This window comes from Pseudaquabacterium rugosum, from assembly GCF_038066575.1.
Classification (GTDB): Bacteria; Pseudomonadota; Gammaproteobacteria; order Burkholderiales; family Burkholderiaceae_C; genus Pseudaquabacterium; species Pseudaquabacterium rugosum.
Genome location: NZ_JBBUTF010000006.1, coordinates 285,929 through 331,076 on the forward strand (window position 1 = coordinate 285,929; position 45,148 = coordinate 331,076).

38 protein-coding genes and 2 pseudogenes (1 of these 40 only partly in view) are annotated in these 45,148 nt (G+C 72.3%); 10 read left to right on the forward strand and 30 right to left on the reverse strand.

Annotated elements, in window-relative coordinates; translation table 11 throughout:
- The 13 genes and pseudogenes from AACH11_RS08640 to AACH11_RS08700 form a co-directional block, all read right to left on the reverse strand.
- Positions 1–588, reverse strand: the 5' portion of a protein-coding gene (locus tag AACH11_RS08640) for an aldehyde dehydrogenase family protein (protein WP_341373809.1). The gene continues 888 nt to the left of window position 1, outside the view; only the first 588 of its 1,476 coding nucleotides appear in the window; it begins with the start codon at positions 586–588; its stop codon lies beyond the left edge, outside the window.
- 25 nt (positions 589–613) lie between these two features.
- Positions 614–1,603, reverse strand: a complete 990-nt coding sequence (locus tag AACH11_RS08645; protein ID WP_341373810.1) for a tripartite tricarboxylate transporter substrate-binding protein — start codon at positions 1,601–1,603, stop codon at positions 614–616.
- 35 nt (positions 1,604–1,638) lie between these two features.
- Complete coding sequence (locus tag AACH11_RS08650; RefSeq protein ID WP_341373811.1) at positions 1,639–3,048, reverse strand: FAD-binding oxidoreductase; 1,410 nt, start codon at positions 3,046–3,048, stop codon at positions 1,639–1,641.
- A gap of 8 nt (positions 3,049–3,056) precedes the next feature.
- Entirely contained in the window at positions 3,057–3,875 is an 819-nt protein-coding gene (locus tag AACH11_RS08655; protein WP_341373812.1) for an aldolase/citrate lyase family protein, read from the reverse strand.
- The gene (hpaH, locus tag AACH11_RS08660; RefSeq protein ID WP_341373813.1) at positions 3,875–4,678 is read right to left on the reverse strand and encodes a 2-oxo-hept-4-ene-1,7-dioate hydratase; all 804 of its coding nucleotides are present in this window, start codon (positions 4,676–4,678) and stop codon (positions 3,875–3,877) included. The genes AACH11_RS08655 and hpaH overlap by 1 nt, the downstream gene beginning before the upstream one ends.
- 385 nt (positions 4,679–5,063) lie before the next feature.
- Positions 5,064–5,936 (reverse strand): annotated as a pseudogene (locus tag AACH11_RS08665) (DUF3387 domain-containing protein); the annotation flags it as partial.
- Positions 5,937–6,082: 146 nt separating this feature from the next.
- Positions 6,083–7,279, reverse strand: a complete 1,197-nt coding sequence (locus AACH11_RS08670) for an NAD(P)/FAD-dependent oxidoreductase (protein ID WP_341373814.1) — start codon at positions 7,277–7,279, stop codon at positions 6,083–6,085.
- The gene (locus AACH11_RS08675) at positions 7,276–8,688 is read right to left on the reverse strand and encodes an FAD-dependent oxidoreductase (RefSeq protein WP_341373815.1); all 1,413 of its coding nucleotides are present in this window, start codon (positions 8,686–8,688) and stop codon (positions 7,276–7,278) included. Before AACH11_RS08675 ends, AACH11_RS08670 begins: the two co-directional genes overlap by 4 nt.
- Positions 8,689–8,795: 107 nt before the next feature.
- Positions 8,796–9,158: pseudogene (locus AACH11_RS08680) on the reverse strand ((2Fe-2S)-binding protein); the annotation flags it as partial.
- 30 nt (positions 9,159–9,188) lie between these two features.
- A complete protein-coding gene (locus AACH11_RS08685; RefSeq protein WP_341373816.1) occupies positions 9,189–9,683 on the reverse strand; it encodes an Lrp/AsnC family transcriptional regulator in 495 nt (164 codons plus the stop codon).
- A gap of 132 nt (positions 9,684–9,815) precedes the next feature.
- Positions 9,816–11,210 (reverse strand): aminotransferase class III-fold pyridoxal phosphate-dependent enzyme, encoded by a 1,395-nt coding sequence (locus tag AACH11_RS08690; protein WP_341373817.1) that lies wholly within the window; start codon positions 11,208–11,210, stop codon positions 9,816–9,818.
- A 166-nt stretch (positions 11,211–11,376) separates the two neighbouring features.
- Positions 11,377–12,306 (reverse strand): 2-hydroxyacid dehydrogenase, encoded by a 930-nt coding sequence (locus tag AACH11_RS08695; protein ID WP_341373818.1) that lies wholly within the window; start codon positions 12,304–12,306, stop codon positions 11,377–11,379.
- 11 nt (positions 12,307–12,317) lie between these two features.
- On the reverse strand, positions 12,318–13,220 hold the full coding sequence (locus tag AACH11_RS08700) for a GNAT family N-acetyltransferase (RefSeq protein ID WP_341373850.1): 903 nt from the start codon (positions 13,218–13,220) through the stop codon (positions 12,318–12,320).
- Between the two features lie 288 nt (positions 13,221–13,508).
- On the opposite strand from AACH11_RS08700, the gene AACH11_RS08705 reads away from it, so the two are divergent.
- The 9 genes from AACH11_RS08705 to AACH11_RS08745 all read left to right on the forward strand — a co-directional run bounded on the left by AACH11_RS08705 (position 13,509) and on the right by AACH11_RS08745 (position 25,480).
- Positions 13,509–14,990, forward strand: a complete 1,482-nt coding sequence (locus AACH11_RS08705) for an aldehyde dehydrogenase family protein (protein WP_341373819.1) — start codon at positions 13,509–13,511, stop codon at positions 14,988–14,990.
- A 209-nt stretch (positions 14,991–15,199) separates the two neighbouring features.
- Positions 15,200–15,865 carry a haloacid dehalogenase type II gene (locus AACH11_RS08710; RefSeq protein WP_341373820.1) on the forward strand — a complete coding sequence of 222 codons (666 nt, stop codon included), beginning with the start codon at positions 15,200–15,202 and terminating at the stop codon, positions 15,863–15,865.
- A 58-nt stretch (positions 15,866–15,923) separates the two neighbouring features.
- Positions 15,924–17,216 (forward strand): NAD(P)/FAD-dependent oxidoreductase, encoded by a 1,293-nt coding sequence (locus tag AACH11_RS08715; RefSeq protein WP_341373821.1) that lies wholly within the window; start codon positions 15,924–15,926, stop codon positions 17,214–17,216.
- A 94-nt stretch (positions 17,217–17,310) separates the two neighbouring features.
- On the forward strand, positions 17,311–18,927 hold the full coding sequence (locus AACH11_RS08720; RefSeq protein WP_341373822.1) for an ABC transporter substrate-binding protein: 1,617 nt from the start codon (positions 17,311–17,313) through the stop codon (positions 18,925–18,927).
- A gap of 63 nt (positions 18,928–18,990) precedes the next feature.
- The gene (locus AACH11_RS08725; RefSeq protein WP_341373851.1) at positions 18,991–19,947 is read left to right on the forward strand and encodes an ABC transporter permease; all 957 of its coding nucleotides are present in this window, start codon (positions 18,991–18,993) and stop codon (positions 19,945–19,947) included.
- Positions 19,948–19,990: 43 nt separating this feature from the next.
- Positions 19,991–20,962 carry an ABC transporter permease gene (locus AACH11_RS08730; protein ID WP_341373823.1) on the forward strand — a complete coding sequence of 324 codons (972 nt, stop codon included), beginning with the start codon at positions 19,991–19,993 and terminating at the stop codon, positions 20,960–20,962.
- A 2-nt stretch (positions 20,963–20,964) separates the two neighbouring features.
- On the forward strand, positions 20,965–22,641 hold the full coding sequence (locus tag AACH11_RS08735; RefSeq protein WP_341373824.1) for an ABC transporter ATP-binding protein: 1,677 nt from the start codon (positions 20,965–20,967) through the stop codon (positions 22,639–22,641).
- Positions 22,642–22,685: 44 nt separating this feature from the next.
- A complete protein-coding gene (locus AACH11_RS08740) occupies positions 22,686–24,185 on the forward strand; it encodes an NAD-dependent succinate-semialdehyde dehydrogenase (protein WP_341373825.1) in 1,500 nt (499 codons plus the stop codon).
- Between the two features lie 143 nt (positions 24,186–24,328).
- Positions 24,329–25,480, forward strand: a complete 1,152-nt coding sequence (locus AACH11_RS08745) for a M20 aminoacylase family protein (RefSeq protein WP_423228711.1) — start codon at positions 24,329–24,331, stop codon at positions 25,478–25,480.
- Between the two features lie 10 nt (positions 25,481–25,490).
- Here AACH11_RS08745 and AACH11_RS08750 read toward each other — a convergent pair whose 3' ends face one another.
- The 8 genes from AACH11_RS08750 to AACH11_RS08785 all read right to left on the reverse strand — a co-directional run bounded on the left by AACH11_RS08750 (position 25,491) and on the right by AACH11_RS08785 (position 33,306).
- On the reverse strand, positions 25,491–26,027 hold the full coding sequence (locus AACH11_RS08750; protein WP_341373826.1) for a plastocyanin/azurin family copper-binding protein: 537 nt from the start codon (positions 26,025–26,027) through the stop codon (positions 25,491–25,493).
- A gap of 2 nt (positions 26,028–26,029) precedes the next feature.
- Positions 26,030–26,839, reverse strand: a complete 810-nt coding sequence (locus AACH11_RS08755) for an ABC transporter ATP-binding protein (protein WP_341373827.1) — start codon at positions 26,837–26,839, stop codon at positions 26,030–26,032.
- Entirely contained in the window at positions 26,826–27,902 is a 1,077-nt protein-coding gene (locus tag AACH11_RS08760; RefSeq protein ID WP_341373828.1) for a FecCD family ABC transporter permease, read from the reverse strand. Before AACH11_RS08760 ends, AACH11_RS08755 begins: the two co-directional genes overlap by 14 nt.
- 35 nt (positions 27,903–27,937) lie before the next feature.
- The gene (locus AACH11_RS08765; protein WP_341373829.1) at positions 27,938–29,056 is read right to left on the reverse strand and encodes an ABC transporter substrate-binding protein; all 1,119 of its coding nucleotides are present in this window, start codon (positions 29,054–29,056) and stop codon (positions 27,938–27,940) included.
- A gap of 2 nt (positions 29,057–29,058) precedes the next feature.
- Positions 29,059–30,162 (reverse strand): ABC transporter substrate-binding protein, encoded by a 1,104-nt coding sequence (locus AACH11_RS08770; protein WP_341373830.1) that lies wholly within the window; start codon positions 30,160–30,162, stop codon positions 29,059–29,061.
- A 104-nt stretch (positions 30,163–30,266) separates the two neighbouring features.
- A complete protein-coding gene (locus AACH11_RS08775) occupies positions 30,267–31,493 on the reverse strand; it encodes a dienelactone hydrolase family protein (RefSeq protein ID WP_341373831.1) in 1,227 nt (408 codons plus the stop codon).
- A 255-nt stretch (positions 31,494–31,748) separates the two neighbouring features.
- Positions 31,749–32,372 carry a DUF3226 domain-containing protein gene (locus AACH11_RS08780; protein WP_341373832.1) on the reverse strand — a complete coding sequence of 208 codons (624 nt, stop codon included), beginning with the start codon at positions 32,370–32,372 and terminating at the stop codon, positions 31,749–31,751.
- Position 32,373: 1 nt separating this feature from the next.
- Positions 32,374–33,306, reverse strand: a complete 933-nt coding sequence (locus AACH11_RS08785) for an AAA family ATPase (protein ID WP_341373833.1) — start codon at positions 33,304–33,306, stop codon at positions 32,374–32,376.
- A 391-nt stretch (positions 33,307–33,697) separates the two neighbouring features.
- On the opposite strand from AACH11_RS08785, the gene AACH11_RS08790 reads away from it, so the two are divergent.
- The gene (locus AACH11_RS08790) at positions 33,698–34,714 is read left to right on the forward strand and encodes a Bug family tripartite tricarboxylate transporter substrate binding protein (RefSeq protein WP_341373834.1); all 1,017 of its coding nucleotides are present in this window, start codon (positions 33,698–33,700) and stop codon (positions 34,712–34,714) included.
- A gap of 3 nt (positions 34,715–34,717) precedes the next feature.
- On the opposite strand, the gene AACH11_RS08795 is transcribed toward AACH11_RS08790, so the two are convergent.
- The 9 genes from AACH11_RS08795 to AACH11_RS08835 form a co-directional block, all read right to left on the reverse strand.
- Positions 34,718–35,413, reverse strand: coding sequence for an HAD family hydrolase (locus AACH11_RS08795; protein WP_341373835.1), 696 nt, complete (start codon positions 35,411–35,413; stop codon positions 34,718–34,720).
- A gap of 52 nt (positions 35,414–35,465) precedes the next feature.
- A complete protein-coding gene (locus tag AACH11_RS08800) occupies positions 35,466–37,157 on the reverse strand; it encodes a glycerol-3-phosphate dehydrogenase/oxidase (protein ID WP_341373836.1) in 1,692 nt (563 codons plus the stop codon).
- 113 nt (positions 37,158–37,270) lie between these two features.
- Positions 37,271–38,875, reverse strand: coding sequence for an FGGY family carbohydrate kinase (locus tag AACH11_RS08805; protein WP_341373837.1), 1,605 nt, complete (start codon positions 38,873–38,875; stop codon positions 37,271–37,273).
- 100 nt (positions 38,876–38,975) lie between these two features.
- Complete coding sequence (locus AACH11_RS08810; RefSeq protein WP_341373838.1) at positions 38,976–39,932, reverse strand: D-ribose ABC transporter substrate-binding protein; 957 nt, start codon at positions 39,930–39,932, stop codon at positions 38,976–38,978.
- A gap of 78 nt (positions 39,933–40,010) precedes the next feature.
- Positions 40,011–41,123, reverse strand: coding sequence for an ABC transporter permease (locus tag AACH11_RS08815; RefSeq protein ID WP_341373839.1), 1,113 nt, complete (start codon positions 41,121–41,123; stop codon positions 40,011–40,013).
- Between the two features lie 28 nt (positions 41,124–41,151).
- Positions 41,152–42,669, reverse strand: coding sequence for a sugar ABC transporter ATP-binding protein (locus AACH11_RS08820; protein WP_341373840.1), 1,518 nt, complete (start codon positions 42,667–42,669; stop codon positions 41,152–41,154).
- A complete protein-coding gene (locus AACH11_RS08825; protein ID WP_341373841.1) occupies positions 42,666–43,376 on the reverse strand; it encodes a DUF2291 family protein in 711 nt (236 codons plus the stop codon). Before AACH11_RS08825 ends, AACH11_RS08820 begins: the two co-directional genes overlap by 4 nt.
- Positions 43,377–43,474: 98 nt before the next feature.
- Positions 43,475–44,425: a sugar-binding transcriptional regulator gene (locus AACH11_RS08830; RefSeq protein WP_341373842.1), complete on the reverse strand. Its 951-nt coding sequence runs from the start codon at positions 44,423–44,425 to the stop codon at positions 43,475–43,477.
- Positions 44,426–44,566: 141 nt separating this feature from the next.
- Positions 44,567–45,148: ISAs1 family transposase (locus tag AACH11_RS08835; RefSeq protein ID WP_341373843.1), on the reverse strand; the 582-nt coding region annotated here is incomplete at its 5' end.

Genomic DNA, 45,148 nt, shown 5'->3' on the forward strand with positions numbered 1-45,148 from the left:
CGCGTCGGCCAGCAGCGAGCAGGTCAGCGGCGCCCATTCCGGCGGCTTGAGGATGCAGGTGTTGCCGGCGGCGAGTGCCGGCCCCAGCTTCCAGGTCGACAACATCAGGGGCGCGTTCCAGGGCGTGATGATGACCGTCACGCCGGCCGGATCGTGGCGCACGTGGTGCGTGGCCTGCTCGGTCTCGATCGTGCGGGCCTGTAGCGCCAGCGCATGGCGGGCGAACCAGCGGATGTTGAGCATCGCGCGCGGCACCACGCCATGCTGCATGCGCGACAGCAGCACGCCGGCATCGCTGCTCTCGACCGCGCACAGCGCCTCGGCGCGGCGGCCGATCTCCTCGGCGAAGCGTTCCAGGTAGGGCAGGCGCTCGGCGGCGCTCAGTGCGCTCCAGGCCGGGAAGGCGCGCTGCGCGGCCGTGATCGCGGCCTCGACATGCGCGGGGTCGCCCTCGGCCACGCGGCCCAGCAGGCGCTGGTCGATCGGGCAGTGGACGTCGAAATGAGCGGTACCGGCCACGCGGCGGCCGTCGATGTAGTGGTCGGGCGAGACGGCGTGGGCACCGATCTGCAGGGCAGGGGAGGTCATCAGCGGGCTCCGGACGGACGAAGGCTCAGGTGCTCAGCGGGGTGAAGCCGGTGGACTTCACCACCGGGCCCCAGAAGGCGAGATCGGCCTTCAGGCGGTCGCCGAGCGCGGCCGGCGTCGAGCCCACCGGGCTCATGCCGAACTTGGCGAGCTTGGTCTGCAGGTCCTCGGTGCGCACGGCCGCGGTGATGGTGGCCGCGGCCCGCGTGATCAGCGCGGCCGGCGTGCGGGCCGGGGCGAACAGCGCGAACCATTCACCGACGATCAGCGACTTCGCGCCCTGCTCGGCGAAGGTGCCGACGTTCGGGAAGAAGCGTGAGCGCCGCTCGCCGGAGGTGGCCAGCAGCCGCAGCTTGCCGTCGGCCAGATAGCTGGTGTAGGTGCCTTCGGGCGCGATGATGGCGGCGATCTGGCCGGCGATCACGTCGTTGATGGCCGGGGCGGCGCCCTTGTAGGGCACGGCCTCGATCTTCGTGCCCATCGCCCGGCCCAGCAGGATGGTCAGGAAGTGCGGCATCGTGCCGTCGCCGGTGTTGGCGATGCTGGCCTGATCGGGATGCGCCTTGCACCAGGCGATGAACTGCGGCAGCGTGCGCACCGAGGCCGGCACGGCCGCGCCCACGGCCAGCCCGTGCACGAAATCGCAGACCTGCGAGACCGGTGCCAGATCGGCCTGCGGGTCGTAGTTCAGCTTCTGGTAGACGTGCGGGTACATGGCCAGCGTGGACGAGGGCGTCAGCAGCAGCGTGCTGCCGTCCGGCGTGGCCGACTTCAGCGTCTCGATGGCCAGCCGGCCGCCCGCACCGGTGCGGTTGTCGACCACGACCGAGCGCGCGACGACACCGGCCAGGCGCTCGCCCATCCAGCGGCTGATGGCGTCCGCACTGCCGCCGGGCGGAAAGCCGCACATCAGGCGCAGCGACTCGGGCAGGTTCTGCGCCCGCGGCTGGGTGGCGGTGATCGTCAGCACGCCGGCGGACAGCGTGTGGAGGAAATGGCGGCGGTCGGGTGTCATGGTCGGTCTGTCTCCTGAGGTGTGCGGTAAGGGGCTCACAGCACCTTGCCGGGGTTCATCAGCCCTTGAGGATCGAGGGCCTGCTTGATGGCCTGCATCAGGCGCTGTTCGACGGGCGAGCGGTAGACGGCCGCCTCGTCGCGCCGCAGCACGCCCAGGCCGTGTTCGGCCGAGATCGACCCGCCGCGCGCGGCGACGGCGTCGTGGACGTGGCGGTTGAGCGGCGTCTCCAGCGCCAGGAAGTCCTGGCGGTCCTGCGCACTTCTGGCACCGGCCGGCGGCGACACGTTGAAGTGCAGGTTGCCGTCGCCCAGGTGGCCGAAGACCACCAGACGCAGCGAGGGGTGCAGGGCCATCAGTTCGGTGCTCGTGGTCTCGATGAAATCGGCGATGCGCGAGATCGGCAGCGCGATGTCGTGCTTGATCGTCGGGCCTTCGGCGCCCTGTGATTCGGAGATGTCCTCGCGCAACGCCCACAGCGCGTCGAACTGCGCCAGGCTGCTCGACAGGACCGCATCGGTGGCCTGCTCCTGCTCCAGGGCCTGTTCCAGAACCCGCTCCAGTGCGGGGTTGGCGCCGTCGTCGCACGCGCTGCCGCTGATCTCCAGGAACACGTACCAGGGCGAGCGGTCCTGCAGCGGCAGCCGCGCGGCCTCGACATGGCGCTCGACCAGCGCGATGCAGGCGTCGCTCATCAGCTCGCAGGCCGTCAGCTGTGCGCCGAGCGTGGCCTGGGCGAGTTGCAGCAGCGCCAGCGCCGCCTGCGGCGTGGGCACGGCGACGAAGGCCGCGCGCTGCGTGGCCGGGGCCGGCACCATCTTCAGCACTGCGCCGGTGATGACGCCGAGCGTGCCCTCGCTGCCGATGAACAGATCGCGCAGGTCGTAGCCGGTGTTGTCCTTGCGCAGACCGCGCAGGCCGTCCCAGACCTCGCCGGCCGCGGTCACCACCTCCAGGCCCAGGCACAGCTCGCGCGCATTGCCGTGGCGCAGCACCTGCACGCCGCCCGCATTGGTCGCCAGGTTGCCGCCGATGGTGCAGCTGCCCTCGGCCGCCAGGCTCAGCGGAAACAGCCGGCCGGCGGCCTGTGCCGCGGCCTGCACCTCCAGCAGGGTGACGCCGGCGTCCACCGTCAAGGTGCCGTTGACGGCGTCGACGTCGCGGATGCGCCGCATGCGGCTCAGCGACAGCAGCAATGTGCGACCTGAGGTGTCGGGCGTGGCGCCGCCCGACAGGCCGGTGTTGCCGCCCTGGGGCACGACGGCCACGCCGTGCCGCGCGCACCAACGCACGACGTGGGCGACGTCCTGCGCATCGTCGGGTTGGGCGACGGCCAGTGCGTGGCCCGTCCATTTGCCGCGCCAGTCGGTCAGGAAGGGGGCCATCTCGTCGGCCGTGGTCAGCAGGCGGCCGCGCAGGCCGTCGCGCAGGGTGTCGAGGTCCATGCGGGGGATCAGTAGGTGGCGGGGCAGGAGGGGGCCGGGGTGGTGGCCCCCGGGGCCGCCGGCGACCGGAAGCGGCCGGCCAGCGCGCGCGTGGCCGCGGCCAGCAGCGTCGCCTCGACGCCCACGGCGACGAAGCGTGCGCCGAGCGCGATGTAGTGCCGCGCCAGCGCCTCGTCCACCGTCAGCACGCCGGGCGCCTTGCCGGCCTGCAGGATGCGGGCGATGGCCCGCTCGACCACGGCGCGCACCTCTGGATGGCCGGGCTGGCCCAGCAGGCCCATCGAGGCCGACAGATCGGCCGGGCCGATGAAGACCCCGTCCACGCCGTCGACCGCGGCGATGGCATCGAGCTCGGCCATCGCGCCCACGGTCTCGACCTGCACCAGCAGGCACACGCGGTCGTCGGACGCCTGAAGATAGTCGGCATGCAGGCTCCAGCGCGACGAGCGGGCCAGCCCGCTGCCGACGCCGCGCAGGCCGGCCGGCGGGTAGCGCACCGCCTCGACCAGGCGGCGCGCCTGTTCCGCGGTCTCGACCATCGGCACCAGCAGCGTGGTGGCGCCGATCTCCAGCACCTGCTTGATCAGCGCCGGATCGCCGTGCGGCAGGCGCACCACCGGCTGCGACGGCCAGGCCGCCACCGCCTGCAGGATGGCCAGCATCGAGCGCAGATCGTTCGGGCCGTGCTCGCCGTCGATCAGCAGCCAGTCGAAGCCGGCGGTGGCGCACAACTCCGCCGTCAAGGGGTCACCCAGCCCCAGCCAGAGGCCGATCTGCGCCACCGGCTCACCCAGCCGGCGCTTGAAGGGGTTGTCCGGCGTGCGCATCAGACGAACCTCACCGAGATCGAGCCCAGGGACCCGTAGTCCGCATGGAAGGTGTCGCCGGCCGCACAGGCCACCGGGCGGGTGAAGGAGCCGCCCAGCACGATCTCGCCGGCCTCCAGCGCCTCGCCATAGGGGGCGATCTTGTTGGCCAGCCAGGCCACGCCGTTGCCGGGATGGTTGAGCACCGCCGCGCCCAGGCCCGATTCCTCGATCACGCCGTTCTTGTAGAGCAGCGCACCGGCCCAGCGCCAGTCCACCGCATCGGGCTTCACCGGCCGGCCGCCCAGCACGATACCGGCATTGGCCGCGTTGTCGGCGATGGTGTCGCGCACGGTGCGCGGCGCGCGCGTCTCGCGGTCGAACTGCTCGATGCGGGCGTCGATCAGCTCCAGCGCCGGCGCCACGAAATCGGTGGCACGCAACACGTCGAACAAGGAGACGTTCGGGCCCTCCAGCCGACGGCCGAGGATGAAGGCGAACTCGACCTCGAAGCGCGGCACCAGGAAGCGCGCGGCCTCCACCTCCGAGCCATCCCGCAGCACCATGCTGTCGAGCAGCACGCCGTGATCGGGCTCGGTGATCTGCGCGGCGATCTGCATGGCCCGGGAAGTGAGGCCGATCTTGCGGCCCACCGGCCGACGGCCGGCCGCGCGCTGCAGCGCGACCCACTCGCGCTGGATCGCGTAGCCGTCATCGATCGTCATCGCCGGATGGCGGAGCGAGAAGTGCCGCACCGGCACGCGCGTCGCCTCGGCGATCTGGAGTTCTTCGGCGAGCTGCCGGTGGGTGGTCGGATCGAGCATCGGTCAACACCTGGCCCGGCTCGGACGACAGGCCGGCTGCGGGAGGTGGCGCAGTGTTGACGCGGTGCGGCCGCCGAACAATCAATCGATCGGGGGCTGTTATCAAGCGGGGGTTGAGAATGCGCGTGTCGTTGGTTCGATGCCGCTCACACCACCCAGAAGTGCTTGGCTCCGCAAGTAACCCGTCACGATGCGCGCTGACGGCCGCGCCGGCTCAAGGCCATCCTGCAGGGTGCCATCCCGATGGCCGTTGATCGCCAGCTAATCCGCGACATATGACGGCTGCTGACGCAGCGGCGGCAGTAGCTTCTGAACTTGGGCGGGCTCTGTGACCAGGCCGGCGACGTCAGCTTGTTCGCCCGCCTTGCCCGACGCCATCACCCGATCACCTGGACCATTGGTCGGAGAGCGTCTCCGACTGCTTCAGCACCAGTTCCACCGCATCCGCCTGTTGGTCCGGAGGGTACTTCCACCGCTGCAGCGTACGCCGCACCAGGATGCGGAGCTTGGCGCGCACGCTGTCGCGCACCTGCCAGTCCACCGTCGTACTGGCCCGCAGCTTCTCGGTGATCTCGACGGCGATCCTTTTCAGCGTTTCATCGCCCAGCTCACGCACCGCGCTCTCGTTGTTGGCCAGCGCGTCGTAGAAGGCGATCTCGTCATGGCCCAGGCCCAGCGCAGCCTCGCGTTCCAGCACGGCCTGGAACTCCTTGGCCATGGCGATCAGCTCCTCGATCACCTGGGCAGTCTCGATCGCGCGGTTGTGATACTGCCGCAAGGTCTCCAGCAGGCGATCGCCGTACTTCTTCTCCTGAACGACGTTGTTGCGGGTCCGGGCTTTGATCTCGTCGCGCAGCAGCTTCTCCAGCAGCTCCACGGCCAGGTTGCGGCTCTTCATCTGCCGCACGTCTTCCAGAAACTCGTCAGACAGCAGCCCGATGTTGGGCTTGTCCAGCCCGGCCAGCGCGAAGATGTCCGACACCCCGTCGGCCACGATGGCGTTGTCCAGGATCTGCTTGAGCGCGCTGTTCTTGTCCTCAGCCGTGCGCTTCTTGTCCACCGTGGTGAACTTGGTGATCGCCGCCTTGACTGCTGCAAAGAACGCGATCTCCTTGCGCAGCGCCACCGCGTCATCCAGCGTGCCGCACAGCGAGAACGCCTTGCTGGCCGCTGTCATCACGTCCAGGAAACGTTTCTTGCCATCCTTCAATCCGAGCAGATGGTTGACCGGGGCCTGGGAGGCGATGCAGGCCCTGGTGGCGCGGATCGAGCCGGCCATCGCGGCGGTGCAGGCGCGTCTGGGCGCCGACTTCCCTCCGCAGACGGCTCAGCCCATCTTCGAGGGCCTGGTGCGGCAGGCCCGGTCCTGGCGGGCGGGGCTGTAGCGCCTGTCTCCTCGGCCGCTCAGCCCGCCGTCGCCCGCCCCGCTGCCGCGAAGCGCCCGATCGAGAAGGCCTCGACCGGCGTCGGGCTGCGCCCGGTGGCGATCAGCTCGGCCATCACCTCGCCCACGCCCGGGCTCAGCGCGAAGCCCTCGCCGTTGAAGCCGAAGGCGTAGTGCAGGCCGCGGTGGCGGGCGCTCGGGCCCATCACCGGCACCGCGTCGGCGGTGTAGCCCTCGATGCCGCTCCAGGTGCGCAGCAGCTGCACGTTGGCGAAGGCGGGCACCCAGCGCCGCAGCTCGCGCAACTGGCGCAGGATGTTGTCGGGGCGGCTGGCGGCGCGCACGGTGGCGGTGTCGGCCGGGCCCTTGAGGCCACCGCCGAAGACGATGTTGCCGCGGCGGATCTGGCGGAAGTACAGGCCCTCTTCCTCTATCGGTGAGGAGACGCCGATCGACGGACCCACCGCCCAGGGCAGGGGCTCGGTGACGCCCATCTGCGGGCCGCGCGGCTCCAGCGGCACCGGCTCGCCGAACTGCGCCGACAGCGTGTGCGACCAGGCGCCGCAGCTGATCAGCAGCTGGTCGGCCTGGAAGCGGCGGCCGTCCGCGGTGTGCACCGCATAGCCGGCGCCGTCCGGGCCGACGGTGGCCACCGTCGCGTGCTCGACGATGTGCGCGCCGGCGCGGGCCGCGGCGCGGGCGAAGGCCGGGCCGGCGATGCGCGGGTTGGCATGGCCGTCGATCGGCGAATACGAGCCCGCCACCACCTCGCCGGTGAACAGGCCCCAGTCGCGTCGCAGCTCGGCTGCGCTCAGGATCCTCAGGTCGAGGCCCAGCGGGCGCACCGCCTCGGCATGCTCGACCAGGCGCTGGGCCTGGGCCTCGGTGTAGCAGACGCGCAGGTGGCCATAAGGGCGGAACTCGACGTCCTCGCCCAACAGTTCGGGCGTGCGGGCCCAGGCCTCGCGGGCGCGGTTGGCCAGCGGGATCTGGGCCAGTGCGCGGCCCTGGCGGCGCACGTTGCCGAAGTTGGTGCCGCTGGCCTGGCGGCCGACGAGTTCGCGCTCCAGCAGCGTGACGGACAGGCCGTGGCGCTGGCGCAGGAAGAAGGCGGTGCAGCAGCCCATCAGGCCGCCGCCCAGGATCAGCACGTCGCTGCGGGCGGGCGCCTGGGGCGCCGAGCGGGCGGCGTGCATCGGCGCACGGGCTATCGTCATGGCGTGGCCTCCGGCGTGTCCATCCGCAGCGGCTTGACCGGCGCCTGGGCGCGCAGGCGGCCCACCGCCTGCAGTGGCAGGCCGGCGCAGGCGGCGACGATCTCGGCGCCGGCCTGGCCGCAGTAGCGGCCCTGGCAGCGGCCCATGCCGACGCGGCAGAAGGCCTTGCTGCGGTTGATCTCCTGGCTGTGCTGCGCGCGCACGGTCTGGCGCAGCTCGCCGGCGGTGACGGCCTCGCAGCGGCAGACGACGGTGTCGTCGGGCAGGCGGGCGGCGGCCTCGTGCGGCCAGGGGAAGGCGCGCGCCAGGCCCTGGCGGAAGCGCTCCATGCGGGCCATGCGGGCGCGCAGCGCCGGGCCCTCGGTGTCGAGCCGGCTGCGGGCGACGGCATGGCCCTGGTCGGCCAGCAGGGCCAGCGCCGCCAGGCGGCCGCCGGTCTCGGCCGCGTCGGCGCCCTGCAGGCGTGCGCCGTCACCGGCCAGGTAGACGCCGGGCACGCTGCTGCGGCCGTCGGCGTCGAGGGCGGGCAGCCACTGGCGGCTGTGCGCATCGAGCACGCTGCGGCAGCCGGCCAGGTCGGCCAGCTGCGTTTCGGGCCGCAGATGCCAGCCGAGCGCGCAGGCATCGGCCTCGAAGCGGCGTTCGCGGCCGCGCGCGTCGTGCACGACGACGGCCTGCACGCCGGCCGTGGCATCGCCCTCGATGCGCAGCGGGCTGACGCCCTGCATCAGCGGCACGCCGGCGCGTCGCAGCTGCGCCTGCAGGCCCAGGCCGCGCCACAGCAGGCCGGGGCGGGCCAGCAGGCCGGGCAGGGCGTCCCAGGCATCGGCGGCCTGCAGCGGTGGGGCGGTGTCCAGCACGGCGGCCACGCGCACGCCGGCGGCCGCGCCGGCCTGCAGGTACTGGCTGGCCACCAGATACAGCAGCGGCCCGCTGCCCATGAACACCACCTGGCGGCCGACCGCGCAGGCCTGGGCCTTCAGCGCGATCTGGGCGGCGCCCAGCGTGTAACAGCCAGCCTGCTGCCACCCGGGCACCGGCATCAGGCGGTCGGTGGCGCCGGTGGCCAGCAGCAGCGCGTCGAGGGCCAGCGTCTCGGCGCGGCCCTCGTGCACCAGGTGCAGCGCGCCCGGCGTCAGGTTCCAGACCAGGGCGCCGGCGCGGTGGTCGATGTGGGGCCTGAGGGCGTCGAAGCGCTGGTGCAGCGCGACGGCCTTGGGCGCCTCGGGGCCGTAGAGCTTGACCGCCGGGCGGCGGAAGCCCTCGGGCTGGCGGCGGTAGATCTGGCCGCCGTCGCGCGGTGATTCGTCGACCACCACCGGGCGCAGGCCGGCTTCCACCACGGCCTCGGCGGCGCGCACGCCGGCCGGACCGGTGCCGACGATGACGATGCGGGGCGCCGGGCTCATGCCGGGTCTCCGGTGGCCGGGCGTGACGTGTCGGTGGGTGCGTCCGCACCGGGCGTCGCACACGAATCCGCGCCCGCCTGCGCCCGCCGCGGCAGCGCCTCCCCCACGCGGGCCGCGCTGGCGGCCAGATCGGGCGTCACCGGCCAGTGGTGGGCCGGCGGGGCGGTCAGCACCTGCAGGCCGGCGCTCACCGGCGTGCTGCAGGCGCGCAGGCGCCCGCCCTGCGGCGTCCACACCCAGCAGTCCTGGCAGGCGCCCATCAGGCAGAAGCCGGCGCGCGGGCCGCAGCCGAACTCGCTGTCGCGCACGCGCCGGCCGTGCTGCAGCAGCGCGGTCAGCAGCGTGTCGCCGGCCAGGGCCTGGGCGGGCCTGCCGTCGATCATCAGGGCCACGGGCGGACGGTCGGTCTCGTCCAGCCGCACGAAGCGGGCGCTCGGCGGCGGGCGGTCGTCGGGTGCAGGGTGGGACATCTTCGCTCAGGCCGGCGCCCGGTGCGGGCGTCAGCGGTGTTCGGGGAACAGCCGCTCGATCGGACAGTGCGTCTTGACGAACGGCGACTTGATCACGATGTAGCTGAAGTACTTCTCGATGCCGATGTTGCGTTCGAGCAGGCCTTCGACGATCTGCTGGTAGTGGTTGACGCCGCGGGTGACGAAGCGCAGCAGGTAGTCGTAGCCGCCGCTGACGAGGTGGCATTCCATGATCTCGTCGACCTCGCGGATGGCCGACTCGAAGCGGATGAAGTCCTCGCGGTGGTGGTCGGCCAGCGTCACCTCGGTGAACACCGTCAGCGTGTCGCCCAGCTTCTCCAGCCGCACATGGGCGCCGTAGCCGCTGATGTAGCCGGCCTGCTCCAGCCGCTTGACGCGGATCAGGCAGGGGCTGGGCGACAGGCCCACGGCGTCGGCCAGGTCGACGTTGGTCATCCGGCCGTTCTTCTGCAGCTGGGCCAGGATGCGCAGGTCCAGGCGGTCGATCTTCAGGGCTTCGGGCATGTCACGGAGTGTTGCGGGGACGACGGGAAGCTAACGGTGCAGCTCAGGGCAAGCAGAATGCCACCGCCGCGGTGCAAGGTCCATGCCGGCAAGCCCTGTGCCGTGCATCCCTGCCGTCGGCCGCGGCGTGGATCAGCCCATCGCCGTGCGCACCTCGGGCAGCGTCAGCACGTCGTCGAGCACGCGCCGCACGCGGGCGAACAGCTCGTCGATCTCGGCCTCGGTGATGGTCAGCGCCGGGGCGAAGCCCAGGATGTGGTCATTGAAGCTGCGGAAGATGACGCCATGGCGCAGCGCGATGCCGAAGATGCGCTCGCCCAGGCCGAGGGCCGGATCGAAGGCGCGGCGCGTGGCCTTGTCGGCCACCAGTTCCAGCGCGCCGAGCAGGCCGCGCTGGCGCGCGTCGCCGACCAGCGGATGGGCCGTCAGCGCCTGCATCGCGGCCGCGAAGCGCGGTGCCACCGCCTGGGCATGGGCCAGGATGCCGCCGTCCTCGTACAGGCGCAGCACCTCCAGCGCCACGGCCGCGCCCACCGGGTGGGCCGAGTAGGTCGCCCCGTGGCCGATGGCCATGCCCTGCGGCGCGGCATCGGCGATGGCCGCGTAGACCGCCTCGGACATCAGCGTGGCGCCCATCGGCACATAGCCCGAGGTCAGGCCCTTGGCCACCGTCATCAGGTCGGGCTCCACGCCTTCGGCCTGGCAGGCGAACATCGGCCCGGTGCGGCCGAAGCCGGTGATCACCTCGTCGACGACGAACAGGATGCCGAGCTCGCGCGCGGTGTCGGCCATCGCCTTGAGCCAGCCGGCCGGCGGCACGATGACGCCGCCCGAGCCCTGGATCGGCTCGCAGAAGAAGGCGGCCACGTTCTGCGGCCCCAGCTCGGCCACCTTGGCCCGCAGCTGCGCGACCGAGTCGGCGATCACCGCCGCGTCGTCGCCTCCTGAGGGGTGACGGTAGGGATAGGGCGAGGGGATGTGGTGCTGGTTGGGCAGCGGCAGGTCGAAACCGCGGTGGAAGACGGGCAGCGCCGTCAGCCCCGCGCCGGTCGACGAGGAGCCGTGGTAGCCGCGCTGCAGCGCGATGAACTGCTTGCGCTGCGGTTGGCCGACGCTGTTCCAGTACAGGGTGATGAAGCGCACCGCGGCGTCCACCGCCTCGGAGCCGCCCAGCGTCAGATAGACGCGGCTGAGCGAGGCGGGGCTGATGTCCACCAGTTTCGCCGCCAAGCGGATCGCGCTCTCGCTGGCGAAGTGGAAGTAGCCGGTGGCGTAGGGCAGGCGGCGCAGTTGCTCGGTGGCGGCCTGCACCACGCTCTCCTGGCCGTAGCCGACGTTGACGCACCACAGGCCGGCGAAGCCGTCGAGCAGTTCGCGGCCCTGGTCGTCCTGCAGCCACACGCCCTGGCCGCTGGCCAGGATGGAGGGGCCGCAGGCCTCGTGGCCGCGCCAGTGGGCCACAGGGTGGACGAGGTGGCGGCGGTCCAGGTCGGTCAGGACGTCGTGGGGCGAGGCGGACGTGAGCATGGCGGTCGGATGGCTGGGGGAACGGATCCGGTGGGCGGTGCGGCCAGTGTGCGGGTGGGCCGCTGGAGATGGATGCCGGATTGAGGGGCCCGTGCAGCGCAGGATGCGCGTTGCGTCCGGGCCTGGCGGCAGATCCTGCGGAGGTGCAGCCCGGCCCTGGGGGCGCTCAGTAGCCGCGGCCGCGGTCGACCAGGCCCAGCGGGGGCTGGCCGTCGGCCAGGCGCTGCAGGTTGTCGAGCACGGCGTGGGCGGCCGTCTCCGGCCGCGTCATGCTGGCGATGTGCGGCGTGATGCGCACCCGCGGATGGGCCCACAGCGGGTGGCCGGCGGGCAGCGGCTCGGGGTCACAGACGTCCAGCACGGCCTCGGCCAGGTGGCCGGCGTCCAGCGCGCGGCGCAGCGCATCGGCATCGAGCTGCGGGCCGCGGCCGACGTGGATCAGGCTCGCGCCCGCGGGCAGCCGGGCCAGCAGCCGGGCATCGAGCAGGCCGCGCGTTTCGGCCGTCAGCGGCAGCAGGCAGACCAGGATGTCGCTGCGCGCCAGCAGCGCGTCCAGCCCGTCCGGGCCGTGGTGGCAGACGATGCCCGGCACGGTGTGCGCGCTGCGGCTCCAGCCGGCCACGTCGAAGCCGAACAGCGCCAGCCGCTGCAGCACCGCGCGGCCCAGCTCACCCAGGCCCAGCACGCCGATGCGCCGCTTGGCGGCCGGGCGCACCGGCAGCGGCTGCCACTGCTGCAGCGCCTGCTGGCGGCGGTAGGCCGGCATGTCGCGGTGCAGATCGAGCGCGGCATGGCAGACGTACTCGACCATGCCCTCTGTGATGCCGGGCTCGATCATGCGGATCAGCGGCAGCTCCGGCGGCAGCAGGCGGTGGTCGAACTGGTCGACTCCGGCGCCGGTGGAAAACAGCGCGCGCAAGGCCGGAAAGCGCGTGGCCAGATCGGCCGGCGGCTCCCAGGCGGCCAGCCAGTGCACGTCGGCCGCCTCGCCGATGTCGGGCCAGATGCGGAAGTCGATCTGCGGCGCGCGCTGCGCGAAGACGCGGGCCCAGCCCTGGCCGCGCAGCGCATCGGACTTGTAGACGAAGGTGGCCATCGTGGGGCGCCTCAGGCCAGCGCCTGGCTGACCAGGGCCCAGGTGCGCGGGCGGCTGCCGGCGGGCGCCGACGCCATCGAGGGCCGCGATGGCGCGCCGTCGCGCGGCGCACGCACCATCGTCACCGGCGCATCGACGCGCAGCAGGCCGAGTCCCTCCAGCCACTCGGCCAGACCGCTGTCGAAGTCGATGTCGATGCGGGTGAAGTGGCCGGCGTTCTGGCCGGCCAGGTGGGCGATCAGCGCCTGGGCGCCGTCGACGTCGGGCGCGACCACCGGCCCGATCACCTGGCCACGGCCGAAGCGGCGCAGCATCGCGAAGCCGCAGGCCTGCTCGCCGTCGCTCAGCACGACGCAGGCCACGGCCTGGGCCGCCAGCTCGCGGATCAGCGCCTCGCGCGGCATGCCGCGCGCGGCATGGTCGAGCGCGATCAGCGTGTCCAGGTCGCGCTGGCCGGCCGGGCGCAGGCGGCGGCCGGGGGCCAGCGCCACCAGCGGTGCGGGCAGCGCGGTGCCCTGGTGCTGGCGCACCTCGCCCGTGCGCACGAAGCCCAGGCGCTCGTAGAGGCCGCGGCCCTGCGGCGTGGCGTGCAGCAGCACGGTGTGCGCGTCCAGGCCGTCGAGCAGCGCCAGCATCAGCCGCAGGCCGATGCGCCGGCCCTGGCAGGCCGGCGCCACGATGACGAGGCCGATCACCGCATGCCGCGACCCGTAGCACAGGCGCAGGCCGGTGCCCACCACCTGGCCGTCGCGCTCGGCCACGCGGCCCTCGGCATGGGCGAACGCGTCCTGCCAGTCGCTGAGGCGGTGCGGCCAGCGCAGCTGGTCGGTCAGCGCCTGGGCGGCGGGCAGGTCGTCGGCGGTCATCGGGCGCAGCGTGACGCCGTCGTCGATGCCGGGCGGCAGGGCCGCCATCACATCGCTGTCGGCGGGCGGCGGGTTCGGGGGGGCAGGTGGCAGGGCCATCGCGCGCAGGCTCCACGGGCTGAGTTGGCGCCATGTTGCGGCCAGCGTGGGGGCTTGACCAGCCGTCGCACGGTCCAGCCGCGCAATTCAGCAGCTTCGTGTGCGGCGCCGGGCCGCCACAGCACAGGCTGCTGTGGCGTGCGCCGTTCATGCACACACCTGTGGCACGCCCTTGCCTAGCATCGACGCACCGGGTGCGCTGCGCCGCAGCCCCTCATGTCCGAAGGAATGCCTCCCATGACCGATCCCGACCGGATCCGCCCGCCGCAAGGCCATTTCATCGCCGGCCGCCTGCAGCCGGATGCCGCGGCCCTGGCCGTGCTGCGACCGTCCGACGGCCGGCCCTGGGCCGAGCTGCCGGTGGCCGATGCCGCCACCGTCGACCAGGCGGTGCAGGGCGCCCACACCGCCTTCGAGCGCAGCGACTGGGCCCGCGGCGCGCCGCGGGACCGCGCCCGCGTGCTGCGCCGCTGGGCCGATCTGCTGGAGGCCGATGCGCCCGCCCTCGCCGCCCTCGAAGGCGTGGGCTCGACCCGCCCGCTGCGCGACGCCGCCGCCTGGGACGTGCCCTTCACCGCCGAGGGCATCCGCTACTTCGCCGAATGGGCGGACAAGCTCGGCGGCGACGTGGCCGCCACGCGCCAGGACCATCTGGGTCTGGTCATCAGCGAGCCCTACGGCGTGGTGGGCGCGATCACGCCCTGGAACTTCCCGCTGGTGATGGCCTCGTGGAAGGTCGGTGCGGCGCTGGCCGCCGGCAACGCGGTGGTGCTCAAGCCCTCGGAGCTGACGCCGTTCTCGGCCATCCGCATGGCCGAGCTGGCGGTCGAGGCGGGCCTGCCGCCCGGCCTGTTCAACGTCGTGCAGGGCGATGGCCGCGCCACGGGCGAGGCGCTGTGCCGCCATCCGCTGGTCGGCAAGATGACCTTCACCGGCTCGACGCGCACCGGCGCGGCCATCATGGCCGCCTGCGCCCAGCACGGCCCCAAGCCGGTGACGCTGGAGCTCGGCGGCAAGAGCCCGCAACTGGTGTTCGATGACGTGCCGGACCTGGACACCCTGGCCGGCCTGATCGTGGGTGCGATCACCGGCAACGCGGGCCAGGTCTGCGTGGCCGGCTCGCGCCTGATCGTGCAGCGCGGCGTGGCCCCGGCCCTGGTCGAGCGGGTGGTGCGGCGCATGCGCGCCTTCCGCCCCGGCGCCACCTGGGATGCGGCGGCCTGGGCCGGCCCGGCGCCGCTGGCGCCCATCATTTCGGCCGTTCAGGCCGCGCGCATCGGGGCCATCGTGCAGGCCGCGCGTGACGCCGGTGCCGAGCTGCTGTGCGGCGGCGCCCGCTTCGATGACGGGCCGGGCGGCGCCTACTGGCAGCCCACGGTGCTGCACAGCGTCGACGCGTCCAACCCGGCGGTGCGCGAGGAGATCTTCGGCCCGGTGCTGACGGTGCAGACCTTCGACACCGAGGAGGAGGCGCTGGCGCTGGCCGCGCATCCCGACTACGGCCTGGCCGCCGGCGTGCACACCGCCGATCTGGCGCGGGCGATGCGGCTGATGCGCGCACTCAAGGCCGGCACCGTCTGGGTCAACCGCTATGGCCGCAGCCACGACTTCGCGCTGCCCACCGGCGGCTGGCAGCGCTCGGGCATCGGCAAGGACCTGGGCCGCCAGGCGCTGGAGGCCAACCTGCGCCTCAAGACGGTGCTTTTCGGGTTTTCCTGATTGCACGGCGGTGCGCGCCGCACGCCATTCGTGCGCGCCGCACGCGATGCCGCGCCGGCCGCCCCAAACGACAGTTTCCGCGTCGCGCTGCCACGATGACGACACAACCGTTCAGCCCGGCCATGCTGGAATGACTCCACCCCGCCGGTACCGAACGCCTCTTCCGCACCCCTTTCCGCCACCCCCTCCGAGCCGAGAGACCGACCACCATGGCCTTCCGTCCCAAGTACATCACCTTCGACTGCTACGGCACGCTGACGCGCTTCCGCATGGGCGACATGGCGCGCGAGATGTACGCCGACCGCATCCCGGCCGAACACATGGCGCAGTTCATCGCCGACTTCTCCGCTTACCGTCTGGATGAGGTGCTGGGCGACTGGAAGCCCTACGAGACGGTGCTGAAGAACGCGGTGCGCCGCCTGTGCCGCAAGTGGAAGCTGCAGTACCTCGACGCCGAGGCCCGGCAGTACTACGACGCCGTGCCCAGCTGGGGCCCGCATGCCGACGTGCCGGCCGGTCTGGCCAAGATCGCCCGCGAGATCCCGCTGGTGATCCTGTCGAACGCCTCCGACGACCAGATCCAGAAGAACGTGGCCCAGCTGGGCGCGCCCTTCCACCGCGTCTACACCGCGCAGATGGCCCAGGCCTACAAGCCGCGCCTGCAGGCCTTCGAATACATGCTGGACTCGCTGGGCTGCAACCCGGAGGACGTGCTGCACGTCTCCTCCAGCCTGCGCTATGACCTGATGTCGGCCAACGACATCGGCATCAAGAACAAGGTCTTCGTCAACCGTGGCCATGGCCCGGGCTGCGCCGACTACGGCTACACCGAGATCGCCGACATCGGCGGCCTGCCGGGCGTGGTCGGCCTCTGAGGCCCTGACCGCCTCGCCATCCGTCGTACATCCCGACCGCCGCCTGACCGCCGACCTCATGCGCAACGACAGCTTCTGGACCGCGGACGCGCCGCCCTACGCCCCGCCGCAGCGCCCGCTGCCGGCCGCGGTGGACGTGGCGGTGGTGGGGGCGGGCTTCACCGGCCTGTCGGCCGCCCTTGCGCTGGCCCGGCGCGGCGCCCGCGTGCTGCTGCTGGAGCAGGGCCCGCAGGCCGGCGCCGAGGCCTCCACCCGCAACGGCGGCCACGTCAACAGCGGCCTGGCCGTCGACTATGCCGAGACGGCCGCGGCCTACGGCCCGGCCCTGGCCGCCGCCTGGTACCGCGCCTACGACGACGCCGTCGACACCGTGCAGCAGCTGGTGCACGACGAGGGCATCGCCTGCGACTTCATCCGCACCGGCAAGCTCAAGCTGGCCGCGCGTGAGGCCGGTCTGGACGGGCTGCGCCGCACCGTCGAGCGGCTGCATGCCGACGGCGTCGACACCGACACCGAGATCCTGGAGCGCGACGCCGTGCGCGCCGAGGTGGCCAGCGAGCAGTTCGTCGGCGGCATGCTCTACCGCCGCAGCGGCCAGATGCACATGGGCCGCTTCGCCCACGGCCTGGCCGCGGCCGTCGAGCGCGCCGGCGCGCAGATCGAGGTCGGCACCCCGGTGCAGCGCCTGGAGCGCCTGGGCGCCACGCACCGCCACCGCGTGCACACGCCGCGCGGCGTGGTGCAGGCCGATCAGGTGCTGCTGGCCACCGGGGCCACGCGCCATGGCGGTTATGGCAGCTTCGGCTGGATCCGCCGCCGCATCGTGCCGGTGGGCAGCTTCCTGATCGCCACCGAGCCGCTGGGCGAGGCGCGCGCCCATGCGCTGCTGGCCGGACGCCGTACCTACGTGACGGTGGCCCACATCCACCACTACTTCCGCCTGAGCCCGGACCACCGCCTGCTGTTCGGCGGCCGAGCCCGCTTCGCCGTCTCCAACCCGACGCAGGACCGCAGCAGCGGCGAGATCCTGCGCCAGGGCATGGAGGCGATGTTCCCCTCGCTGCGCGGCGTGCGCATCGACCATTGCTGGGGCGGTCTGGTCGACATGACGCGCGACCGCCTGCCGCGCGCCGGCGAGCGTGACGGCCTGTACTACGCCACCGGCCTGTCCGGCCACGGCACGCAGATGAGCGTGCACCTGGGCCGCGCGATGGCCCGCGTGATGGCCGGCGAGGCCGCCGCCAACCCCTTCGCCGGCCGGCCCTGGCCGGCGATCCCCGGCCATCTCGGCCCGCCCTGGTTCCTGCCGCTGGTCGGCCTGTACTACCAGCTCAAGGACAAGCTGGCCTGAGACGGCCGGTGTCGTCCCCTGTTCGTCCGCTCCTGCTTCCGCCCGTCCTGATCCTCCGCTTCGTCCCCTACACCTCATTTCCGGAGTACGCCCCATGCGCGATCGCCAGCCGCTCGATTCCCTCGTCGGATCCGAAGACAGCCAGCGCCTGATGCAGGCCCTGCAGCGCGGGGCCTCGCGCCGCGACATCCTGCGCCTGCTGACGGCCGGCGGCATGCAGGCCGGCCTGGCCGGCGGGGTGGCCACGCTGGCGCTCGACGCCCATGCGCAGGTGCCGAAGAAGGGCGGCCGGCTGCGGGTGGCCGCGGCCACGGCGGCGGCCACCGACACGCTCGACCCGGCCAAGCAGAGCAACCAGACCGACTACTGCCGCGGCAACATGCTCTACAACGGCCTGGCCGCGCTGGACGGCAGCCTGACGCCACAGCCGGCGCTGGCCGAGAGCTGGGCCACCAAGGACGCGAAGAGCTGGGTCTTCAAGCTGCGCAAGGGCGTGAACTTCCACGACGGCAAGCCGCTGGCGGCCGAGGACGTGGTGTTCTCGCTGATGCGCCACAAGGACCCGGCCACCGCCTCCAAGGCCAAGGCGCTGGCCGACCAGATCGACAGCGTCAAGGCCAGCGCGCCGGGCGAAGTGACGATCGAGTTGAGTGCCCCGAACGCCGACCTGCCCGTCATCCTCGGCACCTACCACTTCCACATCGTCAAGGCCGGCACCACCGACTTCAGCACCGGCATCGGCACCGGTGCCTTCAAGTTGAAGGAGTTCAAGCCCGGCGTGCGCTCGCTGGTGGTGCGCAACGAGGCCTACTGGAAGCCGGGCAAGGGCCACCTCGACGAGATCGAGTTCATCGGCATCGGCGACGAGAGCGCCCGCGTCAACGCCCTGCTGTCGGGCGGCATGGATCTGGTGGCCTCGGTCAACCCGCGCTCGGTGGCCCGCATCCGCGGCACGCCCGGCTATGCGGTCTTCGAGACCCAGGCCGGCCAGTACTCCGATCTGGTCATGCGCAAGGACATGGGCCCGGGCGCCAACCCCGACTTCATCCTCGGCATGAAGCACCTGTTCAACCGCGAGGAGTTGCGCAAGACGGTGGCCCTCGGCCACGCCGTGCTGGCCAACGACCAGCCGATCGATCCGACCAACCGCTTCCACTTCGCCGGCCTGCCGCAGCGGCCCTTCGACCCGGAGAAGGCGAAGTTCCACCTGCAGAAGGCCGGCATCAGCGGCAAGATCCCGGTCGTGGCCTCGCCGGCCGCGCTGTACTCGGTCGAGATCGCGCTGATGCTGCAGCAGACGGCCGCGCAGATCGGCGTCGAGCTGGAGGTCAAGCGCATGCCGGCCGAGGGCTACTGGTCCAACCACTGGCTCAACAGCGCGGTGGGCTTCGGCAACGTCAACCCGCGGCCCAGCGCCGACACCATCCTGACCCAGTTCTTCAAGTCGGACGCGGCCTGGAACGAGAGCCGCTGGAAGAACCCCAAGTTCGACCAGCTGCTGGTGGCCGCCCGCGCCGAGACCGATCTGGCCAAACGCAAGCAGATGTACGCCGACATGCAGGTGCTGATCCACCAGGAGGCCGGCATCGGCATCCCGATGTACCTGGCCAGCATCGACGGCCACAGCAGCAAGGTCAAGGGCCTGTCGCCGATCCCGCTGGGCGGCCTGATGGGCTACAACTTCGCCGAGCACGTCTGGCTCGAAGGCTGAGGGGCATCGGCCGGCCCGCCCTCCGTCCGCCCTGGCACGACCTTCGCAAGCCCGACGCCCATGATCAACACCCTCATCCTGAAGCTGCTGGCCCAGCGCCTGGGGCTGGCCCTGCTGTCGCTGCTGGCGGTCTCGGCCATCGTCTTCGCCATCACCGCCATCCTGCCCGGTGATGCCGCGCAGGAGCAGCTGGGCCAGGACGCCACGCCCGAGGCGCTGGCCGCCCTGCGCACCCAGATGGGGCTGGACGTGCCCGCGCCCACCCGCTACGTGCGCTGGCTGGGCGGGATGCTGCGGGGCGATCTCGGCACCTCGGCCACCACCCAGATGCCTGTGGCCGAGCTGCTGGCCAGCCGGCTGCCCAACTCGCTGCTGCTGGCGGCGCTGACGGCGCTGTTCTCGGTGCCGGTGGCGCTGACGGCCGGCATCTGCGCGGCCGTCTGGCGCGGCTCCTGGTTCGACCGGGCGGCCTCGGGGCTGGCGGTGGCGGTGGTCTCGGTGCCCGAGTTCCTGGTCGCCACGCTGGCGGTGCTGATCTTCGCCGTCGAGCTCAAATGGCTGCCGGCGCTGTCCTATGCCAGCGACATCGAGTCTGTCGGCCAGCTGCTCAAGGCCTTCGCCATGCCGGTGCTCACGCTGTGCTGCGTGATCGTCGCCCAGATGATGCGCATGACGCGTGCGGCCGTCACCGACCAGCTGGAGGCGCCTTACATCGAGATGGTGCGGCTCAAGGGTGCGTCGCCGGCACGCGTGGTGCTGGCCCATGCGCTGCCCAACGCGATCGGCCCGATCGCCAACGCGGTGGCGCTCAGCCTGTCCTATCTGCTGGGCGGCGTGATCATCGTCGAGACCATCTTCAACTACCCCGGCATCGCCAAGCTGATGGTCGATGGCGTGTCCCAGCGCGACATGCCGCTGGTGCAGGCCTGCGCGATGCTGTTCTGCGCCGGCTACCTGCTGCTGGTGACGCTGGCCGATGTCTGCGGCATCGTCGCCAACCCGCGGCTGCGCCAGGCCTGAGGCCCGGGAGATTCTTGCCATGCCCTCCGTCCTGCAGTCCGCCATGAACCTGCCCGTTCCCCTGCCCCTGCCCCTGGAGCCGGAGGCCCCACCCGGCGCCGGTGCGACCGATGCGTGCGGCGGCCCGGCCGCGCAGGCCGCCCGCGCCGCGGCCGAGGCGGCCTGCGCCCGCCAGGGCCTGCTGGCGCGCTGGCGCTGCACGCTGGCGGCGATGGGACCGTCCGGCCTGCTCGGCCTGGGCGTGGTCGCGGCCTGGGCGCTGGCGGCCATCGCCGGGCCCTGGGTGCTGTCGCGCACCGGGGCCCAGGGCGGGGCCGAGGTCTTCGCCGGCGTCAGCGCCGCCCACTGGCTGGGCACCGACTATCTCGGCCGCGACATGCTGGCCCGCGTCATCGAGGGCGCTCGCTACACGGTGGGCGTGGCGCTCGGCGCCACGCTGCTGGCCAGCGGCGGTGGCACCGTGCTGGCGCTGCTGGCCGTCTCCAGCAACCGCTGGATCGATGGTGCGCTCAGCCGTCTGCTGGACACGCTGACCGCCATACCCAGCAAGATGCTGGCCCTGTTGATGGTGGCCGGCTTCGGCGCGTCGATGCCGCTGCTGATCGCCACCGCGGCCGTCATCTACACGCCGGGCGCCTTCCGCATGGCGCGCTCGATGGCGGTCAACATCGCCGCGATGGACTACGTGACCGTGGCCCGCAGCCGCGGCGAGGGCCGCTGGTACGTGATGCGGCGCGAGATCCTGCCCAACATCGCCGGCCCGATGCTGGCCGACCTCGGCCTGCGCTTCGTCTATGTGGTGCTGCTGCTGGCCAGCCTGAGCTTTCTCGGCCTGGGCATCCAGCCGCCGGCGGCCGACTGGGGCTCGCTGGTACGCGAGAACATCGGTGCGCTGGCCCAGGGCGGCCCGGCGGTGATCGCCCCGGCGGCGGCCATCGCCAGCCTGACCATCGGCATGAACCTGTTCATCGACAACCTGCCCGGCCGCCGGGCACGTGAACGCGGAGGACGTTGACCATGGGTGCAGTCGTCACGGTCGAGGGCCTGCGCGTGAGCGCCGGTGACACGGTGCTGGTGCAGGACCTGAGCTTTCACATCCGTCCGGGTGAGGTGCTGGCGCTGATCGGCGAATCGGGCTCCGGCAAGACCACCACCGCGCTGGCGCTGATGGGCCATGCGCGCCACGGCTGCGCGATCAGCGGCGGGCGCGTGCGCATCGGCGACGACGAGGTGCTGGCCATGTCGGCACGCCAGCTGCGTGCGCTGCGCGGGGCCCGCGTGGCCTATGTCGCACAGAGCGCGGCCGCCTCCTTCAACCCCTCGCGCCGCCTGCTCGACCAGGTGGTGGAGCCGGCGCTGCTGCACGGCCGGCTCACGCGGGCCGAGGCCGAGCGCAAGGCCGTCGCGCTGTTCAGCGAGCTGGCGCTGCCCGAGCCGCTGACCATCGGCCAGCGCTACCCGCACCAGGTCTCCGGCGGCCAGCTGCAGCGGCTGATGGCCGCGATGGCGCTGATCACCGACCCCGAGCTGCTGATCTTCGACGAGCCCACCACCGCGCTCGATGTCACCACGCAGATCGAGGTGCTGCGCGCCTTCCGCCGCGTGGTGCGCGAGCGCCAGGTCACCGCCGTCTACGTCAGCCACGATCTGGCCGTGGTGGCCCAGATGGCCGACCACATCCTGGTGCTGCGCCACGGCCGCGCGCAGGAGCTGGCGCCCACCGGCCAGCTGCTGGCGCAGCCCGCCCATCCCTACAGCCGCGCGCTGCTGGAAGCCGCACGTCCGGCCGAGCGCCCGGCCCCGCCGCGCTCGGCCGACGACGACGCGCGGCCGCTGCTGGACGTGCGCGGCCTGGCCGTCGGCTACGGCCCGCGCGATGGTGCCGGCCGGCCGGCCCACACCATCCTGGAGGGGATCGATCTGCAGCTGCACCGCGGCCAGGCCATCGGCGTGATCGGCGAATCGGGTTCGGGCAAGACCACGCTGGCGCGTGCCATCGCCGGCCTGCAGCCGCCGCATGCCGGCACGGTGCTGTTCAACGGCCGCGAGCTGCGGCCCGAGCTGGCCCGGCGCAGCCGCGACGAGCTGCGCCGCATGCAGATCGTGTTCCAGATGGCCGACACGGCGCTGAACCCATCGCACACCGTGCGCGACATCCTGGAGCGGCCGCTGCGCCTGTTCCACGACCTGAGGGGCCCGGCGCTGGCCCAGCGCCTGCGCCGCCTGCTGGACCTGGTGCAGCTGCCCGCCGCCACGGCCGAGCGTCTGCCCGGCGGCCTGTCCGGCGGCCAGAAGCAGCGGGTGAACCTGGCCCGCGCGCTGGCGGCCGAGCCCGACCTGATCCTGTGCGACGAGGTGACCTCGGCCCTCGACACCGTGGTGGCCGCCGCCGTGCTGGACCTGATCGCCCAGCTGCGCCGCGAGCTGGGCGTGGCCGTGCTCTTCATCACCCACGACCTGCACACGGTGCGCGCGCTGTGCGACGAGATCGTCGTCATGCAGCACGGCCGCAATCTGGCGCAGATCCCGCGGGCCGACTACGAGCGCCGGCCGGCCCATCCCTACTACGAACGCCTGGCCCGTTCGGTGCCCGAGCTGCGCCAGGGCTGGCTCGACGGCCTGGCGCCCGAGCCGGCGCTGCCGCCGGCCGCGTCCCCGCTGCCGCGTCCGCCCCATCCGGCCCTCGCGGCCTGATCACCCTGACCGCCTTCCTGAGGCGCCTGGATCGCCCGCACTCCATGTCCACTGACACCCCCGCCGATGCCCTGATCGACCTGCGCCCGCGGCGCGATGACCTGCTGCCCGGCCGCAACTTCATCGGCCACTGGTGCGAGGCCCGCGACGGCCGCCGCTTCGACGTGCACGACCCGGCCACCGGCGCCGTCTTCGCCAGCGTGCCCGACAGCGGCGCGGCCGATGCCCGTGCGGCGGCCGATGCCGCCCATGCGGCCTTCGCCGCCTGGCGCCAGGTGCCGGCCCGCCAGCGCGCGGCGCTGGTGCGGCGCTGGCACGACCTGATGATGGCCCACCAGGACGATCTGGCCCGCCTGATCAGCCGCGAACAGGGCAAGCCCTACGCCGAGGCGCGCGGCGAGGTCGTCTATGCCGCCAGTTATGTGCAGTGGTTCGCCGAGGAGGCGGTGCGCGCCAACGGCGACGTGATCCCGGCGCCGGTCAGTGGCCGGCGCATGCTGGCGCTGAAGGAGCCGGTGGGCGTGGTGGCCGCCATCACGCCGTGGAACTTCCCCGCCGCGATGATCGCGCGCAAGATCGCCCCGGCGCTGGCCGCCGGCTGCACCGTGGTGTGCAAGCCGGCCGAGGACACGCCACTGACCTCGCTGGCCCTGGTGCGCCTGGCCGAGGAGGCCGGCCTGCCGGCCGGCGTGCTCCACATCGTCACCGCCTCGCGCGAGCGCACGCCCGAGGTGGTCGACGTGTGGCTGGACGACCCACGGGTGCGCAAGATCAGCTTCACCGGCTCGACGCCGGTGGGTCGGCATCTGGCGCGGCGCTCGGCCGACACGCTGAAGAAGCTCAGCCTGGAGCTGGGCGGCAACGCGCCCTTCATCGTCTTCGCCGATGCGGACCTGGATGCCGCGGTCGAGGGCCTGATGGCGGCCAAGTTCCGCAACGGCGGCCAGACCTGCGTCTGCCCGAACCGCATCTACGTGCAGCGCGCCGTGCACGACGCCTTCGTCGAGCGCCTGGCCGCCCGCGTGCAGGCGCTGGTGGTGGCGCCGGCCACCGACGCGCGCGCGCAGATCGGCCCGATGATCAACGCGCGGGCCGTCGACAAGATCGACCGCCATGTGCGCCAGGCCGTGGCCGCCGGCGCGCGTGTCGTCGTCGGCGGTGAGCGGCTGGCCGCGCTCGGTGCGAACTACTACGCGCCCACCGTGCTGACCGGCGTCACGCACGACATGGACTGCGCCTGCGAGGAGACCTTCGGCCCGGTGGCCCCGGTCAGCGCCTTCGACGACGAGGCCGAGGTGGTGGCCGCGGCCAACGCCACGCCCTACGGCCTGGCCGCCTACTTCTACAGTCAGGACGTGCGGCGCATCGCCCGCGTGACCGACGCGCTGGAGGCCGGCATCATCGGCGTCAACGAGGGCGCGACCGCCGCCGAGGCCGCGCCCTTCGGCGGCGTCAAGGCCTCGGGCTACGGCCGCGAGGGCTCGGTCCATGGCCTCGACGAGTACCTGCACCTGAAGTACGTCTGCCAGGGGCAGCTGGGATGAGCCCCGTCGACACGGACGGCACCGATCTGGCCCGCGCGCTGCGTGCCACGGCGGGGCAGGCCATCGGAGGAGATCCCATCGAGCGTCTGGCCCCGCGGCTGGCGCAGGCGGTGTTGCCCGCCGTGCGCGCGCTGACGCCCGAAATGGTGGCCCTGCGCCAGCGCCTGCATGCGCACCCCGAGCTGGCCTACGAGGAGTTCGCCACCAGCGACCAGGTGGCCGCCTGCCTGCAGGACTGGGGATACGAGGTGCACCGCGGCCTGGCCGGCACCGGCGTGGTCGGCCTGCTGCGCCGGGGCGATGGCCCGCGCCGCATCGCGCTGCGTGCGGACATGGACGCGTTGCCGATCCAGGAGGCCACCGGCCTGCCCTATGCCAGCCGCATCCCCGGCCGCATGCATGCCTGCGGCCACGACGGCCACACCGCCGCGCTGCTGACGGCCGCCCGTGTGCTGGCCGACGAGGGCGGCTTCGACGGCACGCTGCAGCTGATCTTCCAGCCGGCCGAGGAGAGCCTGGGCGGCGCGCGCCGGATGGTCGAGGAGGGGCTGTTCGAGCGCTTCCCCTGTGATGCGGTGTTCGGCCTGCACAACATGCCGGGCTTTCCGGTCGGCCACATCGGCCTGCGCGCGGGCGCCTTCATGCCCTCGTCCGACACCGTGCACATCATCGTGCACGGCCGCGGCGGCCATGGCGCCGCACCGCACGACAGCGCCGATCCGGTGGTGGCCGCGGCCCACATCGTGCTGGCGCTGCAGACCGTGGTCAGCCGCAACACCGATCCGCGTGACATGGCGGTGGTCAGCATCGGCGCCATCCACGGCGGCGACGCGCCCAACGTCATCCCCGACCGTGTCGAGCTCAAGGCCACCGTGCGCGCGCTGCGCCCCGAGGTGCGCCAGCGCCTGCGCGAGCGCATCACCGAGCTGGCCGAGGCCCAGGCCCGCACGCTGGGCGTGCGCGCCGAGGTCATCTACCACTGGCGTTATCCGGTGCTGGTCAACGATGCGCACTGGACCGGCGAGGTCCGCCGCATCGCCACCGGCTGGCTGGGCGCGGACCACGTGATGCCCGACATGGCCCCGCTGACCGGCAGCGAGGACTTCGCCTTCCTGCTGGAGCAGCGCCCCGGCTGCTACTTCATCGTCGGCAACGGCCTGATCGGTGCCTACAGCCAGGGCGGCTGCATGATCCACAACCCCGGCTACGACTTCAACGACGCGGTGCTGCCGGTGGCGGCGAGCTTCTGGGTGCGGCTGGTGCGCGAGGTGATGGGCGGGCCGGCGCGGCCCTGAGCCGCCGCGCCTACTTCAGTGCCTGCAGCAGCGCGTCGATGCGCTCGCCGTGGGTGTAGATGCGGCCTTTCGTCGCCTTCAGGGTGGCGATCGCGCGTTCGCGGTTCGGCGCCGCCGCGCCCGGGCCGACCTGCACCAGGCCCACCATGCCCATCATCAGGTGCGGCGGGCAGTTGTAGACATAGAGGCCCGGGCGCTCCAGCCGCACCTCGAAGGGCTGGTCCAGCGGGCTCAGCCAGGGGCTGGCGCCCTCGGGCACCGCCAGGCTGCGCACATGGTGGCCGCTGCTGGTCGGCACGAAGCGCAGGGTGTCGCCGACCTCGGCCTGCACCCAGGCCGGCTCGAACACCATCGGTCCGTCGGTGCCAACGTCCAGCATGCGGATCACGTGCTCGGCGCTCCAGGCCGCAGGGCTGAACAGCGTGAGCAGCCCGGCGGCCAGGGCGGCGGCCTGGGTGGTCCATCGGGGGCGGCGGCGGCCGGTGGCCGGACGGCCGTGGCGAGGGTGGGCGGACGGAGCGGGCGAAGGCGAAGGTGCAGGAGTCATGGTCAGGTTCGGACGTCGGCGGGGCCGGGGCGCGCGGCGCGGGGTGCGCGCAGGGTTCTCAGATGGGGCAGGCCGTCGGCGTCCAGGCGCACGTCGACGCGCACGTGGTACAGGTGTTCCACCCGTTCGGCCGTCAGCACCTCGGCCGGCGGGCCTGCGGCCTGCAGCCGGCCCTCGCCCAGCACGATCAGCTCGTCGGCGAACTGTGCGGCCAGGTTCAGGTCGTGCAGCACGGCCACGCTGATCCAGTCCTGGCGCACCGTGCGCTCGCTCAGGTGCTCCATCAGCTGCATCTGGTGCTTGAGGTCGAGGGCGCTGACCGGCTCGTCGAGCAGCAGCAGCCGTGGCTGGCGCAGCAGCACCTGCCCGAACAGCACCATCTGGCGCTGCCCGCCGCTGAGTGCATGCACGGGCCGGTCCGCCAGATGGGCGATGCCCAGATCGTGCAGCACGGCGTACGCGGCCTGCAGGTCCTCGTCGCTCAGGCGCATCGACAGCCGCTGCAGCCGGCCCAGCACCACCACCTCCAGCGCGGTGAGGTCGAGGTCGAGCTGCGTGTCCTGCGGCATGTAGCCGATGTCGGCGCGCCAGGCGGCGAGGCTGCGCGGCGAGCAGCTGCGGCCGTGCAGGCGCAACTCGCCCGTCCGTGGCCGCAGTTCGCCGAACAGGGCCCGCAGCAGGCTGGTCTTGCCGGTGCCGTTGGGGCCGATGATGGCGTGCAGCCGCCCGGGGCGCAGCTGCAGGTTCAGGCCACGCACCAGATCCTGGTCGCCCAGGCGCAGGTGCAGGTCATGGATCTCAAGCACGGCCACGCCCCCGCCGGCTCAGCACCAGCCAGATGAAGAAGGGCACGCCGATCAGCGCGGTGACGATGCCGATCGGAAACAGCGCGCCCGGCACGATCGACTTCGACAGCACCGAGGCGGTCGACAGCAGCAGCGCACCACACAGCGCCGACAGCGGCATCAGGTAGCGCTGGTCCTCGCCGACCAGCATGCGTGCGATGTGCGGCGCCACCAGGCCGATGAAGCCGATGATGCCGACGAAGCTGATCGCCGTGGCCGTCATCAACGCCACCAGCACCAGCGTCTTCAGGCGCAGCCGCGTGACGTTCACGCCCAGGCTGCGGGCGCGCGCCTCGCCCAGGCGCAGGCAGGTCAGGGCCCAGGCGTCGCGCTGCAGCAGCATGGCGCAGACCACGGTGATGCCGGTGGTGATGGCCAGCATCGGCCAGGTGGTGCGCATCAGGCTGCCGAACAGCCAGAAGATGATCTGCTGGTTCAGCTCGGGCGAAGCCATGAACTGCACCAGCGACAGCAGCGACTGGAACAGGAACAGCAGCGCGATGCCTGCCAGGATGAGGGTCTGGCTGCTGACGTTGCGCAGCATGGCCAGGCCGAACAACAGGCTGGCCGCCAGCATGCAGAAGATGAAGGCGCCCAGCGGGATGGCCAGCAGCTGGGGCAGGCCCAGACCATCCGTCACCAGGGCCAGCGCGGCGCCGAAGCCCGCGGCCGCGGCCAGACCCAGCGTGAAGGGGCTGGCCAGCGGGTTGTCCAGCAGGGTCTGCATCTGCACCCCGCCCAGACCGAGTGCGGCCCCCACCACCAGTGCCATCAACGCGATCGGCAGGCGCATGTCCATCACGATGGCGCGCGTCATCGCATCGGCCTGCTGCGGGTGCAGCAGGGTGCTCACGACGTCGCGCAACGCCAGCAGCGACGGGCCGGTGGCCACGTCCAGCAGCAGCGTGCCGGTCAGCAGCGCGGCGAACAGCAGCAGCATGCGGGCGCGGCGCGATTCGCGGGCGCGCTGGCGCTGCACGGCCGCGCCGGGCGGCACGGCGGCGATGGGGGATGTCGTCGTCGGGGTCATCGTGGCGTGTGGGCTGCGATCGGACGGAGGCCGGCTCAGCGCAGGCTCAGCATGAAGGTGCCCTGCGGCTGGATCGGCAGGTAGCGGCGGTAGAAGTCGCGGTAGGTGGCGTCCGGGTCCAGATCGGCGAACAGCGTCGGGTACAGCGCCTTGGCCAGGTACTGCAGCAGGGCCGCATCCAGCACGCTGCGCGTGGCCCCGTGGTAGACGCCGTGCACGCGGCCGTCCTGCACCGCGGGCAGCGCCGACCAGCCGTGGCGCTGGGTGTAGCCCTGCAGACGGCGGCGGGCCTCGGCCTGGCCGATGCCGAAGCCCATCTGCATCGCGTCGGGTCGGCTCACGCTCTCATAGCCGGCCATCAGAACGACCTGTGGCCGCGAGGCCAGCAGCTGCTCGGGGTTGATCGTGCCCCAGTCCTTGACGAAGGGCGCGGCCACGTTGTCCCCGCTGACCAGCTCGGCCATGGCGCCCCACATGTTGCGGCCGTAGGTGTAGCTGTGCTCGGCCGGGCCCTTGTCGCCCAGCTCGATGTAGACCCGCGGCCGCGGCAGGCGGGCCTGGGCGATGCGCTGGCGCAGGCCGTCGACGGTCTTGCGGTAGTCGTCGGCGATGCGCTCGGCGCGGGCCGTCTCGCCGCTGATCTGGCCCAGCACGCGGGTGCTGGCCAGGTGGCGGTCCAGCGTCTGGGCGTTGTAGTCGACCACCACCACCGGGATGCCGGCCGCCTCCAGGCGCGGCACCTCGGAGGCCAGGGCCTTGAACTGCCAGTCGGCCAGGATGACCACGTCCGGCCGCGTGGCCAGCACCTTCTCGACCGAGAAGGTCTGGTCCTGCACGTTGCCGACGTCGGTGACGTCGCGCAACGTCGGGCGGGCGGCCGCGTACTGCTCCCAGACCACGGGGCGCGACTTGACGAACCAGCCCTTGGACATGCCCACCAGGCGGTCGTAGCCCTTGTCGCCGGCGATGGCGAACCAGTCCTCGACGTAGAAGCCGAGCATCACCCGCTTGGCGGGCAACTCCAGCGTGACCTCGCGGCCGGCCACGTCCTTGAGGGTGGTCGGCGCGGCGCCGGCCGTGACCGGGGCCAGGGTGCCGAGGGCGGACAGCAGAAGACCGGCCAGCAGGGCCGTGCGGCGTGCGGTGCGGGCCATGCTCACAGCCCCAGTCCGAAGCTGCCCTTGGCCAGCACCGGCAGGTAGCGCTGGTAGAAGCGGGTGTAGTTGGCCTGCGGATCCACGTCCTTGAACAGCGTCGGGTACATCGCCTTGGCCATGTACTGCACCATCGTGTAGTCCACCACCGTGCGGGATGCGCCCTGGTAGAGACCGTGCACGCGCTGGTTCTTCACGGCCGGCAGCTCGCTCCAGCCGGCCCGTTGGGTGAAGGCCTGCAGGCGCCGGGCCGATTGCGCCGGGTCCACGCCCTGGCCCATCAACATGGCCGTCGGGTTGCGGGTGGATTCGGTGCCGGCGATGAAGATCACCTCGGGCCGGCTGGCCAGCACCTTCTCCGGGTTCATCGGCCCATACCATTCGACGTAAGGGGCCGCGATGTTCTCGCCACCGGCCAGCACGCCCAGCTGGCCCCACATGCCCTTGCCGTAGCTGAAGCTGTATTCGGCCGGCCCCTTGTTGCCGAACTCGACATAGAAGCGCGGCTTGGGCAGGTGCGCTTGGGCGATGCGCGTCTCGACCTGGCGCACCGCGGTCCGGTACTCGGTGGCGATGGTGCGCGCCCGGGCCTCCTCGCCGGCGATGCGGCCCAGCAGCAGGGTGCTGGCCTCGTGATGGGCCGGCAGCTCCATGTTGTAGTCGACCACCACCACCGGCACGCCGGCGGCCTCCAGACGCTCGACATCAGGGCCCAGGCCCTTGTACTGCCATTCGGCCAGGATCAGCACGTCGGGCTTGAGCGCCAGCACCTTCTCGACCGAGAAGGTCTGCGCCTCCACCTCGCCGACGTCGGGCAGATCCTTCAGCGAGGGCCGATGGGCGCTGAACAACGCCCAGTTGGCCGGCCGCCAGCCTTCCCAGGCCTCGCGCGAGAAGCCGACCACGCGGTCGAAGGCCTTCTCGCCGCCGATGGCCATGTAGTCCTCGAAGTAGAAGCCCAGCAGCACCCGCTTGGCGGGCAGATCGACCTTGACCTGGCGGCCGACCACGTCCTTGAGGACCGTGGGCGCCGCGTGGGCGAGGGGCAGCAGCAGGGCGCTCAGGCCCAGGACACAGGCGCGGCGCGCCAGGGAGGACACGGACATCGGCAGACTTTCGGACGGCGGCCGCGGGGCGGCACGGGCAGTCCGACATCATAAATGCGAATCAGTCGCATATAGATTGACCGCCGGGGCTTGACGGGTGATCGTCAGCCCTGGCGCTGCAGCCAGTCGAAGGCCTGGTCCTGCCGCGCCACGTCGAACACATGGCCCTGCGGCCACCAGTGCGTGGCCAGTGCGGAGGCCGCGCCGCTGGCCTGCCAGATGCGGTGCATGCGGCCCCAGGCCTCGTCGACCACGGCCGGCGGGAACAGCGGGTCCTGCGCGCCGGCCTGCAGCAGCATCGGCCGCGGGGCGGCCAGCCCGGCCACGTCGGGATAGTCCAGGCAGCGGCCGATGCCGGGGTGCAGCATGGTGAAGGCCGACTGGCCGCGCAGCTGGTTGTTGCCCGGCACCATCAGGCCCTGCATCGTGGCCATCCAGCAGCAGGCCACGGTGGCCGTCACCTCGTCGCTGAGCGCGGCCAGCTGCCAGGCGCGGAAGGCGCCCATCGAGAAGCCGACGGCCGCCACGCGCCGTCGGTCGACCTGCGGCAGACTGGCCAGGAACTGCACCGCGCGCAGGTCTTCCCAGGCGATCAGGCCGGCCCAGCTCTGGCCCAGGTTCATCAGGTTGCAGGCCAGGGCCTGCTGGGACTCGCGCTGGAAGCCGGGCACGCTGCGGTCGCCCCAGCCCAGCGCATCGACCGACAGCACCACATGGCCGCGGCGGGCCAGCTCGTCGCCGGGAAAGCGCCCGCCGAAGTAGCGGGCGGCCCAGCCGCGGGCGGCCTCCTCGCGGGCCGGATCGCCCCAGGGCTCGACCATCTTCTCCTTGCCGATGTCGAAGCGGCTGCCGTGGTCGTGCAGCACCAGCGCGGCCGGATGCGGCCCGCGCGCCTTGGGCTCCAGCAGCAGCGCGAACACGCGGCTGTCGGCCGTCAGCTGCAGGCTCAGCCGCAGCGCGCGATAACTTCCACGGTCGACGGCATCGAGCACCGTGGCCTGCCAGGGCGGGGCGTCGGTGTCCGGCGGCAGCATCAGGGCGCGGGCGGCGGCGCGGCCGGCGCTGCGCCAGTCTGACGGCGAGACACCCTCGCGCCAACCGTGGCTGAAGCGCATGCGGGCGCGCAGCGGCTCGAAGAAGACGGGCAGGGCGTTGTCGGCGGCGGTCAGGCCGGTGCGCTGGGCGGTGTCGGACAGGGTGGTGGTGGTGGCGTTGACGGCGGTGGGCGGTGCGGGTGTCGAGCCCGGGCTGGCCGGGGTGGCGGCGGGTGATGCCGGTGCCGCGGTGGCCTGTGCCGTGGCTGCACTGGATGCGCCCAGGACCCAGGGCATGGAGGCGGCCCGGCCCAGCCAGTGACGGCGGGTGGCGGACGCCGGGACGGCGGCGGGAACCGGGGCGTCGGGGGCATGGGCGTCCGGTGCGGTGACCGCCGGTGTGCCGGCGGTCGCGCTCGCCGTCGCGGCTTCGGCGACGCGCCGAAACGTTTTGTGATTTTGCATGAAACGATGTTCCGATGAATGCCGCGCATGCTAGGTGCATGGCGTGGCGTGGAACATCGGGGTGAGCCCGGGGCCGGGGCTCGGGGCTCAGGCGGGGCTCTGCAGCGCCTCGTCGAGGATGGCGTCGAAGCGGGCCAGCAGCGTCGCCATCTGCTGCCGCACCACGCGCTCCTGGCTCAGGGCCATGCCCAGGCGTGCCTTGTTGTAGACGCCGGTGCCGGCCAGCCAGACCTGCAGCCAGGCCTTGTCGCGCTGCGCCTGCGTCTTGGGTGCGCGCTGCGGGCTGATGCAGGCCTCCCAGTGGTCCGCACAGGTGTGAGCGGGGTCCTGGCCCGGTGCCAGTTCCCGGGCCAGGGTCTCCAGGCCGCCGGCACGCTGGGGATCGGGCAGCACGTGGATCCGGCTCGTCCAGCCGTGTGCCTGTGCAATCCCGGACAGGTGGTCCGGCAAGGCCATGTCCGCGGCCGTGCACTCCTCGGCGTCCAGCACCACGCAGACGTGGCGGATGCCGGAGCCGCCGGATTCATAACGCAGGTCATCGAGCGCCTGCGCCAGACGATCACGTCCGCCGGCCTCGCGCAATTCGATGTCGGCGTCGCCCAGGCCGCGCTGCCGACGCAGCAGGCTGAGGATCTCGTGTTCGTCCTTGCCCTCGCACAGGATGACGCGGGCCGACTGCAGCGGACGGTCGGCGGTGCGCGGCGCGGCCATCTCAGCGCACCTCGCGGTCCTGGTCGATCAGGCGCTGCAGGCGCGGGACGTCGATCCGCACGGCCTCGACGTTGTCGTCGGCCGTCCGCTCCAGCCGGATGACCTGGAACAGCTCCGGCGTGTCCGCGAAGACCTCGCTGGCGGCACGCAGCGCGTCCCAGCTGTGGGTGGTCATCAGCGTCTGTACCTGACGCTCCTGGGCCACGGCACGCACGCCCTGGAACAGGGTCGGCAGCGCGCTGTAGTGGATGCTGTTCTCGATCTCGTCGATCAAGGCCAGCGAGGCGTCCGAGACCAGCAGTTCGCTGAACAGGTGGACCAGGCGGCTGAAGCCGTGGCCCAGGTGGGACAGGGGCAGGGCTTGGGGGACGCCGTCGAGTTCTGCGTATAGGCGTTGCTCGCCGTCGGGAGCAATCGCGTCAAGGCTTATAAGCCTTGGTTCGATACTTCGTAAAAGACCCAATAGGGCTTGCTTTTTGCGACCAAAGACTACTTGGCCCCACAAGTCCACGAAGCGCGACTGAAACGGCAGGAAAAGCGGAAGACCCAAGCAGATCGGCGGCTTTTCGCCGGATGGATAAAGGATAGCCGAAGCTGTGTGCCCTTTAGCTACTTGCCTTATAGCAGTGAATCTTCCTTCGGCTGTTCCTCGCGCAGCGATGCCATAGTCTCTGCCATTGGCGGAGGCCTGCAGTAAATACCGGGCGCGACCGCACACGGCTCCGATCAATCTCTGAGCGTCACCTTCATCTTGGGAGCGGAAATCAGCAGAAACCTTCTCCCTAAAGGCGAACAACACCGCCTCCAGCAACGACGTCTTCCCCACGTTCTGTCCGCCGATCACCAGATTGACCGGGCAGAAACCGTCGATCCGCGTGTCACGGAATCCCTTGAAGTTCTGGATGTGGACGGACTCCAGCATGGTGGCGCTCATGAGGGTGCAGGACAGGGTGCGGTTCCGCACTCTAGCCCAAGCCGTGCGCCGAGGTGCCCGCGCTCCGGCCGAGCCGCGGAGTCTGAGGCAAGGCGGCGTGGGCCCGTGCCCGCTCTCCCAGGCCGCTTCTCCTGCGCACCGCGAGCCGGGCCACGCCGGCTCGATGCGCCGATGAAGGCGTGGCTCACCGCCTTCGCGCCGGGCCGGGCACCGAAGTCCCCCACCGCCGGTCCACGGGACTACCCTGGCCCCACCGAAAAGTGCCAGCGAATCTCCGATTCGTTCAGTGGCCTGCGCCAGGCCTGCTTCTACGCTGCGCGCCGTGCAGGACGGCCCCGGATCCCGAGCCGGGCGTCGTCCGCCACGCAGACCGACAGCCCTGGAGACGACCATGTTCACCTCGCGCAGCCCTGGCCATGCCGGCCGGGTCTCCCGTTCCCTGCGGACCGCGCTGGCCGCGTTGACGATGGGGGCCGCGGCGGCCCTCGTCGGCGCGCCGGCGGCGGCCCAGTCCTGGCCCGCGCGGCCGATCACCGTCATCGTGCCGGTGCAGCCGGGGGCGACCCACGATTCCTTCATCCGCCTGATCGCGCCGCGGCTGACGGCCGTGCTCGGCCAGCCGGTGATCGTCGAGAACCGCAACGGCGGCGGGCAGAGCATCGGCACGCTGGCCGCGGCACGCGCCAGGCCGGACGGCCACACGCTGCTGCTGGCCTCGAACGCGCCGTTCACCGTCAACCCGGTGGTCTCCAAGGTCGGCTACGACCCGGTGGGCGACTTCGTGCCGATCATCCACGTCGGCCACAACTCGCTGGTGCTGCTGACGCACCCGGGCCTGCCGGCGAAGTCGGTGCCCGAGCTGATCGCGCTGGCCAGGGCGCGCAAGGGCCAGTTGCTGGCCGGCAGTTCGGGCAACGGCTCGACCGCGCATCTGGCGCTGTCGCAGTTCAGCGCGCTGGCCCAGGTCGACATCACCCACGTGCCCTACAAGGGCGGCCCGGCCGTGCTCAACGATCTGGTCAGCGGGCAGGTGGACATGGCCTTCGCCGGCCCGACGGCGGCCATGTCCATGGTCAAGGAAGGCCGGCTGCGCATGCTGGCGGCCACCGGTGCGCGGCGCTCGGCCTTCCTGCCCGAGCTGCGCACGATGGCCGAGCAGGGCGTGCCGGGCTTCGCCGTCGATGTCTGGTTCGGCTTCTTCGCGCCCAAGGGCACGCCGCGCGACATCGTGCAGCGGCTCAACACCGAGATCGCCCGCATCGTCAAGGATCCTGAGGTAACCCGGCAGATGATGACCATCGGCATGGAACCCGACAGCTCCACGCCCGAGCAGTTCGCGGCGCAGATCAAGGCCGAGATCCCGGTCTGGCGCCAGATCGTCACCCAGGCGGGCGTGACGCCGGACTGAGGATCAGCCGCGGCGCTGGCGCAGCCCGGCACCGGCGCGCTCGACCAGATCGAGCGAGAACCCGGTCATCTCGTCGATGCGCACGTCGGCCAGGGCCAGCACGTCCTCGGCCAGCGGGAACTCGGGGCCGGGCGCGGCGATGATGCCCATGCCGGCCGCGTGCAGCGAGCGGATGCCGTTGCCGGAGTCCTCGACGCCGACGGCATGCGCCGGATCGACGCCGATCTTGGCCAGCACGTCCAGGTAGATGTCGGGCGCCGGCTTGCCGTGGGCCACGTCGTCGCCATAGGTGGCGGCCAGGAAGACCTGGTCGAGGCCGGTCACGCGCATCACGTGGCGGGCGATCTCGTTGGGCGAGCCCGAGGCCAGCGCCACCTTGTAGCGCGAGGCGGCCAGGCGCACGGCGGCGATGGCGCCCTCGCGCTCGGGCAGCTTCGCCTCGTACTTGGCCAGCAGGCGGGCCTTGATCTCGCGCGCGATGGCGGCCTCGTCCATGCCCAGGCGTTCGCGCAGCTGCAGGCGCTCGACCATGATGTGCGACCACAGCGCGGTGTTGCAGCCCATCACCGATTCCTGGTCTTCGGCGCTCCAGACCATGCCGTGGTCGCGCGCGAAGTCCTCGCGCGCCTCGCGCCACAGCACTTCGGAATCGATGAGGATGCCGTCCATGTCGAAGATGACGGCCTGGATGTCGCTCATGGTGGGGATGCTCCTGGGGATGGGGGTGAGGAATCGGCAGGATGACCGCGCTTCATGCCGCGATCGTGTCGGTCGTCTCGCGCAGGCGCTGCAGCGCCGCGCGTTCGGTGGTGACCAGGGCGGCGTAGGCCTGCAGCTCGCGCTGCACGTCGGCCTCGCTCCAGCCGGCCCAGGGCGCGATCAGGCGGGCGGCGTCGGGGGCCAGGGCCAGCGCGCCGTCGGCGGCCTCGATCGACAGATGGGTGCGGCGCACCAGCACGTCGATCAGGCTGTGGGCGCCCTCGGCCACCACCGCATGCACCAGCTCGGCGGCCAGGTACTGCGGCGCGCCGGCCAGTGGCCGGCCGAGCGCGGGGTCGAGCGCGGCCAGCCGCAGCAGGTCGCGCACGCGGTCGCCGTGGCGCTGCAGCAGGCGGCCGGCATCGGCCGGGCTCAGGCCCGTCTGACGGGCGATCTGCGGGGCACTGTCGCGCACGGCGGCCCAGTCGGTGGCGCCCACCAGCGGCAGGCGGTCGGTGGTCGAGCCGGTGGTGATGCCCAGCGGGCGGATGGCCGCGTCCACCGCGTCGGCGGCCATGCGGCGGTAGGTGGTGTACTTGCCGCCGACGATGGTCGTCAGGCCGGCCGGGCCTTCGATCACCGCATGGTCGCGCAGCAGGGCCGAGGTGGTGTCGGCATCGCCCACCGGCTTGAGCAGCGGGCGCAGGCCGGCGAAGGTGCCCAGCACGTCGGCACGCGTCACCTTGTGCTGCAGGTAGGCGTTCAGGTTGTCCAGCAGGTAGTCGATGTCGGCGGCCTCGGCCACCGGGCGCGACTTGTCGCCGTGCCAGGGCGTGTCGGTGGTGCCGACCAGCCAGTAGCCGTACCAGCGGCGGGCGATGATCACCGAATCGGTGGCGCGCGCCAGGATGCCGGTGTCCGACTGCAGCGCCTCGGGCCGCAGCAGCAGGTGCACGCCCTTGGCCGGCTGCACGCGGAAGGTGTTGGCGCCGGCGCGCTGCTGGATCTCGTCGGCCCAGATGCCGGTGGCGCTGACCACCGCGCGGGCCTTCAGCGCATGGCGCTGGCCGCTCAGCCGGTCCTCGACGACGATGCCGCTGACGCGCTCGCCGTCCTTGAGGAAGTCGACCAGCGGCGCGCGGGTGATCACGCGCGCGCCGCGGCCCGCGGCCGAGCGCACCACGGCCAGCGTGTGGCGCGCGTCGTCCATCAGCGCGTCGTGGTACTGGATGCCGCCCAGCACGCGCTGCGCGTCGATCGACGGCACGTGGCGCTGCAGGCCGCGGCGGCCGAAGTGGCGCTGGCGCGGCACCGCCCGGCCCTTGAGGCCGAACAGGTCGTAGAGCGTGACGCCGGCGCCCACATAGGGCCGCTCCCACCAGGCATGGGTCAGCGGGTAGAGGAAGGACTCGGGCCGCGCCATGTGCGGGCACAGCACCTTGACCATCAGGTCGCGCTCCTGGATCGCGTGGGCCACCAGCTTGAAGTTCAGCTGCTCCAGATAGCGCAGGCCGCCGTGGAAGGTCTTGCCCGAGCGCGACGAGGTGCCGATGGCGATGTCGCCGGCATCGACCAGCACCACCGACAGGCCACGCGCGGCGGCGTCCAGCGCCACGCCGGCGCCGGTCACGCCGGCGCCGATGACCAGCAGGTCGGCCGTTTGCTGCGTGGCGGCGGCCAGGTCACGCGCCCGCTGGGCCGGGTGCAGCCAGGTGGGGTCGGCATGGGCCAGCGCGCGGGCCATGGCGGGCGGGATCGGGGGGGCGGTGGGGTCCATCATGGGTGAGGGTGCGCCGGATGGCGGCTGCGGGTGTGCGGCGGCGTCCGCGATGGGGAGGCCCCGCGGGGCGCGGTCGGTCATCGGTCCTCCTGCGGCGCGGCGGCGGTGTGGGCCTGCCGGCTCTCGGCCAGGGCGTGCCAGGGCGCGCGTGCCTGTCGGATCATGTGCTGGTAGTGGCGGTGGATGTCGTCATAGATCGGGATGTGGGCGGCCACCGGTGCGGTGCAGTCGGGGTCGAGGTAGGCGTCGACCCACTGCGGCAGCGCGGCGCGCACGTCGGGCTGCACGCCGACGGCCACCGCGGCCATGATGGCGGCACCGGCAGCCCCGCATTCCTCGCGGTGGGACACGCGCACCGGCCGGCCGGTGACCGAGGCCAGCAGCTGGCGCAGGGCCGGGCTGCGGGCGGCGCCGCCGGACAGGCGGATCTCCTCGGGCAGCGGGCCCAGGGCATCGAAGCAATCCCGTGCGGCCAGCGCGATGCCCTCGTAGACGGCGCGCGCCAGCCCGGCCACGCCGAGCGCGGCGCTGAAGCCGCCGAGCTGCGCCCGCGCGTGCGGATCGACGAAGGGCCCGCGCTCGCCGCTGTCGGCGATGCAGGGCAGGTAGATGGCCTGGGCCGGTGGGGCCTGCTGCACCAGCGTGTCCAGCCGCTCCAGCAGCTGCGCGCGCGGCGGCACGGCGGCGCCGGCCAGCTCGGCCGCACCGCCCAGCAGGCCCAGCAGCCAGTCGATGTTGAGCGTGGCCGCCATGTGCGAGACCAGGCGCAGGCGCAGCCCCGGCTGCGGCAGCGCGATGGTGTAGCCGGCCTCGGCGCTGGGCCGCAGGCCGGCCAGATCGTCGGTGGCCCAGCCGTGCATGCCGGTGCTGCCCAGCACCGAGCAGCCGACGCGGCGCAGGGCGCCCTGTGCGTCCCAGGCCAGGCCGCCGGCACCCAGCACGCACAGCGGCACGTCCATCAGCGGCAGCGCCACCGGCAGGCCGGCGCGCAGGCCACATTCGGCCGCGGCCTGCGGCGTCAGCGGCGCGGTCTGCCGCGTACCGTCGGTGATGGGCGGCAGCAGGTGGCGCAGCGGCAGCAGGCCCAGCTCGCGCAGCGTGTCGTCGGCGTAGTCGAGGGTGCGGAAGTCGCCGAAGGTGTAGACGCTCTCGCAGGGGCTGCCGGCGCGCACGCCGGTGGCCTTGAAGTACAGCCAGTCCTTGCCGTGCAGGGCCGTGGTGGCGCGGGCCAGGCGCTCGGGCTGGTGTTTCGCGAGCCACAGCAGCTGGCCGCTCTGCAGCGAGGGCGTCAGCGCGTTGCCGCTGCGCTCGGCCACCGTGGTGCCGGCGGCACTGGCGCGCAGGGCCTGCACCTCGGAGCGGCTGCGGGCATCCAGCCACAGCAGGGCGGGGCCGACGGGGCGGCCCTCGGCATCGATCAGCCAGGTGCCGTCGCCCTGGGCCGTGGCCGCCAGCGCGATCGCGCGCTGCGCCAGGCCGTCGACGCGCTGGCCGAGCGCGCGCAGGGTGGCGGCGGTGGCGGCCCAGGTGGCGTCCATGTCCTGCTCGGCCGCGCCGTCGGGGCCGGTCAGCACGCGGTTGGGCGTGCTGGCCATGGCCAGCTGGCGGCCCTGCAGGTCGAAGGCCACGGCCTTGATGACCGAGGTGCCGGCGTCCACGCCGATGATCAGGTCGCGTTGCATCGCGTCAGCTTGTGCGTGAAGTGAGGGGACGGCGGCCGCCCGCACGGCGGCCGCGCACGCGGGTGGGCGCGCAGGGCGGCCGCCGGCGGCAGGCCGTGGCTTACTTGTCGAGCACGAAGGGCGCCGAGTACTTCGCGGCATTGGCCTTGGTGATCAGCAGGCAGTCGAACAGCTGCTTCTCGGTCTTGGCGCCGGTCTTGCCGGTGCGGATGACGCTGTCGGCCTGCTGCACGGCGGCGGCCGAGAACACGGCCACCGGCTGCAGCACGGTGTAGGCCAGATCGCCGGCCTTGACCGCGGCCACCGCATCGGGCGAGCCATCGAAGCCGCCGACGACCATGCCCTTCATCTTGCCGGCCTTCTTCAGCGCGGCGATCGCGCCGAGCGCCATCTCGTCGTTGCCGCTGATCACGCCCTTGATGTCGGGGTTGGCCTGCAGCATGGACTGCATCTTGTTGTGGCCCTGGGTGCGGTCCCAGTTGGCGACCTCGGAGCCGGCCTTGACCAGATCCGGGTACTGGCCCAGCACCGTCTTGAAGCCGTTGGAGCGGGTGGCCGCGTTGTTGTCCGACGGCGCGCCGAACAGCTCCACGTACTTGCCCTTGCTGCCCATCGCCTCGGCCCAGGCCTGGGCGCCGAGCGCCGCACCCTGGGCGTTGTTCGACACCAGCTGCGCCTTGGCCAGGCCTTCCTTGTTGATCTCGGCATTGACCAGGATGACCGGGATCCTGGCGGCCACCGCCTTCTGCACCGCACCGACCGAGCCGCTGGCGTTGGCCGGATCCAGGATGATGGCCACCGACTTGTTGGTGATGGCGGTGTCGATCAGCCGGCTCTCGTTGTTGGTGTCGCCGGTGTGGGCGCTGACCACGGCGGTGTAGCCCAGCTTCTCGGCCGTGGCCTTGGCCACGTTGCCCTCGGTCAGCCAGTAAGGATTGGCCGGGTCGTTGACGATGATGGTGATCAGGCCCTTGCCCTGGGCCAGGGCGCTGGAGCACATCAGCGGCGCCGCCAGCAGGGCGGCCAGCACGGTGCGGCGGGTGGACAGCTTGGTCATGGGGTTCAGTCTCCGGGGTCGTTGTGGACAGAAGAGGTGCCGCGGCTGCGGCGGGCTTGCGTCAGACGCGTCGGGTGATCAGGCCGGCGTGCCCGTCTGAGGCGAAGTGGGGGCCGGTGCGGCCGGCGGCGCAGGCTTGCGCGGCGCCCGGCGGCCGTACTGGATCGAGTTCAGCAGCACCGCCAGCACGATCACCGCACCGGTGAAGACGGTCTGCCAGTACGAGGACACGCCGATGATCACCAGACCATCGGAGAGAAAGCCGATGACGAAGGCGCCCAGCAGCGTGCCGCCGACGGTGCCGCGGCCGCCGGTCAGCGCCGCGCCGCCGACCACCACGGCGGCGATCGCCGTCAGCTCGTAGGTGGTGCCGGCGGTGGGGCCGGCCGAGGTCAACTGCGACGACAGCACCAGGCCGGCGAGCGCCGCCAGCACGCCCGACAGCATGTAGACCGTCATCGTCGTGCGCCGCACCGGCACGCCGGAGAGCTCGGCGGCGCGGGCATTGCCGCCGGTGGCGTAGATCCAGCGGCCCAGCGGCGTGCGCTTGAGCAGCAGCATGCCGAGCGCGGCCACGGCGCCCAGCACCCACACGCCGACGGGCACGCCGGCCAGCGTGTCGAAGCCCAGCCAGTGGAAGCCGGTGTTGCCCAGCTCGGGCTTGCCGGCCAGCTCGTTGAAGGTCAGGCCATTGGTCAGCAGCAGCGCGAAGCCGCGCGCCACGTACATCACGCCCAGCGTGGCGACGAAGGCCGGCACCTTCAGGAAGGCGATCAGCAGGCCGTTGACGGCGCCCACCGCCGCGCCGAGCGCACAGGTCGCCAGCACCACGACCCAGACGGGCGGATACAGGATCACGCCGCTGCCTTCGAGCGTCACGCCCTGCATCAGCCAGCCGGCGACCACGCCGCACAGGCCGAGCGTGGAGCCCACCGACAGGTCGATGCCGCCGGTCAGGATGACCAGCAGCATGCCGATGGCCAGCAGCCCGAAGATGGCCACGTGGGACGACATGATCAGGAAGTTGTCGGTCGAGAAATAGACCGGCGACAGCATCGAGAACGCGATGACGATGGCGATCAGCGCGAAGAAGGCGCGGCCTTCGAGCAGGATGCGCAGCGGATCGACGGGGGCGGACGCCCGGGCGGCCGGGGGGGCCGTGGGGGCCGGATTCTGGGCAGCGGTGGTCATGGAAGTCGCTCAGATGTGAGGTCAGGCGTCACGCGACCACGGCTTCGCCGGAGGCGGCCATGATCATGTCCTTGGTGGCATCGGCGCCGAACTCGGCCGCGATGCGGCCGCGTCGCATGACGACGATGCGGTGGGCCACGCCCAGGCATTCACTGACCTCGGAGGTGGAGAACACCACCGCCAGGCCGCGCCGGGCCCGCTCGGCCAGCAGCTTGAACACCTCGGCCTTGGCGCCGATGTCGATGCCGCGGCTGGGTTCGTCCAGCAGCAGCACGCGGGGATGGGTGGCCAGCATCTTGCCGATCACCACCTTCTGCTGGTTGCCGCCCGACAGCGAGCCGATGGCCGCGTCGCCGCCATCGGTCTTGACGGTGACGTCGCGGATCGAGGCCTCGACCAGCGCGCGTTCCCGTCCGGGTGAGGTGAACAGCCCGCGGACGAAGGCGCCGATGCTGGCCAGCGTCAGGTTCTGGCCGACGCTCATGGTCTGCACCAGGCCGTCGCGCTGGCGGTCCTCGGGTACCAGGGCCAGGCCGCGGGCGATGCGCCCGGCGATGCCGAGCCCGGCCAGGTCCTCGCCGCACAGCCGGGTGCTGCCCTCGGCCAGCGCGGTGCGGCCGGCCACGGCCTCCAGCAGCTCGGTGCGGCCGGCGCCCATCAGGCCGTAGATGCAGACGATCTCGCCGGCGCGCACGTCCAGCGACAGATGGTCGACCACCTCGGCGCCCGAGGCCTCGGTCACCACCGCATCGCGGATCGACAGCGCGACCTCGCCGAAGGCGTAGCCGGTGGGCGGGCGGCCCAGGTCGTAGTGGTCGCCGACCATGTGGCGCACGATCCAGGGCAGGTCGATCTCGGCGCGCGGGGCGCGCGCGGTCATCGTGCCGTCGCGCAGCACCACCGCGTGGTCGGTGATCTGCAGCGCCTCTTCCAGATGATGCGAGATGTAGACGATGGACACGCCGCGCGCGGTCAGGTCGCGGATGACCTTGAACAGCGACTCGACCTCGGTGGCCGACAGCGCCGAGGTGGGCTCGTCCATGATCAGGATGCGGCTGTCGGCCGACAGCGCCCGCGCGATCTCGACGATCTGCTGCTGGCCCAGGCGCAGTTCGCCGACCGGCGTCAGCGGGTCGATGTCCTCCTCCAGCTCGGCCATCAGCGCGCGGGTGCGGCGCGCCTGCTCGGCATCGTCGACCAGACCGGCGCGGTCGCGCAGCTCGCGGCCCATGAAGATGTTGTCGCGCACCGTCAGGTTGGGCGCCAGGCACAGCTCCTGGTGGATGATGGCGATGCCGCGTGCGCGCGCCTCGTCGGCCGAGCCCAGCACCACCGGTTCGCCGTCCAGCACGATCTCGCCCGAGCTCGGCGTGATCACGCCCGAGAGGATCTTCATCAGCGTGGACTTGCCCGCGCCGTTCTCGCCGAACAGCGTGGTGACCTGACCGCGGTGGATGTCGAAGTTCACGCCCTTGAGCGCCTGCACGCTGCCGTAGCGCTTGGCCACGTGGCGGGCCGACAGCACGATCTCGCGCCCGCCGCTCATGACGCGTCCTTCACCGTCAGGCGCACCGGCGTCAGCAGCCAGGCCTGCGGGTTGATCAGCTGGAACACGCCGATGCCCTCGACGCGGCGGCCGCTCAGCCGCTCGCGGTCGAGGCCGGCCAGCACCTGCGCCTTGATCTGCTCGTTGAGCGCGGCGCCGGCGTCCTGGTACTCGATCTGGTTGGTGAACTGGCCGAACTCGATGGTGCCGGTGGCGTCGCGCACATCGGTGCCGTTGATCGCCGGGCCGGTCTGCACGCGCAGCGCCAGGCCGGCCGGCAGCCCCTCACCGGTGACGTTGGCAATGCCCGAGCGCAGCTCGCCGACGGTGCCGCTGAAGCGGACGGCGAAGATCGGCCCCACGCTGCCGGGCTTGCCGTACTTCTGGCCGGCGGCGGCCTTGTCCTCGGCGAGCGCGGCGGCCAGCGTGGTGGCGTCGACCGCGGCGGTCTCGATGGCCGCGCGCTGGGCCGGGAAGGTCTTGCGGCCCCAGGCTTCGGCCGAGAAGGCGCCGGCGCGCTGGTCCTCGGTCGAGCCGATGCGCACCACGCGGGTGTCGAGGGCGGCGGCCGTCAGCAGGCCCAGCAGCACGGCGGGCAGCAGCAGGCGGCGTGCCGGATGGCGTACCGGGGGGCGGGCAGCTCCAGCACCGGTGCGGGGGCCGGCGGCGGCGCGGTCGCGTTCAGGCCCGGACAGGGTGGGCGTCATCGTGTCTCCTTCGGATGCGGGCATGCGGCGGCGCACCCCGGTCTGTGCGGGGCGTCAGCGCCTGGCGGGGAAATCGGGTCGGGGCGCTGGGCCGGGGCTCAGTCCACGCGCACCAGCCGCTGCGCCGTGGCCTCGTCGACGATCAGGCCGGTGATCAGGCCGGTGGCCAGCACGGCGCGCAGGGCCTCGGCCTTGTCGAGGCCGCCGGCCACGGCCAGCACGTCGCGGCCGCGCAGGTCGTCGAGCGCGGCGCCGACGGCGCGCTCGTTCATCTCGCAGGCCACCGGCCGGCCCTGCGCATCGACGAAGCAGCCGGCGATCTCGCCGACGGCGCCGGCGGCCTGCAGCACGCGCAGTTCCTCGGCCGTCACCGAGTGGTTGCGCAGCAGCTGGGTGCCGGGGCCCAGTTCACCGACGCCCACCACGCACAACTGGCATTCACGCACCAGGCCCAGCACGTGCTGCACGCCGCGCTGGGCGCGCAGCACCTGGGCATCGGCGCGGCTGTCGGCCAGGAAAGGCACCGGCATGAAATAACACTCGGCCTGGGTGCGCTCGGCCAGCTTGGCGATCAGGTCGTAGGGGTTGGCGGCCGAGCGCCGGGTCAGGCTGCCCAGCAGCGAGACGAAGCGCAGGTCCTGCCGCGTGGTCGCCGGCAGGCGCTCGACCATCGCCGCCAGCGTGCGGCCGTGGCCCACGCCGATGGTCAGCGGGCCGGGCGCCTCCAGTGCGCGGGCCAGTTGGTGGGCGGCGGCCACGGCCAGCGCCGCCACCGGGCCGACGGAGTCGTCGATCGCCGGGTCGGTGGCGGGCACCACGGTGCAGCGCTTGAGGCCGTGGCGGGCGATCAGCTGTTCTTCCAGCGCGATGCACTCGGCCGGCACGCCTTCGACGAAGAACTTGACCATGCCGCTCTGCGCGGCGGCGGCGATCAGGCGCTGCACCTTCATGCGCGAGACGCCCAGGCGCTCGGCGATCTGTTCCTGGGTCTGCCCGCCCACATGGGCGAGCCAGGCGGCGCGCAGGGAAAGGCTCTGTTCGGGGTCCATGGCGGCGGGCGAGGGGCTTGAACGAATGATCGGCATTTGAACGCTTGTTCAAACGGCGCGCAATCGCGGGTTTTCCCCCCGGGCGGGCGGCGCCCGTGCCGCCCGTGTCGTCCGCACGGGCGTCCGCCCAGGGCGATTGCATTAGCCCGCAGCCGGATCCTGTGGTTGAAGCGCTGAGCACGGCGTCAGGCCGAACAAGCCCTGCAGGTAGTCGTCGCTCCAGCCCATCCGCTTGCGCTTGGTCTTCTGGCTGCCCTTGCCGACGTCCAGCTTGATCTGGTTCTGCGCGATGCGCCGCAGCGTGGCCATGTTGTGTGGGCCGTGGGCGCGCCGGATCAGACACTCATCTTCCCGGTAATTCACGTCCAGCACCCAGTGGCAATCGTTCTCGATCGACCAGTGCGCCCGGACGGTGGCGTTGAAGGTTTGCGCGTCGAGCACATCGGAGCTGATGTAGTAACGCCAGCTCTGCTGGGCTGGCTCGGCGCCGCGCGCTGCGTAGCGCCCTGCACGCACCTGTTGGCGCATGGACTGCACGCAGGCCACGCTGCGCACCCCGGGCCAGTCCTGCAGCACCTGCGCGATGGCGCCCAGGTCATGGCATACCACGCAGCGGCGGGTCTCGATTCGACCGTGGCCCTTGTCGACCTCGCTGTGCTCGTGCCAGGTGCGCCCGTCTGCCCTGGCCGGGGCCTGATCCAGCAGGCCCTGTACCGCCTCGGC

Bases quoted from the DNA above. Each gene is read 5' to 3' on its own strand.
- AACH11_RS08745 (WP_423228711.1), top strand. From the start codon at position 24,329: ATGGTGGCCCTGCGCCAGCGCCTGCATGCGCACCCCGAGCTGGCCTAC.
- AACH11_RS08655 (WP_341373812.1), bottom strand. From the start codon at position 3,875: ATGCGCACGCCGGACAACCCCTTCAAGCGCCGGCTGGGTGAGCCGGTG.
- AACH11_RS08685 (WP_341373816.1), bottom strand. From the start codon at position 9,683: ATGCCCGAAGCCCTGAAGATCGACCGCCTGGACCTGCGCATCCTGGCC.
- AACH11_RS08795 (WP_341373835.1), bottom strand. From the start codon at position 35,413: ATGAGCGACATCCAGGCCGTCATCTTCGACATGGACGGCATCCTCATC.
- AACH11_RS08645 (WP_341373810.1), bottom strand. From the start codon at position 1,603: ATGACACCCGACCGCCGCCATTTCCTCCACACGCTGTCCGCCGGCGTG.
- AACH11_RS08775 (WP_341373831.1), bottom strand. From the start codon at position 31,493: ATGCCCTGGGTCCTGGGCGCATCCAGTGCAGCCACGGCACAGGCCACC.
- AACH11_RS08740 (WP_341373825.1), top strand. From the start codon at position 22,686: ATGTCCACTGACACCCCCGCCGATGCCCTGATCGACCTGCGCCCGCGG.
- AACH11_RS08830 (WP_341373842.1), bottom strand. From the start codon at position 44,425: ATGGACCCCGAACAGAGCCTTTCCCTGCGCGCCGCCTGGCTCGCCCAT.
- AACH11_RS08720 (WP_341373822.1), top strand. From the start codon at position 17,311: ATGCGCGATCGCCAGCCGCTCGATTCCCTCGTCGGATCCGAAGACAGC.
- AACH11_RS08790 (WP_341373834.1), top strand. From the start codon at position 33,698: ATGTTCACCTCGCGCAGCCCTGGCCATGCCGGCCGGGTCTCCCGTTCC.
- AACH11_RS08825 (WP_341373841.1), bottom strand. From the start codon at position 43,376: ATGACGCCCACCCTGTCCGGGCCTGAACGCGACCGCGCCGCCGCCGGC.
- AACH11_RS08705 (WP_341373819.1), top strand. From the start codon at position 13,509: ATGACCGATCCCGACCGGATCCGCCCGCCGCAAGGCCATTTCATCGCC.
- AACH11_RS08760 (WP_341373828.1), bottom strand. From the start codon at position 27,902: ATGACCCCGACGACGACATCCCCCATCGCCGCCGTGCCGCCCGGCGCG.
- AACH11_RS08715 (WP_341373821.1), top strand. From the start codon at position 15,924: ATGCGCAACGACAGCTTCTGGACCGCGGACGCGCCGCCCTACGCCCCG.
- AACH11_RS08690 (WP_341373817.1), bottom strand. From the start codon at position 11,210: ATGCTCACGTCCGCCTCGCCCCACGACGTCCTGACCGACCTGGACCGC.
- hpaH (WP_341373813.1), bottom strand. From the start codon at position 4,678: ATGCTCGATCCGACCACCCACCGGCAGCTCGCCGAAGAACTCCAGATC.
- AACH11_RS08695 (WP_341373818.1), bottom strand. From the start codon at position 12,306: ATGGCCACCTTCGTCTACAAGTCCGATGCGCTGCGCGGCCAGGGCTGG.
- AACH11_RS08700 (WP_341373850.1), bottom strand. From the start codon at position 13,220: ATGGCGGCCCTGCCGCCCGGCATCGACGACGGCGTCACGCTGCGCCCG.
- AACH11_RS08710 (WP_341373820.1), top strand. From the start codon at position 15,200: ATGGCCTTCCGTCCCAAGTACATCACCTTCGACTGCTACGGCACGCTG.
- AACH11_RS08805 (WP_341373837.1), bottom strand. From the start codon at position 38,875: ATGCAACGCGACCTGATCATCGGCGTGGACGCCGGCACCTCGGTCATC.
- AACH11_RS08780 (WP_341373832.1), bottom strand. From the start codon at position 32,372: ATGGCCGCGCCGCGCACCGCCGACCGTCCGCTGCAGTCGGCCCGCGTC.
- AACH11_RS08810 (WP_341373838.1), bottom strand. From the start codon at position 39,932: ATGACCAAGCTGTCCACCCGCCGCACCGTGCTGGCCGCCCTGCTGGCG.
- AACH11_RS08735 (WP_341373824.1), top strand. From the start codon at position 20,965: ATGGGTGCAGTCGTCACGGTCGAGGGCCTGCGCGTGAGCGCCGGTGAC.
- AACH11_RS08675 (WP_341373815.1), bottom strand. From the start codon at position 8,688: ATGAGCCCGGCGCCCCGCATCGTCATCGTCGGCACCGGTCCGGCCGGC.
- AACH11_RS08765 (WP_341373829.1), bottom strand. From the start codon at position 29,056: ATGGCCCGCACCGCACGCCGCACGGCCCTGCTGGCCGGTCTTCTGCTG.
- AACH11_RS08800 (WP_341373836.1), bottom strand. From the start codon at position 37,157: ATGGCCCGCGCGCTGGCCCATGCCGACCCCACCTGGCTGCACCCGGCC.
- AACH11_RS08770 (WP_341373830.1), bottom strand. From the start codon at position 30,162: ATGTCCGTGTCCTCCCTGGCGCGCCGCGCCTGTGTCCTGGGCCTGAGC.
- AACH11_RS08820 (WP_341373840.1), bottom strand. From the start codon at position 42,669: ATGAGCGGCGGGCGCGAGATCGTGCTGTCGGCCCGCCACGTGGCCAAG.
- AACH11_RS08785 (WP_341373833.1), bottom strand. From the start codon at position 33,306: ATGAGCGCCACCATGCTGGAGTCCGTCCACATCCAGAACTTCAAGGGA.
- AACH11_RS08650 (WP_341373811.1), bottom strand. From the start codon at position 3,048: ATGGACCTCGACACCCTGCGCGACGGCCTGCGCGGCCGCCTGCTGACC.
- AACH11_RS08730 (WP_341373823.1), top strand. From the start codon at position 19,991: ATGAACCTGCCCGTTCCCCTGCCCCTGCCCCTGGAGCCGGAGGCCCCA.
- AACH11_RS08750 (WP_341373826.1), bottom strand. From the start codon at position 26,027: ATGACTCCTGCACCTTCGCCTTCGCCCGCTCCGTCCGCCCACCCTCGC.
- AACH11_RS08670 (WP_341373814.1), bottom strand. From the start codon at position 7,279: ATGACGATAGCCCGTGCGCCGATGCACGCCGCCCGCTCGGCGCCCCAG.
- AACH11_RS08815 (WP_341373839.1), bottom strand. From the start codon at position 41,123: ATGACCACCGCTGCCCAGAATCCGGCCCCCACGGCCCCCCCGGCCGCC.